The following is a 57,671-nucleotide window of genomic DNA, read 5'->3' on the forward strand; positions in this document are numbered from 1 at the left end:
TCACCGGATAGTCGGCGCGGCGATCTTCGATGAAGCGGAATCTCATGTCCGTGTTCCAGCAAAGATCGCGATCGACTTTTTTAAAATGTCGCGCTCCATGCGCAGCCGCTCGTTCTCTCGCTGCAAACGCGCGATCTCTGCCGCGTGGTCCGCCGACGGCAGCGTCGCCTGCGTTGTGGGGCGCCGCGTCGCCGCCGTCGGCTCCAGCCGAGCCCCTCGCTGCTCCATCCACCGCCGCAGCACGGAATCGCGCAGCCCAAGCTCCTTGGCAACAGATCCGATCGAGCGCCCGCTCGACGCTACGAGATCAACCGCTTGCCGCTTGTAGTCGTCCGTAAACGACCGACGTTGACGTCCTTCCATCCGACACCTCCTGGCTCTTCGAGCCTACTACAGGTGTCCATCAATTCGGAGGAGGTTCATCCCTTTCTGGGTGCGGCTGCCCGAATGGGAGACCTGGGTAGTAATGAGTCTCGACATAGCCTTTACACTGCGTCTTTAGCTTCTTGCTAAGGGGTAGCCACGGAGAGGGGGATGACTCGTGAATAATCGCGTCCCTCCAGTTCGGTAATTGAGACTGGAGAACATACATAATCGCGCGTTCCCTAGGAATAGAATTGCACCGAGTGCACCGGAGCCGATCTCGAAACCAAGAGTGATCAGCCTTGAAGATCGCTTCCATTTCACAGATTGGGCACCATCCGGTGTGACTAAATTCTATCGCTTCGTGGTTCGACATGGATGTTCACTAAGTATACGTCCGGCTAGAGCAGACTTCTGCGATCGCAGATCAAACTAGCGGGAGACACGAACGAGTGGAAGATGGATTCGCTTACCGGGTTACACAGATCCCTTCCGAACTCGGTATCAAGTCTTCGACCAATAAACCCGCAGCCCTGGTTGCATGCAGAATGACTACGGCCTGCGAATCAGCGAGATGCGATCAAGATCTTCAACGCCGCCCCATCTGATCGAGATAGACTCTACAATCTCCATCCTAGCTTCGTCGCAAAATGACCTGAAGAGCTCTTGCGTCATATGATTACGGGCATGAATATTTTTTGCGTAGTTTGTCCCTGGTGCGTTGAGGTTGGAATGATGGTAAAGCGCCATCCCGCCTGACAGCAACACACGGCGGGTGTCCTTGATGTACGATTGAACAACGTCAGGAGCGAAATGCACCATCGCGTCGTAGCAGAAGATGGCCGAGATGGTATCGGCGGCAATGGGTTCAAAATTGTAGCCGTTATTGACGAAAAAGCTTAGCGTTGGAAAGCGACCGAGCCTGCTTCTGCAAGCATCGATATTTTCCTGATGTATGTCCATGAGCGCGATTGCGCCGCATTGTCCGACAATTCGTTCAGAATGCCGACCGTGGCCAGCGGCTAACTCGATCACGTTATCGAGTGCCAGTTTTTTGAAAAGTCGCAAGAAAACAGTGTTGTCCCCCCAGAAAAGATGCGTCCACCTCTCCGCATCCGCGTAGTACGGAGAGCTTTTCCAAGCAGAAGCGACGTGCTGAACCGACTTCTCGATGGTCATAGGGGGCCATCCCTCTGTTGTTGTATCACCTATAGCTGTCGTTGACTAATGATAGAGATTACCGACGCCGCATCATTGAGGGTCCAGACGATGCTTCTGAAGTATCTCTTGGGCTTGTTCGCTGTCTAAGTGTAATGGTCTTTGAAAGATTGACATGTTGTTCGCTCGAGCTATTTCCCGCGCGATCTGCTTGACAGCGTGATATTGGGGCCGATTGGAAAAATCGTGTATTGCTATGAACGTTCCTGGGGTTGAGTGAAGCAAACATTGGGTGAAACAGGCCACTCTGAAACGGCCGTCAACGAAACAAAAATCAGCGGTTCGGCTTTGCGGTCGCTGCCAAATACTTTCGTGGTACTGCGGCCACGAGGCCTCCTTTTCTCGATCTGCTGGATAGCCCCAATCGCCAAGCTTACCTATATCGACGTGAATCAGCTCGGGTCTGTTAGCGCAATTCCGGGTTGCGACAGCAACATTGGTAAGCCATGGTTGAGACGCGTCGATCGAAATGATCCACTCCTTCTTCGTTTGGCAGGCCAGCCACGTGCTGCCGCCTGATCCAAACTCCAGATATCGCGTCGATAGAGCTACGAAGCTCTTGAACAGCGTCATTTCCTGATCATCCATCGCAACTTGCATGATAGACCCCGTTGCTGTTCGACGGCCAACTCAGCTTCGTCAGTAAATCTCTGCGATCCACTTACTGCCGGCCAATACTCTCATACTTGAACCCCTGCGCCCGCACGTCTTCCGGCCGGTAGATATTCCTGAGGTCGACGATCACCGGCGCCGCCATGGCCCGCTTGATCCGCTCCAGATCAAGCCCGCGAAACTTCCACTCGGTGACGATGACGAGCGCGTCGGCGCCGCGGGTGCAGGTGTATGGGTCGTCGCAATATTCGCTGCCGTCCAGTTCCTTCTTTGCCTGCTCCATGCCGACGGGGTCGTGGGCTCCCACCTTGGCGCCGGCGATCAGCGGGAGCGACGGGGCTTCGCGCCCATCGTCGGTGTCCGGCTTGAAGGTGAGGCCAAGCATGGCAATGGTCTTGCCACGGATGTCGCCGCCCATCACCTTCCGCGCCCGCTCGTCCGCGGTGCCGACGACGATGCGATCGGGATGCTGGAAGTCGCGGATCGCCGCGCCCTCGCGCAGGAATTCCGGATTCGAAGCGACGGCGAAGTCGGCGGCCGGGTTGGCTTCCCGCACGATCCGCTCGGCCTCGTCGCCGGTGCCGACCGGCACCGTCGATTTGGTGACGACCGTGAAATCCTTCAGATGCGTCGCGATCTCGTGCGCGGCTGCGGGAACATAGCTGAGATCTGCATGCCCGTCGCCGCGCCGGGAAGCGGTACCGACCGCGATGAAGACGGCGTCCGCATCTCCGATGCTCGACAGATCGGTGGCAAATTTCAAGCGGCCGGCGTTCACGCCTGATGTGACGAGCTGATCAAGGTCGGGCTCGTAGATCGGGATCTTGCTTTGCTTCAGCGCCGCGATCTTCTCCGCATTCTTGTCGATGCAGGTGACGTCGTGGGCGAAATCGGCGAAACAGGCTCCGGATACCAGGCCTATATAGCCGGCCCCAATCATTGCTATGCGCATTGCATTATTGATCCAACTTCGTGGCGACTGTCTCCATCATGGAGCCATCGCGTGACGAGTCGATGAAATGATCGACTTCGTTTGGGGACGCCGGCCTGCCGCCAAACCTAAGCTCGGGATATCTCTTTGACAGGTTTAGGAGACTTTTAAGAAGCGATGGTCCGTGACCATCCATGGCGGCTGGCATGAGTGGATCTATTCAACGATCGGCCCGGTGAGGCAGCCCAGGTAGCGCTACGATCTCGTCACCAATGTGGCGCATGCTGCTCATTTTTCCCTGACAGTGATGCTTCAACCCGGGCGTGTGCCTTGCGTGCAACAACGATGTGGAGGTCGAGGCCGCGACTAATCAACCCGACGGGGCAAATCAGCCAGAAGTCTGTCCAGCCCACCGGCAAAAAACATTTCCCTTCAGTCTTGGCGCAAATCAGTTGCTTGTAGCGCGCGTCTCGCCCGATGCGAGGGGCGGGTCGCGATCGTCACGAACGCGCGGTGGGATGCGGTGGACCGGATGGCTGCACAAGACGAATGCAGTCTATCCGCGGACGGCGAAGTCGTGTGGGCTATATTTTGAAATCAGGTGAAAGAACCTGAAAGCAACCAGTCACCAGCTTTCAGCGCATTTCGCCAAATCTAGGGCCCGGTCCTAAGCCTCTCGCGATCCTCCAAGGACTGAGAGACCCAAGCCCGAGCCCATGGTCCCAAACCCTTCGAGGAGCCTGAAACCATGAGCGATACTACCACGACCGTTGACCGCGCCAAGCGCGGACGCAGCGGCAGCGTCATCCTAACGGACCGCAGGTGCGGAAAGCGCGTCGCCAACCGTACCAAGATTTACGACCGCAGATGCCCAGGTCTCTACGTCTCCATCATCCCGGCAGGCGTGGCCACACTCTCGTTCAAGTTCACCGATCCGGGAACCGGCAAGCAGCGCTCGACCACGCTCGGCATCTTCAACCCGGAGACCTTCACTGTCGAGCACGCGCGCAGCCGGGTCTATGCGCTGAAGGCGCTCGATCCGGCGGCGCTGGTCAATCAACTGCGCTAGCACCGGGTCACCAAAGGCAAGCACGGCAAGACGGTGGCCGAGATTATCAAACTGCGCATCAACTGGATGCAGCAACTGGAGCGGAAGGCCGATGGCGAGATGCGGCCCCGCATCGAAAGCTGGCGCTGCACCGAAGGCCACCTGAGGCGCTTGGTCGAGCCGAAGCTCGGCAAGATGATCGCAAGCGACGTGACACGGCAGGATATCGCTGAGTTGTCGAACGACATTCTCGACGGCAAGTACGGGAGGCGATCGGCCAGCAACGCCCGCCACATGCGCCGCGCCGTCTCGGGCCTTTACACATGGGCAGCGGAAGCGGGCCGCGACTTCGTCCCCGAAACCTGCCGCCCTACCTTCAATCTTCCGAAACTACCGAAGGAGCATGCCCGCGAACGGGTGCTGACCGAGGATGAAATCCGGATTTTCTGGCATGGCCTTGACCGCGACGACCTGCCTTGGGATCGCAAACGCGGCTGGCGCTCAAATTCGAATTGGTCACCATGCTGCGCTCACGCGAACTGCTAGCCGCACAGCGCAACGAACGGTTCGACCTCGACGGCAGCGCGCCTTACTTCCGCGTGCCTTCTAAGCGGGTCAAGAAGCGCCGCGTGATCGAGCAGCCATTGTCCGATCTGGCGGTCGAGATTATCCGCGAAGCGTTGGCCAGCGACGCACAACAGTTTGTTTTTGAAAGCCCGGTCTATCCGGGTCAACCGATCCACCGCATTGCGATGGCAACCGCGCTATGCGGCACCAAGCACGAGAAAAACCCGGACAAGAGCAAGAAATCGGGCCTTTGCGAATTGTTGGGCCTGAAGCCGTTCACGCCGCACGATCTGCGCCGCACCGCCGCTACGCTGGCAGGCGAACTCGGGTACTCAGACGCCGCGATCGCGAAATGCCTCGATCACGCCGTAACCAGGGATGACGGCGAGAAGGTCAACAGGGTTACCGGCATCTATAATCAGTCGAAACGTGCCCAGCAGAAGCGCGCAGTGCTCGACGGCATCGCAGCCGAACTGCGGCGCATCATCGCCGAACGAGCGCCGAAGGCCATCGCCAAGCTGCGGCTCGCGGCCTGATACACGAAAACTCCACCCAAATGACCCGACCCGGTCAGCACGTCGCTGGCCGGGTTTTCATTTGAAATCTGGTGAAGCCCGCTGTTTGGTCGCTGGTGCGTTCGGCGCGCTGCGGGGACTATCGGCATCGGCTCCGGAGTAATGCAGCAGCAATGCGAGCAACTCCAAGCCGAGGCTCCCGCCGGCCGACGCGACGCGCAACATGGAGTACTTAGGATTTCGAGCCGCTGGGGTGATTTGGGCGGCCACGGGCGCGGCCATTAATCTCGTTCTGCCAAGCGATGACTTCATCCTCGAACCAGACCTTGCGGTTCGGAGTTATGACGCTCCCGCGCGGAAACCTGCCTGTCTTTTCCATACGCCAAAGCGTCACCGGTGAGACCGGGACGATCGCCAGAACCTGCGCCTCGTTCAACATGCGTCGAGGTCCGGACTTGGTTGATGCGCTCTTGGCAAGCTCGTCCTCTACATGTTCGGATGCTTCGATCATGGCGCGCACCTCACTTGAGACCGACACTAGTTTTTTCTTGCTCGGCGATCCAAGCGAGCAATGTGCTGCGGCGACCACAGATAACGTCGCCGAGCCGAAACAGCGGCAGTTCCGAATGGGCTGCCAAGTGGTAGACGCGCCGACGTTTGGCTGCGGAGCCGAATATAAAGCGCGCGATTTCTTCTGCACGTTCGAGCAGATCGTCAGCGATGCACTCGTTATCACGCGCCATCATGGTCACCCTTATGTCCGGAGAACGTTGCCGACCGCAAGGATCGTCCGCTCGGTGATCCTTGTTCTTTCCCTGCGGTCACCAGCAGCGGCTGATAGCTGTTGCCGGCGATCCTCGAAAGAGATGTAGTCGTTTCGGCTCCCAGCCCAAACTCCTAAGACCACCGAAGGAACCGGTTTCTCAAATTCAATGTCGAGCCTATAGGCCTCGTCGAGAAACAGTTTTCTGCCGAGAATATGGCGGCGCGTTCCTAGGAGCGCGACGACCTTCATCATGTAGTGCGCCAAGCGCTCCTGCTTAGCCGCTCCAATCATCTCTTCCAGTTCGCTGCCGAATTCGCGCGTTCGCTGCCGCTGAGCTTTGAGCGCGCGGTATTGCGTGACAGTGGTCGACGCGGTGCGCGCCGTATCTGCCATGTTCGCCGCGATCAACAAGTTCGCCGCGTCCTGCTCTGACATTTGCGCAGCCGAAGTTCCTCGCCCCGAAGTTCGAATAAAGCCATCTTCGCGAACAGCGCGTGCGATCGCGCCCACGCGCTCCGCGTCGATCCCTTCCGCCGTCGCTATCGCTGTAACCAAATCGCTAAGTGTCGCCATGACAAGCCCCCATTAGTAAACATTGCAAATGGGCGGGAGGCGTGTCAACCTCCATCAGGTAAAATACCAGATGGCGAGTGACGTTAAAAATGGTGCCGCCCATTCCGGACCGAGAAGCTTCGGACAAAAGATCCGCCGGCTGTGATGCGAGCGGGACACTCCCGCAGCGCACTGCAGCCTGAAACGAAAGAACGCTACCGTGCCATGAGCAAGTTGCCTTCTTTGCCTTTGTGGGTCGACGAGTGGACGGCGAGTACGCGCCATCTCAACTATGAACAGCGAGGCATTTATTTGAGCTTGCTGATCCTGATGTGGGAAAAGCCGCGTGGCCGAATTCCGAACGACGACAAATGGCTCGCGCATCACCTCGCAATGTCGGTCGCCAAGGTCGAAAAGATTGTGCGCCCGATCATCGGGGACCTCTGCAAATCGTCCGGGAATTGGATCACGCAGGAGCGCTTGAGGAAGGAGTACGATTACGTGCGGCAGAAGATAGAAGCGAATAGGGCTTCCGCTAAACGTCGGCAGGACAAGGAGAAAGGTGCATCCGATCGCAATGCGATCGCAGGTGCGAAGGCAATGCTACCTACACCTAAACTTACACCCACACCCACAAGGAAAGAGAGAGGCTCTCTCTGAGCCGGTTGGCAAAAGATCAAACGGCCAATCGGCGTTCCTGCCCACGAACTGGAAGCCGTCACAGGCTGACGTCAGATTTGCGCTAGAGCGCGGCTGGACGAACGAGCGGATCAATTCCGTCGCCGACAAATTCCGCACCTATTACCAAACCCGCCCGATGACGACCACGGATGTCTCGGCGACGTGGCGAATGTGGGTGTGTCGGGAGAGAGATGAGCCCGAGGAAGAAAAGCCAATGGTGATCATATGACCGCGCTGAGCGGATCGATCTCTCCTCGATCACGTTGCGCCAGGCGAAGGCGGCGACACTGCGAGACGTCTTGAACTCAAAGCCCTCTAACTTGCCGCACAAGGCGAACAGAGCATCGGGAGACATCGCCGATCTGGATAGAGAGCCGTCCCTCGAGCTGTGGCCGTTCCTGGGCGCCGGCGCGGCGGTCTTGATACTGCCGGACGAGACGGCGCGCGACGGGCGATTGCTCGACGATTTTCTCCGGCGGAACGGCCCGACCCACGCCTGGCTGCCGGCGCCGCACTGCGAGAGGCTGGCGCGGCTCGAGAATGAGACGCTGCGTTTCGTGCTGACCTGCGGCGGCCATGTGGGAGCGCTGCGGCGGGGCAAGTACGAGCTTGTGCGATGCGCCGGCCCCGCCGAGACCACGGTGTTGGCGACGAGCCTCCCGGTGCGCGGCACCGGGGCGGGCGACAACATCGGCAAGCCGGCCGGGTTGTCACATATCCGGATACTCGGCCATGACGACGGCATGTTGCCGGTCGGCGTGAGCGGCGAGCTGTGCGTCGCCGGCGCCGGCGTTGCGGCCGGCTACTGGGACGATGCGGAGACCACGTCGCGCCAATTCGAGCCGTGTCCGCATGTGGCGCCGGGCCGGATGTTTCGCACCGGCCAGTCGGCGCGCTGGCTCGCCGACGGTACCATCGCGTTGACCGGGCCGGTGGTGGAGGCGAGCATCGACGGCCACCGCGTGTCGCTTGCCGAGATCGAGTGCCTGCTGCGATCGAACGGCGCCATCGACGACGCCGTCGTGGTATTCGACGACCGCGATCCGCTGAGCGAGCGGCTGGTCGCCTTCATCGTGGTCCGCGGCACCGGGCCGGTGCCGGCCCAGTCGTTCGTCCAGACGGTGTGGCACCACCTCGCGCAATGGCTGCCGCCGGCGATGATTCCCGACACCTACATGCAGGTCGGCGCGATCCCGCGCGACCTCGACGGGCGCGTGCAGCGCGAGCAGTTGCCGCTTCCCGAACTGGCGTCGGAGCCGGCCGCAGCCTCGCCCCCGTCCGTTGCCAAGGTGGCCGAGATCGTCGGGGACGTGCTGGGCGTCGACACGATTTCCCCGGACGAGGACCTGTCGGCGCTCGGTATGACATCCTTGGCGGCCGCGCGGCTGGCGACCCGCATCCATTCGAGCTTCGGCGCCGCACCCGACCTCTGCCGGATTCGGTCGGCCCCGACGATCTCGGCCATTTCCAACGCCATTGAGGCATCTGGGAGCCCGTCATGAGCACCGCAACCGCCGTGCAGGATGCCATTCGCGACGTCGTCGACCTGCACCGAGATCGGCTCGAGCTGCTGCGCGCTCGCCCGGAACCGAAGCTCGGATTCGTGTCGATTCACACGCCGGAGGAAATTCTTCTCGCCGCGGGAGCGATCCCGTTTCGCATCACCGGGGAGCAAGCGAACACGAGCGATGCCGCCGCGCGACTGAGCGCCAACTACTGCTCGTACGTGCTGGGCTGCCTAAGCGAAGGGATGGACGGCGTCCATGACTTCGCCGACGGCGTCGTGTTCGTCAACGGTTGCGACATGCGCAAGCGCCTGTGCGAGGCGTGGGCGTGCGATGTGCCCGGCCAGTCGGCGTATTATCTCGATCTGCCCGGGGATGCCAGCGACCTTTCTAAGGCCTACTTCGCGACCCAACTGCGCAAGCTGATCGGGGCGCTCGAGCGGCGCTATGACCGCAAGATCGGCGACGAGGCGCTCGGGCGGGCGATCGAGACGTGCAACCGGTTGCGCGCGCTGGTACAGGAACTCGATCGCCATGCCCGCAACGGCAGGCGGGTGCTGTCGGGCGGCGAAGCGATCGGGGTCGTCAAGGCGGCGACCACGGGGCTCAAGGACGCGTTCAACCACCGCGTCGCGACCCTGCTCGACGCGCTCAAAGCCTCCGACTCCCTGCCCCGGCGGCGGCCACATCGCGTCATGATCTGCGGCAGCTACTTCGATCACCAGGGTATCATCGACACCATCGAGGACACCGGCGCCGAAGCGATCTGCGCCGACATCAGCAACGGAGCGAAGTACTTCGAAGGCCGCATCGATCCCGACGCCGAGCCGGTCGCGGCGATCGCCGCCTACTATCTCGACAAGCACACGAGCGCGCGCCGCCTCGATACCGATGTGAGGATGCGCCACATGCTCGAGCTGGTGCGCGCCTACGGCGTCGACTCGGTCATCTATTACGTTCTCAAGTTCTGCGACACCAACCTGCACGAATACCCCTACATCCAGCAGAGGCTGCAGGCCGAGAAGATCCCGGTGTTGTTCATCGAAGGCGAACGCAACGCGACGAACATCGCCGGCACGCGAACGCGAATTCAGACTTTTCTGGAATCCCGGATGACATGAGGTGACGCCCGTGAGAACCGAGAGACGCGAAGGAGAGCGCGCAGCGCAGTATCAGAACCTGCTCGGCCTGATGGGCGAGCCGCATGCCGATGAAGCCGAGGCCCCCCAGGCCCTGCGCAAGGCAATCCGCATGCGCTCGGTGATGAACTGCCATCGCCTAGCCGACGCCTACCGCGACGACTCCAAGGTCGCGTACGTGTCCGAGCAGTTTCCCACCGAGGTCGTGTTCGCGGCGGGCGCGATGCCGTGGAACATCGAATCAATGGCGATCATGCTCGCCCAGTCGGTCGACGTGAACCGCATCTTCCAGCTGACGCAGGAGAAGGGGCTGTCACGCGACATCTGCTCGTTCCTGCGCGGGCCGTACGGCATGATGCTGGCCGATTGCTATCCGACGCCGGACTTCGTCCTGACCAACGACCAGCCGTGCGAGGGCCTCGCCAAGGAGATGTGCCTCGCCGGGAAGCGATTCAACGTGCCGGTGATCGCGCTAAACACCCCGGAATCGCTCGACGAGGACGCAATCGGCTACGTCGCAGGGCAGATCGAGCGGATGCGAGAGAGGATGGCGGCGGAGCTCGGACTCGAGGGGAGTTCCGAGTCCCTGCAGCGGGCGGTCGCGTTCTCCAACGAGGCCCGCGAGTACTACCGCAAGACGGTGGCACTGCTCGAGACCCACAAACTTCCCGGCGTCTCGCGCGAGCTGCAGGAGATCTTCGGGATGAATTATTTCGGCCCGCGGGAGAACGTGACCCTGTGCAAGGCACTGTACCAGGCTGCGGCCGAGCTCGCCAAGGACGCGCCGGGCAGCGGCAAGCGCGTGATGTGGATCGGCCAGGTCCCGGAGGAGGCACACGAGCTGCTGCGCCACATGAGCCGCGTGGTCGAGATCCTCTACTGGGCGCCGCTGTGGAACGCCAATCTGCGCAGCCTCGACGAGACCCGGCCGCTGCACAGCATCGCCGAGCGGGCGATCCTCTACCACTGGAATGCGGAGCGGATGTCGGTCGAGCTGGAGCGGATCTGCGATCGCTTCTCCGTCGAAGGCTTCGTGATCGTCAACGTGTGGGGATGCCGGAACATCGCCGGCATCAGCCCGGTGCTCAGGGACTTCGCCGCAAGGCGCAAGATCAGGCACATCACGCTCAACATCGACCTGGTCGACCGCAACAACTACGCGTTCAACCACGTCAAGAACCGGGTCGACGCTTTTCTCGAGTTGATGCAATAGGCGCGTGGAGGCGCAACAACATGATCACGGTAGGTATCGACGTCGGCTCGCTGTCGACGAAGTCCGCTCTCATGAACAATCGCCTGGAGGTGATCGCATCGGACGTGGTGCTGACCGGAGGCACCAACCGGGCGGCGGCCGAGACCACCTACGAGCAGGTGCTGGCCAAGGCCGGGCTCAGGCGCCACGACGTCGGCTTCGTGGTCACGACCGGGTACGGGCGGGAGAACATCACGTTCGCCGACAAGCACCTCTCGGAGATCACCTGCCACGGGCTCGGCATGCACCTCATCAATCCGGAGATCCGCACGATCCTCGAGATCGGCGGCCAGGACAGCAAGGCGATCCGGATCGACGAGCACGGGAACGTCGAGAACTTCGCCATGAACGACAAGTGTGCGGCCGGCTGCGGCAGGTTCCTCGAGGTCACCGCGCGGGCGATGGGGGTCCCACTCGACCAGCTCGGCGAGGTGTCGGCGCGCTCGCAGAACACCGTGCGGATCAGCAATACCTGCACGGTCTTTGCCGAGACCGAGGTCGTCTCCCTGGTCGCGGTCGGGACACCCATTCCGGACATCGTGCGCGGCGTCCACAACTCGATCGCGGCGCGCGCCGCCTCGCTGCTGCGCACCGTGACGATCAGCGGCCGGGTCGGGATGAGCGGGGGAGTGGCGCTCAATTCCGGCGTCGTGCGGGCGCTCGCCGACGCGCTCAAGACCGACATTTACGTGGTGGACAACCCGCAGGTCAGAGGCGCGATCGGCGCGGCGTTCATCGGCCAGCGGCGCTCGCGCGCCGCCTAGCGCGCCACGGAGGCGCTCATGAACCTGTGTGGCACGAAGATGGGCCGTTACCAGGCGATCGGCCGGCACAACATCGGCAAGCTGCCGGAATGGGCCGCCCTCGACCCCGACCTGCGCGAGGCCATCCAGGTCGTCGCGCAGGTGCTGCCGTTCCGCGCCAACCGTTACGTGGTCGAGAGCCTGATCGATTGGTCCAAGGTCCCCGACGACCCGATCTTCCGGCTAATCTTCCCGCAGCGAGAGATGCTCGACGCCGACGAGTTCGGCGAGGTGAAGCAATGCCTGCGCGAGAACGACAGCGAAGCACTGGCCAGGACCGTCCGCCGCATCCGGCTGGCGCTCAATCCGCATCCGGACGGGCAGCTTACCCACAACGTGCCGATTGTCGCGGGACGGCCCCTCTGGGGCCTGCAGCACAAGTACCGCGAAACCGTGCTGTTCTTTCCGTTTCAGGGACAGACGTGCCATTCCTACTGCACGTATTGCTTCCGCTGGGCGCAGTTCGTCGACATGGACGGCCTCAAGTTCGCTCGCAAGGATGCCACCGACCTGGTCGCCTATCTCAAGGTCCACCCCGAAGTGACCGACGTGCTCGTCACCGGCGGCGACCCCATGGTGATGCGCGCGCCGGTGCTGCGGAAGTACATCGAGCCGCTGCTCGATCCCGCGCTCGAGCACGTGCAGACGATCCGCATCGGTACCAAAGCGGTCGCCTCGTGGCCGTATCGCTTCGTGTCGGACGACGATGCGGACGACTGCCTGCGGCTGTTCGAGCAGATCGTCGCCGCCGGGCGGCATCTCGCCGTCATGGGGCACTACTCGCATCCGGCCGAGCTCGCGCCGGAGATCGCCCGCGAGGCCATCCGCCGCATCCGCGCGACCGGCGCGCAGATCCGCATGCAGACGCCGCTGATCCGCCATGTGAATGACAACCCCGAGGCGTGGGCCGCGCTGTGGCGGACGGGCGTGCGGCTCGGGCTTGTTCCCTACTACATGTTCGTCGAGCGGGACACCGGCGCGCGCAAGTACTTCGAGGTGCCGCTGGTGCGGGCGCTCGACGTCTATCGGCAGGCGCAGGCGCGTGTGTCCGGCCTCGGTCGCACCGCGCAGGGCCCGTCGATGTCGGCGTTCCCTGGCAAGGTGCGGATTCTCGGCTCGGTCACGCTGCGCAGCCTGCTCGACGACTGCGCGGCCGCCGCGCTGGCGGCGCTGCCGGCGCGTGCCGGGGCGGCCGATCCGGACACGCCGATGCTGATCTGCGATTTCCTCCAGGCGCGCGATCCGGCCTTCGATCGCACGCTCTTCGTCGCCGCGTGCGACCCGGACGCGACCTGGCTCGATCATCTGCGGCCCGTCGGGAGGCGAGATCGGTTCCCGTTCGACTGCTGGACCGACAACGGCCGGAGCCACCGGCTGCAGTCGGAGACGGAGTGTCTGCTGCATTGAAGACGTACGACAAAGCCCCCGGCCAATTCCTCAGTGTGAGTGGCGCGCGAGCAGTGCCGCCATCGCGGCCCTTGGGGCGATATCCTGAGAGGAGCGAAGCCATGTCCTTCTCCAACGTCTATGACGATGCCGCGCGTGCCGAGGCGTACGCGCGGTTGGAGTTCCCCTGTACGTACTATCTCGCCTACCGCGATCTGCCGACCATCATCGCGGCCCATGTAAAGGGTGGTACGGCACTCGACTTCGGCTGCGGCGCTGGCCGTTCGACCCGCTTCCTCAAGAAGCTCAAGTTCGACGCCATCGGGATTGACATCTCGCGGAGCATGATCGCAGCTGCCAAGAAAGCTGATCCGGACGGAGACTATCGCCTGGTCGGCAACGGCGATTTCAGCGCGTTCGCGCCCGGATCGCTCGACCTCGTGCTTTCGGCTTTCGCATTCGACAATATTCCCGACCTCGCCAACCGGCGCGCCTTGCTGGAAGGCCTGAGACGCCTGCTGCGGCCGGACGGGCGCGTCATCATGCTCGGCTCGACGCCGGAGATATACAGGCACGAATGGGCGTCGTTCACAACTGAGGCCTTTCCCGAGAACCGCGTGGCGAAAAGCGGCGAGGTGGTCCGCATCGTCATGACTGACGTTGGTGATTCGCGGCCCGTAGTCGACCTCGTCTGGTCTCACCAGGACTACCTGGACCTGTTTGCGGCCAGCGGGCTCGTGTTGCGCGCCGAGTACCGCCCGCTCGGGCGCGCCGACGAGCCTTATTCCTGGGTCAGCGAGATGACGGTCGCGCCGTGGTTCATCTACGTGCTGGAGCGGAGCGGCTCATTTTCCTGCGGCTAGATTCCGCGCCGGGAGCCATCGTGCGACCACGCGCCAGTCGGAGCCGCGCATTGCGACCGCGCCGTAGTATCCGTCGTATCCGTCGGGGACTTCTATCTGGACAACAAACCAGTTTGTCATGATCGGCGGCTCACCGACGGGAATCACGGGCCGCGGCGCCGGCGCAGAGGATGGAACAGTGAAACAATCGAGCGGAAGCCCGAGACCCTGTCCCGCAGCCTTCACGACCGCTTCCTTCATGGTCCAGATGCGAAAGAACTCGTCGGTCGGATCGGTCGCGGCGCGCACGCGCTCCGCCTCGTTTTTCGAAAAGAAACGCGCCGCGATCGCCGCCATTTCGGGAATGTGATGCTTGGCCTCGATGTCGACCCCGACTTCGTTCGCCGCTAGCGCGATCGCGACGACCTCGCCTGAATGGCTCACGTTGAAGTGGATGTCCGACTGCTGCAGGAAGGGTTTGCCGTTCTCCCGCAGATCGAAACGAAACGCTTGCGGCTCGACGCCCAGATGCCGGGACAAGAGGCGTCTCAACGCGGCGCGGCCGACGATGCTTCTGCGTCGATCCTCGTCACGATGAAAACGGGCCGCACGATCCGCTTCGGCTGAAGTGAGAAAAGTCAAGAGGCGCGCAACAACGGATGGCGTAACATCGATCGAGACGAAGAGAAGTTCCACAGCGTTTCGCGCGAGGGCCATGGTCATCCCGCGGGTCGTCAACTGGGAACGTGGCATCCATCGCTCCGCGCGCAGGGTCGATCGGATATTTGGAACATTTTCGCACGCGCAAGCAAGTGCGGATTCCGATTTGTTCCGGCCGGCATTCCGATTTGAAGCCGGCCGGGGTTTTGGAAGTCGGCGTTTTCGTTTGGGTCAGTTCTTCAGGCATCAAGTCCCTCGTTGATCAACCAGGAAGCGGAGAGAACTGACCATGCGACAGATACGACAGATGCTTCGGCTTGCCCGTGATGGGGTGAGCGCCCGGGAGATCGGGCGCACGCTCGGTGTGGCGCGCAGCACCATCCAGGACAATCTCAAGCGTGCCTCGACTGCCGGGCTGGCGTGGCCTCTGGCGGGCGATCTGACCGATGCCGTTCTTGAACAACGTCTGTTTGCCCATGCCGGCGTCAGGCGCGGCTTCCGCCGGCGCCGGGAACCGGATTGGGCCTCGCTGGTGTGTGAGCTGAAGCGGCTTGGCGTCAATCTGATGGTGCTGTGGGAGGAGTACCGGGCGGTCCACCCCCAAGGATATGGCTACAGCCGGTTCTGCGATTTATTCCGGAAATTTGTGCGGCGGCTGTCTCCGACGATGCGGCAGCACCATCCGGCCGGCGACAAGGTCTTTGTCGATTACTCCGGCAAGAAGATCATGATCGTTGATCGCAAAACTGGGGTTGTGCGCGACGCGGAGATCTTCGTCGCCGTGCTTGGCGCCTCGAATTACACGTACGCCGAGGCGAGCTGGACGCAGACACTACCGGACTGGATCGAGGCCCATGTCCGGATGTTCCGGTTCTTTGGCGGGGTGCCCGCCTCGTCGTCCCTGACAAAGTCCGGCGTGCACCGGCTTCGTTCTATGACCCTGAAATCAATCGCAGCTACGGGATGATGGCGTCCCATTACGGCGTTGGCATCCTTCCGGCACGGCCAAGAAAGCCCCGGGATAAGGCAAAAGTGGAAGCCGGAGTGCGTTTTGCCCAGACCTATATCCCTCGGGTGGCTTCGCGGGCAGACCTTCTTCTCCCTGGCCGAGGCGAAAGCGGCAATCACCGCCGCGCTGGAGCGCATCAACGCCCACGTCATGCGCCGGATCGGCGTCAGCCGCCGACAATTGTTCGAGACCGTCGAAAGGCCTGTCCTGGCGCCGTTGCCGGATGCTGACTATCAGTTCGCGGAATGGCCCTTGGCCCGCGTCTCGCTTGATTATCACGTCGAGGTCGACGGCTTCTTCTACTCAGTTCCACACGGCCTGATCCGGGAGCAGGTCGACGTTCGCGCCACCACCCGGACCATCGAGTTGTTCCATCGGGGTTTGCGTGTTGCTGCTCACCAGCGCCGTTATGGCGGCCGCCGGCACGGCACTGATCCCGATCACATGCCCAGTGCGCATCGGCGTTACGCCGAGTGGACTCCCGATCGATTCCGGCGCTGGGGGCGGTCGATCGGGCCCAACACCGAGGGGCTAAGTCCTCGCCATTTTGGCCAATCGGCCTCATCCCGAACGCGCCGAGCTGATCGCGGCCCGCGCGGTCGCGGTCAGCGCACTGACCTACAAGAGCATCGCCTCCATCATTGCCAACAAGCTCGAACGCAGTTCTCGCGATACCGAGGACGCGGTCATCGAACATCCCAATCTGCGCGGCCCCGGTTACTTCCATTGAAAGGATTATCCAGCATGCTGACCCATCCTACCCTCGACCTGCTGCATAGCCTCGGTCTCCACGGTATGGCCAAAGGCTTCAAGGACCTCGATGCCCAGTCCGAAGCGCGCAGCCTCGAACACGCCGAATGGCTGGCTTTGCTCCTGGAACACGAGAAAACGCTGCGCCAGCAAAAGTTGCGACGCTCTCGGCGCGGTCCGAATCCGCGCTGGATACTGATGGATCGAAGAGAGCCTGTTAAAAGGCCGTAATGGTTCAATCGGTTGGAGCGATAGCATCGCGCCATATGGCATGCACAATCGGTACACCGGCTTGTCGCGCAAGCTTCGCGGCTTGCTATTTTACCGCAAATAGTGGAGGCGTTCTGAGACGATGCAATATCTCAAGCCTTCGCTGACGATTTCGACCAAGATTGCTGGGCGAGGTCGAGGTGGCACTTCAGCACATCAATGTATTTTTAGAGTCGGCAAGATTCTTCAGATAATTGGCCTGATCGTGCAGAGAGGAAGTAGCCAATCTTAATCCGTCCTTTGGTACCACATCGAACATGATTCTTGTTGCCTCGATTGATTTTTGCCATTCCGGAATGAAATGTGCGATGTGGCTGTCTTTTCTACCATGTAGCCACTTCTAAGGGTTGAATTCTTTCTCGGTCAGTAAGCACCTCCGGTGGAGACAGCTAAACTCTCCTCTGGCTCTGCATGTCTTTCTTCGAATTAAGGCGCCCCGCACTACGCCGGCGATAGTGCCTGTGACACGATCGAAGTGCGGCGCAGGCGAAAGCTGATTCCGATCCAGCTCGCGCCTGCCACAATTAGATCGAGGCCGAGAAACAGGCCCAGGATATAAACACTGTTGATCGGCCAACGTGCTAGGATCAACAATCCAACCAGCATGGTAATCACGCCAGATGTCGGTAGCCAGAACCTCGCCGTTTGGCGCTTCATGCTGAATCCCAGGATCACGCGCATAATGCCGGCGGCGACCAGCGATCCGCCCAGGATCAGCGTAAGCACCGCAGCAGCGAGCGCATGATTCTCAAATGTCACAAAGCCCGCAACGATGTAGAGCGCACCCAAAGGAGCCCACACAAAAAACTTGCCCCAATTCTTTACCTGGAAGGCGTTGATCAGCTCGGCGACACCAGCGATGAACATCATCACGCCAACGACGAGCACACTCACGACCGTCGCGAGCGCAACGCTACCGAGCGCCACGAAGCCAGTGAAACATAAACTACGCCGAGGGCGAAAACCCACCCCCACTTCGGTAGTGAAGCGATGTCCGGACCGGCTCGAAAATGCTTCAGGATATCAGAATTTGTCATGATGGTGCTCCGATGCGAAAGCTGCGCCGCTGCGTGGCGCGTACCCTGAAATTTTCGCCATCGCTTGTCGCGACGTGCGGCGAGATCACCGGGCTGAGCTCACCGTTCGTTGCGAGCAGTCGGCTCAGCGTGCCCATGACATGCACGCGCTGCGCGAGGTGCTCGCCCTCGAGGCCCAGGCGGCGAGTTGCTCACGATCTCGCCCAGATACCGACGCCCAGGTCTCTAACACCACGTTGTTGTTCAGGCCCGGCAGACTTGTTGACCATCGCGAACAGTTCCCACGAGACCTTGTCGGGATTGTTCAGTGCGGAATCGAGATCAGGAGCCTGGGCGCGCGCAGCCCACGAGCGCGAATGTGACAAGGAAAACTGATGCGCTGCGCTTCATCTTTGCCTCCTATTGTTGTCGTAACGTAGTCGAAAGAACGCTCCATACCGTCGCCAGCCGCAACGTACGGCCCGGTCGCGCAGGGAATAGAGCGCGGTCGCGCCCTATCTCACGCTTGGCGGATTGCTTATCTTACCGCAGATTGATGGCTGTGGTTTAAATGATCCAACATCTTCGAGCCTTCGCTGAACGATTTCGACCAGGATTGCTCCGCGAAATTCACGTGGCACTTCAGTAGCTCAGAGGAAGTTTTGGAGTCGGCAAGAGTTTTCAGAAAATTGGCCTGGTCGTGCAAAGAGGAAGCAGCCAATTTCAATCCGCCCCCCAGTGCCGCGGCGAACAGGTTTCTTGTTGCTTCGATTGATTTTTGCCATTCCGGAAACGAAAATGAAATGTGCGATGCAGCTGCCGCCTTTTCTCTAACACCATCAGCGGCGCCACCTCCTCCAGGGGTTGATGCTTGGGCCAGTTCGGGCCCTGCACGTGTCCGCCGTTCGCGTTTCTCGTCTTCGCCTGTGGTCGCGGGCATTCGATATCTCCCGGAAAGGAGTTGCTACGTGCGGAGTGGTTCGCTGCTCAGTTACGATCAGCACCCTTCAGAGGGTACCACAACCTTCAACAAGTCATACCTGCCTTATCTGGTAGCGCTTGATCGCGAGGAAGAAGCACGACATCCGTTCGGCCTCCGTCCTCAAGGAGCAATGTGAAGCTCGCCCAATGATTCTGGATGCAGTTGAAGGATGTGGTCAGGTCGTGTGCACCGGAGAGCTTGGCCACTTGCTCGCGCATATACTATACGTTGAAGACCGCCGATACCGGTCGGCTTAGCGTCTGCCGCCTCCAGGCGCCGCATGGACCGTCTCTGTCGGCAGCTCGATCCTTGGCTGTCAGGCAAAAAGACCACCTACTTGGTTGCAGACTGTCAGTGGTGTGTCCGGCTCGCTGTCCCCGATAACGATCCGCTGGAAATAGCGATCACGACCTCGTGGAAATGGTGATCACGATCAGGGAGCGCTTGCACCGCGCGTGATATTCCTTGTCGCCGCTTGTTCGCGTTCGGAGTGCACTGGCAAGGCCGTGGCCGGACCGCTGGCCGACTGCTTGCTGCCATCGCGGCTCGCCAAGCGTCAGAATCCCGGGAAGCAGCTGTGCGAAATTGCGCGTGACGAAGTCGCTGTTGTAGACGCGAGACACGAGCGTCTGGCCCTTTTGCCACGTCAAGGCGCACGACGCGTAAGAGTCAGGATCGTTGATGCCGCACTCACCCGCGCGATTCTCAGCCTGGGCTGATCGTGATTCAGACGCGCCGCTATGGTAACGCTAGCCGCGGGGCGCCGCTTGCGGCCCCAAGCGTCGCGTGTGATAGATTGTCATCAAACACCAGCGTGTAGCGCATTTCCTCTCCACCCCACACGTGAATAGCCCCCAAGTACTTCCCGAGATGTTGTCGGAGACGAAGCGTCCGTCGATATAGAGGCCCAAGCGACCATTCCGTACGGTAAACTCGCCATCGCAATCGATGTAGGGCAGCGCGACGCGTGCCTTTCGCGTCTCGTCGTCGTTAGTGCGAACGGCCGGTTTGCGCGCCGCGCGCTCCATATTAAGTGCAGCAAAGCACACACGCGGCGCATCGTTAGAGTTCGGCAACCACTCCGCGCAGATGCGACGCAGTTCGGACGTGTCTTGCCGTATCTTGGCCTCGTCGCCGCACACCGGCGCCAGCGGCGAGCACGAGCAGGCTTGCGACGGTTCGGTTCATTTGCAGTTCCTTCAAAAGTCATCAGAGCGCATCGCGCCCGCAGGCCGGGAAGCGCCGGAGCCCCAAGCAAATTGATTAGTCGATATCGAATTTCACGGCCAGTTTCGGGCGAAACTGCTACGTCTCTATGTCGTCCCGGTCACCTACCTTATCTGGTAGCGCTCGCTATTCGATCTCGTTAAGCATGTGTTAACCACGCACGTGCCCGAGCGAGAACGCCGCCCCGAAGTGGTGAATGTCCCAATCGCTGTTGAACTAGGTCGGGCCGACGTTGCCAGAATGAACTTGCGCGGCCCTCGTAACGTGCGCAACGAGGTTGATCGTCATGTGATTGTGGTGGGCTTGAAGAGCCGCACGCAGAACCAACAATTGCTTAATGCGCCTTCAATCGTCGGAAGCCCTTGTTGGCCTCGATCATGCCGGCCGCGATCTATCGCAAGGCCATACCGGCATCCCGCCAGCGTTTGACTTGTGTGTGACGCGGCGAATGGTGCCCATCATGTTCTCGGCGATGTTGGTACAGGCGAGCGATCGACGAAGCTCCTTCGGCAACTTCAACCGGACGACAGTCAGGATTTCGTCAAGGCCTTCGAGGATGCTCGCCGCTACGCCGGGCCATTGCAGGTCGAGTCGACGCGCAAGATTGCGGATCATTTTCTCAGCCTTGTCGGGCGTAGCCTTAGTGGGGATGCCGGCGATGCGGCGAGCGCATCAGCGAGCCAAGCTTGCGCGCCCTCGTTGTTGAGAGCTTTGTGCTGGTGATGTTCAACGTGAAAGCCCATCTTCGCCCCCGCAGCGCCGTATAAACGGAGCTTGTCCGTGATCATCACGCCCGGCGGCGTGCCGGCGGATTTCAACATTTCATGAGCCGCTGCGCAGCGCGCGACTTTCTTTGGGCGCAGGATCAAGACCTCGAGAACGAAGCCATTCTGGTCGACAGCGCGTCAGAGCCAATGTTGTCCGCCCGATCGCGATAACAACTTCGTCCAAATGCCGTTTGTCGCGGCGAGCGGGGGCGCGCCGGCGGCGATAAAGAGGGGCCCGGGCGGTCGGCATGCCGGTCGTCTATCCCTCGGCCGCTCCATTTCCGTAACGTGACGGTGCCGACTTGACGAATCTCGGCGAGCGACCCCTATATGTAGGTCTGTTACGGTCTTCTATTCCAACATCTCGGAGGATGGAAGCTAAGAGGGAACCCGGTGCGCCGGCAACGGCTATTCCGGGGCTGCCCCCGCAACTGTAAGCGGCGAGCGGTTGTCATCATGGTCACTGGCGCGACAGCGCCGGGAAGGCCGACAGCTGCAGCGACCCGCGAGCCAGGAGACCTGCCGCGACAGAACGAACGTCCTCGGGCGGGGTGCCCGGTGGGGCGCTTGCAGCTGGGAACATTTGCCCGGTCTTCTTGCAAGTTGTCCGCGGCCCCAGCCCCAAACATCGCGGGGTTGCCGATGTCGCAGTCCTACAACTTCGATCAGCATGGTCATCTCATTGAGCCGAGTATGCCGCCGCGGCCAGCGCATGCAAAGCCTACCGCGCCAGAGCTGTATCTTGTGCCGCCGCCATCGCCGGCTCCGCTGCCGTGGCCCCTTGCGCCATCGCCAAAGCCGTCCGACCTCACGCTCGATCGGTCGCGCGACGACCTGCTGGCATCGTTCGGCAAGCTGACGCTGACCGACCGTTATCTGCTCGCCGGCGAAAGCCTCCAGGACATGTTCGCACGGGTGTCTTGCGCCTTCGCGGACGATGTTGCGCATGCTCAACGTCTCTATGATGCGATGTCTCGGCTGTGGTTCATGCCGGCCACACCGGTGCTCTCTAACGGCGGCACCACGCGCGGCCTGCCGATCTCGTGCTTCGTTAACTCGGTGCCGGACTCGCTCGAAGGCATCGTCGGCACCTGGAACGAAAACGTCTTGCTTGCCTCCAACGGCGGCGGCATCGGCACCTACTGGGGCAATGTTCGCTCGATCGGCGAGAAGGTGAAGGGCGGCGTCACCTCAGGCATCATCCCGTTCATCCACGTCATGGACGGCCTGACGCTGGCGATCAGCCAGGGCTCGTTGCGGCGGGGCTCGGCGGCGGTCTATCTCGATATCCACCATCCCGAGATCGAGGAGTTCCTCGAGATCCGCAAGGCGTCCGGCGACTTCAACCGCAAGAGCCTCAACCTGCATCACGGCATCAACGTCACCGACGAGTTCATGGATGCGGTGGGCGCCGGCACCGCGTTCGCTCTGCGCAGCCCGAAGACGAACGAGGTCGTCCGCGAGATCGACGCCCGCCAGCTGTGGCAACGAATCCTTGAGAACCGGCTGCAGACCGGCGAGCCTTATCTCTTGTTCATCGACACCGTGAACCGCTCGCTCCCCAAGCACCAGCGCGAGCTCGGCCTCAAGGTCTCGACCTCCAACCTGTGCAGCGAGATTACGCTGCCGACCGGCATTGATCATCGCGATGAGGAGCGCACCGCGGTGTGCTGCCTGTCGTCGCTCAACCTCGAGGCCTGGGATCAATGGAATGAGGAGCCCGGCTTCATCGAGGACGTCATGCGCTTCCTCGATAACGTGCTCACCCATTTCATCAGGGTGGCGCCGGACGGCATGAAGCGTGCCCGCTACGCCGCCCTGCGCGAGCGCTCCGTCGGCCTCGGCGTGATGGGCTTCCACTCGTTTCTCCAGGCCAAGGGCATTCCGATGGAGAGTGTCCTGGCCAAGTCGTTCAATCTGAACATGTTCCAGAAAATCCGTCGCGATGCCGACGCGGCATCGGTGGCGCTCGCTCGCGAGCGCGGCCCGTGCCCGGATGCCCTGGAACGCGGCGTGATGGCGCGCTTCAGCCACAAGATCGCGATCGCGCCGACCGCCTCGATTAGCATCATCTGCGGCGGCACCAGCGCCTGCACCGAGCCGATCCCGGCCAACATCTACACCCACAAGACGTTGTCCGGCGCCATCTCGGTGCGCAATCCGCATCTCGCCAAGGTGCTGACCGCCAAGGGCGCCGACATCTTGGCGACCTGGCAGTCGATCATCGCGCACGAGGGGTCGGTCGCCCATCTCGACATCCTGTCGGAGCACGAGAAAGCGATCTTTCGCACCGCCTTCGAGATCGACCAGCGCTGGATCATCGAGCTTGCCGCCGATCGCGCCGCGTTCATCTGCCAGAGCCAGTCGATCAACCTCTATCTGCCGGCCGACGTCGATAAGTGGGACCTCCACATGCTGCACTGGACGGCATGGAAGCGCGGGGTGAAGAGCCTCTACTACTGCCGTTCAAAATCGATCTCGCGCGCGGCGTTCGCCGGCAAGACCGCCGACGGCGACAAGGCCGCGCCGCTGGCGCCGCAGCGCACCGACTATGAGGAGTGCCTCGCATGTCAGTGATCGATTTCTCGGCCGTCGATCCGCGCACGCTGATCGGCAAGGGACGCGTCGGCCTCCTGGACTCGACCGGCAGCTATGACGTCGATCGCTACGCCTGGGCCTACGAGTTCTGGAAGCGCCAGCAGCAGACCCACTGGATGGGCGAGGAGGTGCCGCTCGGCACCGACCTCAAGGACTGGGCGTCGGACCGCGTCACCGCCAACGAGCGCGCGCTGCTCACCCAGATCTTCCGTTTCTTCACTCAGTCGGACATCGAGGTCGGCGACAACTATCTCAAGCGCTACATCCCGATTTTCCAGCCGCTCACCGTTCAGATGATGATGGCCGCCTTCACCAACATGGAGACGGTCCATATCGACGCCTATGCGCTGCTGCTCAAGACGCTCGGCATGCCCAAGACCGAGTTCGAGGCATTCCGCGGCTATGCGGAGATGCGCGCCAAGGCGGATTACATGCACGAGTTCGGCGTTGACACCGTGTCCGATGTCGCGCGCACGCTGGCAATGTTCGGCGCCTTCACCGAAGGTATGGCGTTGTTCGCGAGCTTCGCCATGCTGCTCAACTTCCCGCGCCACAACAAGATGAACGGCATGGGACAGATCGTAAGCTGGTCAGTGCGCGACGAGAGTCTCCACTGCGAGGGCGTCATCAAGTTATTTCACGAATGGCACCGGGAAACCGGCGCGGTGACGCGCTCGGTCCGCGACGACATTGTCGACGTCGCCAAGACCATGGTGAAGCTGGAGGAGAACTTCGTCGATCTCGCCTTCGGCCTCGGCACGATCGAGGGCATGCGGCCTGAGCAGATCCACACCTACGTCCGCTATGTCGCCGACTGGCGACTGACCCAACTCCGGATTGCCCCGGTCTTCGGCTTCTTCGAGGCTAAGGAGGGCGGGTTCTCCCAGCTCAAGGCGCATCCGCTGCCGTGGCTCGTCGAGATTCTCAATGGCGTCGAGCACGCCAACTTCTTCGAGCAGCGCGCCACGGAGTACTCCAAGGCAGCGAGTCGCGGCAGCTGGGACGGCGAAGACGGGGTGTGGGCGGCTTTCGGCCGTATGTAGGCAACACGAACCGCGGTTTGGTGAGGTACCGTCATGTTATATGGTCGCAGGTAATCCGCTGGGCGGTTTTTCTCGCGATGCTTGTCGAGCTTTTGCCGAGCTTGCAGTTTCTGGCCTCTTTCCTGGAATTGCAGGCAATGACAACTGGGCAAGGCAGATACCTCGGGACGCGATCTCCTTGTGGACTTTTGTGGCCGAACTTGACCACGACAGCCGCATGGCGTTGTTCGCGCATTGCGTTGCGCTCACCGTCAATGCGGTCAAATTGCCGTGGGATCGCAGGCCGCGCGCCTTGGCGGCAGCCGATCGTTTGGCCGAAGCCGTGGCCCTCGACATGACCAGTTGCTGGCGCCCGACAGTGCGCAGTTGTCTCGGCCGTGTCACCAAGGCGGGCATTCTGGAAGCCGTGCGCGAAGGCGTGGGCGAGGAGGCGACTGAGCGCATGTCGGCCATGACGAAGGCTGACATGCGCAAGCCGCAGAGCAGCTGTTGGCGGCGACGGGCTGGCTCCCGTCGTTGCTGCGGACGGCCGCGTCGCAGGGGCAAACCGATGTGCAAAGCGAGGCGCAAGGCAGCGAGCTCCATTCGCAAGCTGCGGAATGAAGCCAGCGCCGGGGCCGCGAGGGCGGCCCCGGCCGGCTCCAAAATTTTGGCCACGTGCCTGATGGCGCGCGGCTGGTTCGATCGGTCCAAAGTAACGGCTTGTCGACGCAAGCCCTCGCTCGGATGAGGGCTACAATCTGTCCGTTCGGCGCGTCCGGGGCAACTGTTTCGCCTCCTTTTGAAGAGCGAAGCGATTGGGCCAGACGCCTCGATCATGTCATGATGGCAGGCTTCGAGAGCGCGCTTTGGCCGATAATTCTGGCGGTACCGCCGGCTCCTTACGCGCAAATGTCGCTGGGTTCGCTTGTGTTGGTCCGGCTGCGTCCACCCTGCGATTGATGCGCAGACATCGACCTATCTTCAACCGATTCAGCCGTGTCCCGGTGCTGCGGCGGGGGGCGGTCGCCACGAAAATCGCCATCAGTTCGCTCATGGACTCGCGTCCAACGCAACCTCGAATGGGCCGATCAAGCCCGAGGGACGGCAAGAGCCTCGATCGTCTTCCTGCAACGGCTACGCCTGCTTTTTTCCCCTGCCGCCAAGCGGCGGCATTCCTCGCGGGAAAACAAAAAAGCCGGCTTTCGCCGTCCTCCGCTGGCGCTGCGGGCCTTAGGCTGCGGGCCGATCGCTCCCCGGGCCAAGGATCGCCATCGAGGCTGCGATGGGCGCGGCCCGAGCAACAGACGGAGATTACCATGGCGACCATCGGCACCTTCACCGCATCGGACAACGGATACACCGGCTCGATCAAGACGCTGACGCTGAACATCAAGGCAAAGTTCGTGGCATCGGAGAAGGACAACGACAAGGCTCCCGACTACCGTATCTTCGCCGGCGCCACCGAGTTCGGCGCCGCCTGGAAGAAGACCGCCCGCGAGACCGATCGCGAATATCTCTCGGTCAAACTCGACGATCCGAGCTTCCCGGCGCCGATCTACGCCTCGCTGGTGAAGGTCGAAGGCGACGAAGGCTTCAGCCTGATCTGGTCGCGCCGCAACGGCGACTGATCGCCCGGGACCATCGGCCCCGCCTCCTCGGAGGCGGGGCCTTTTGCGTTTCTTGCGCTGCTTTGGGAGGAAGCAGAAGAGCATTTTGCGTTCAGAAGAGGAGCTTCGCCGCCCGCCAAAATGCGATCAATCGGACAGATCCTGGGACACTGTTTGGGCTGATCCTCGGAATTTCGCGTCGGATCGAGCCCCGATTTTCGATGTCCGGACGTGCTATTTCGTCGGTTCTCACGAGCTGCAGGGACGTGTCCACACCTGCTCTCAGGGCTCAAACTGATTTCAATTTGTTGAGCGAAAGGCCTCTACTTCACGTCGCTCCCATTGAACCAGGGTGGATGAAGTTGGCAATGTAAGCAAAGCCAGACCAGCCAAGCTTGGGGACGGGGCAGGGTAGGGTGTAGAGCAAGATAAAAGCACTATCGCCCAAGAGCGGCTAAGTCGTTGTCTGCACATCCAAGATTTGGCGCCATTGGCGCACTACGTGTCGCCACAACGTGCTCAAGTGGCGCAGTCTCTTCGTGAAATTCGTCTGCATGCTCCATTTGGGTTTGTCGTTCGGAGAATTCCGGAATCGCGCCGGCAGCAGCGCAAGTGCGACCGAACTCGGACCGATCGGTGCCGATGAGGCTATCGTTGCGTCGGCGTAGGCATTCGGCAGCGAGGCCTGCCGCCTCATCCGTAACTCGGCCGGCATCGTCGACGAGGTCAGGATCGGCGGCACTTAACAGGTTAACCATCGCGCGTAACCAGCGGCGGGGGCTACCTATCGGCTTAGGTCCGAGTTTGCGACCCTGACCGCTCTAAGTCCAGCGGAGCGCGGCCGCGCCTCGAAGACTTGCAATTGGGCGTGCTTGCTGGTCGCAGCAGGCACAGTATCGTTGCCCCACAGGACATTGAGGTCACCCCTACCTTTGGCGAGCTTCCGAACGTCGCCGCAGCTTTTGATGCAAACGAGGCCAGATGATCGAATCTGCGTGGTCCATGGCCGCGGCGGCGGATTGCCTCATCCCGTCAGCTTGGATCGGGTCGCGTAAGCAGTCACACGTCGCGTTCCAACCAGCGCGGCAGCGCCTTCCGACAACAGCAATTCTGACCGCGACGCGTTTCGCCGACACGAGGGATTGCTAATTCGACCCATGCTTCATAACCTGTCGAACAAGTTCTACCGACCGCTCAAGCCGCTCTAACAGCAAAGCCAAATCCCCCGCCGAGATCTCCTCGAGGTGTAGATTTTCGATTGAAAGCAACTGGGCGATGAGCTGGTCGATCGGTTCTGCTCTCGACGTGGAGCCCGCACTTCCACCTACGCTGGATCTAACGTGTCCGTCGGGGGTGATCGTTATCGCAAGCGCTGACTTAGCTAAGATGGCTGCCTCAACGATCGCTGCAGGTAGCTCTACATTGCAGATAATAGCCGCCCGGAGGCGATAGCCGGCGCGGTATGATATGGGACCCAAAGGTCCCAATTCGCTAATCTCCCAGAACGCTTCCACCGTGTCAGTCATCGTAGGCAGGCTTCGGAGCCAGGTTGCTATTGTGGAAAGCGATCTTGCAGGTGGCCATTGATCCTCGAGGAGCAATTAGATCAAGCAACTTAATGTAGACGATAGTTAACATTTGCGGCCAAAAAATGGGACTCAAAGTCCGTGGATCGATAGTCTTCTCCGACGTTCTTTGGGCCGATGGCGGTCGGGAAGGACGATCAAGGAATAATCGGCGTCGTGGCTGACAACGTCAGGTCGCTCAGAAAGACGGCTGGGCTGTCGCAAGAAGGATTAGCCCATGAGGCGGGGGTGGATCGGACCTATATTAGCCAGGTCGAACGCCGCCAAAGAAACGTGACAATCGTGGTCCTGGCGAAAATCGCAAAAGCTCTGAACGTGACACCGGACAAGCTACTACTCGCGCCCTCATCTCGGAGGAGAGGTCCCTGAACGTGGCTATCGATCCACCACCTCGCCACACGGACCGACCAAGGCGACTGGGATTCGGGTGGAGGCTGATACGGAGGGTGATTTCCGCCTGAGCCGAGTAATTCAGCAAAAAATTTGAGTGGGCCGGGATCCATGACCGCTCCCGCACAGCTCGTCAGGCTCATAACCTGAAGGTCATAGGTTCAAATCCTATCCCCGCAACCAGTCATCAAGCCCTTGAGAACGCATGTTTTCGAGGGCTTTTTGCTGCTCCCAATTTTGCTGGAAATTTCGCTCGTGGAAGCGCCGTGGAAGCGGCAGGACGAAAGTCGCAGCGTAAAATCGGCGAGGGCGGACGGGGAGCGATGACTCAATTGTGATCGCAGGTCGACGGCGAGCGCCGCAACTCACGTCAGATCACGGCTCGCGTGGCGGTTCACGATCTTTGCTGCGCCGGCTTCGCTGCCTCACCGTTAAACTACGAATCTGGGGGTCAGGAGTTCGAATCTCTTCGGGCGCGCCATTTATATCAAGCACTTACAGAAGCTCACCGGTTGAGAAAGAAAGACTAAAACGGTTTTTCAACCGGTGAATTTTTCGGCTGTTCTATTGCAGCTGGCCTCTTGCATTGGCCGGGATAATCGAAAGTCTCATTCGGCTTTACACATGGTTCCCTGTGACTGGCACTGGGAGGGCGGCAGTCGATTAGCGTCCTGATAGGATCTCTACAAAAACCTGGTCAGTTAGTCAGAGCGCCAGAAGCATTTCCCTCGGGACCGGTCGAGTCCTCGCCGCAACCAGAATTCAACTCAACTTCTTACTGGCGAGCGAGGAGCAGCGCCCAGTACCTCGTAGCAAATCCGGAGCATCGTCCTCATAAATGATCAGTATTTGAATCCTTGCGAGGGTCCGGCCAAGTCAGCGCATCTCATTTCGAACCAACCACCCAATCCTTCAGCGCTCATCGAACCGAATGGCCTTAGCCCTCTCAAGGCTGAAACAGGGGTTCGATTCCCCTAGGGAGCGCCAGCAAACTCAGGCACTTAGGTAGCCATCAGCCGCGTTCGTTGATTAATGGTTGAATAAGACGCTGGTGAACAGCGGCGAGCGCTTGCGGAATTTACTGCCGACATCAGCAGATTAGCCTCGGCGCGATGCCTCACTGTCGCTGGCGTATTCGCGAAAAAATTTCCTCGTCGCCCTTGGTGTCCAAAAATATTCAAACCGCCGCTGACGTGCGCTGTCGTACGCGAGCGCTCTCGGATGTTCGCATTGACGTTGCTCGTCGCACAATCAACCCTTGTCCTGTCGAGCATTGTGGGAACAGGAGGGCCGCGTGAGATACAATCGACGAGAGAAAACTGGCGGACAACAGTCACAAGTCAGTCTATCCGCTCCGAATGCCGCAGAACCGAGCACGATGCCATTCGCCCAGCGGCTCACCTGCACAATTGACGATGCATGCGAAGTGACCGGCTTGGGACGCACGAAGCTTTACGAGTTGATAGGAGCTGGGCGTATCGTCACGACAACGATCGGACGGCGGCGACTAGTAGTGGTGCGCTCACTTCTGGCGCTCCTTGACACCAACATGTCGAACTAAAGGACGTGCGACTTAAGGGAGCAATCCCACTTTGAACGCGCTATTCCTCAGGCATTCATTTTGACGACACGACCGTGCTCCCTTAGCCGGTCGAACTCGTCCGCCCACCACCGCATTATCCGCACGGCGCACCTGCCAGAATTCGGCGGCATGGGTAAAGGCGCCACGGACTTGACGTTCGATCCCATCCGCTTGTCACTTGCCGCTTTCGATCGGGAGCGTTGACGCGGTGGATCGCAGGCCACCATTGGTCAATTCGATCTGGTCGTATCCGAGACGCGCAGCGCTGCGTTAAGGACGCTGTCACTGATTGGGCGATGCCAGGATCTCACCGACTGGAAGAGATGACCCCTCCCTCGACTTAGCACATCGATCACGTCGGGTGCCCCTGGCCGATAATCGCCTAATGCTATAACCATTTGAATTTAGATTAATTTTCGTCTTCGGATGCTGCCGATACCAACAGGAATACCAACAACTGATGCGCGGTATTAGCTGGCAAAAAATAAACGCAGGCTCCCCTGCAGCAGGCATGCCTCCATGCCGTTACGGTCTGGACACTCGCCTCCACCGGCATCGAACCCAAGCCGGAATCACGGTGAGATCGCTTCCCGTCCGATTTGTACGCTACAGCTGGCGGCAGTTAGCGGCGGCATCAGAAGGCCTTTTGTTTGGCACGCGCCGCGAAGTAGTTGCGCGAGATGAAACTACTTGAAGCAGAGTATCGTCGTGAGATCGCTCGCTAAATCAAAGCCTAGGGTCGCTCTATCCCCTTTGCCCAGCCGGCGTCAGGATCTGCTTAATGGTGTGCTTCACGACGTCGGGAAGCTCCACCGCATCGATAACATCGAGAATCGGAACGGCCCTGCTCCCCTGGTACCTTGCGCGCCGCGCCTCGCGTAGCAGGAAGAAGTCGGCGTTGCTTTTCCTGTCGAAGTTCGCCTCGGCGACGGCGAACTGATCGCCTATCCAAACAATCTCGCCAGAATAGATGCGCGGACGAGTGACAGTTGCGAGCAGTTGAGCCGGGTCGGTCAGACGTTCCATCAGCGCCCGGATGGCGGCGCCACCCTGGACCCAGCTCAGCCAGAAGTCGGGCAGGGCTTCTGCGAGCCTCGCAACATGCAACGAGAGCCGCTCAAGGCTGTCCACAGTATCATCTTTGCCCAGGGTCAGCCATGGATGGACCGCGGCGAGACGTGTGGCGGCAAAACTGAACCAGGCTCCCGCTTCCGGCTTGTTAAAGAGATCCGCGATCCAGAGCGTCATCGCAGCCGTTAGGTCCGACGACTGCATGAGCGCGGGTGCCTCCGGATGAGCCTCAATGTAGAGGTCAAGAAGCGGGCGGCTTCCGTCTCCGACGAATAGCGCATGGAATAGTTTCGCACTGGCGCTGTCGACTCTCGCCTTGTCCATTCTTTCGCGCCGTCTCGCGATACCCAAAAGCAGAGCGACTGTACGGATGTCGGCAGCAAGGCGTGGCGGAGGCCGGCTCTCGAGGAATGCCATAGACGACATCGACGAGACCGCTCTATCCATCAGTCGCGCGAGTTTCTGTATCTGTGTCGGTTCGAGCGGCCTTGTACGAACCGGTGGTTCTTTTGGCTTCGCCGGGTCCCCATCGTCGGTTGAATCGTCTGATAAATCCCCGGTACGTCGCGTGCTCCCGCCAAGCCTGAAATAGTCATTCATCAGACTCCATTCGTCGGTCGTGAGGTAACCCCCGCCTGGGACCGGTGCGCAGCTCCGCCGGCCGAACCCAGCGGAGAAGACGTCGTCCAGATTGTATTCGACCGGAGATGAAGCATTCTTGCCGTCCCGCGTGGCAGCCCATGGTACCGAGCTTTTGTAGTGCTCAACGACGAGCGTAAAGATATCGATGAGGCCTTCGGAGCTGATCGGTCCTTCGTTGCCGGCAAGGCTCGCCTGAACGTTGAACTCTGGCCGGCCAACACGGAGCTCAGCCTCGTGGTCGATCCACATCGGCGCACTCCGAACCGCGCCAGCAGCCGTGTCGATTTCGACCCAAAGGCGGGATCCTGGATCGGAAACGGTCACAAAGAATGAGCCGCTTTCGTCTGCGACCGCAATCAGCAAGCCGGTGTTCACGACAACCTTGATTTCGGATGGCGTATCGCCGCCGGCGAAGGCGCAGCGCACGACCAGTAGACCGGCGTCAAAGCTGGCTGTGAGCACTCGCACGGGGGGACTTTCGATCTCGTCCCAATCTGCATTCGGCGAGGTCTCCGGGAGATCGGGAGGCCCATCCGATATATAGATGCCCGAAAAAAGCTCTTCGTATTCTGCGCGGGAAAGATGGGTGACCGCCATAAGCTCGGCGTTGCCGTTATCACTACTCAGCAATGCCGCGCGAGAGCAATTAGCGCTGCCGGCGGTTATCACCACACGGTCGTTGTAATGCGCCGCGTAAAGCTTGGCGTGGATCGTTTGCCGTTCCTCGGAGCCCGGCGTAATTCCAAAGATACGTGCGGACGGGGGCAGTTTGGCTGCGGCCTTGGAAGAGAGCCCCTCCTTACCATGCTGGATCAGCACCCGCATCGGCACGCCGAGGCGGGCTGCAAGCTCACTGACCGCCACCCCCTCAGGGTCAAAATACGGGGCCATCATGTCGAAGGAGACCGGCGGCTCTTGCAATTGGGAAAGCAATCGATCCATCAGCGGAGTGTCGGCAGGCAGCTCGAGCAGATGATCGGGACCAGGCAGGTCAGCCGCCCATGCTTCTGAGCGGAACGGGTCAAGGACTGTCGCCCGCACGGCGTCGCTCGCCCCAGCCAAGTCACAGACTTTTTCGAGGTAGTCGCGGAAGGCCGCGATTGCCGGTCCGCCTTCACCTGGAAAGTTGAAATAGGTCCAGATCTCGCGATTGCCACTCCAGCCGCCATGGCCAAGGTTGCCGCTTCCGACGGCGAGTCGGGCGCCTTCCGGGCCAGCGAGGAAGATTGCCTTGGGATGGAAGCGCCGCCCGACTCCAAGATCGACCGGAACTACACGGTATGATCGACCAACGCGGTCAGCGATCTCGCTCTGCCGGCCAAAAGATGCGGCAGCACAGCCAGCATCGGCGAACACCGTGAGCCGCGGGGCGCCGCTCTTGCGTAACCGGTTCACCAGGATCGCCTGCGCAAACATGAAGTCGATGTTGTGGGTTAGGACTACGGCAGTCGTTGCGCGCTTACTCGCTTCGACCAGGCTTTGGAGAACGTTGATCTCAGCCATCAGTCAGTCACGCTGGCGGCGGTCACGCCGCTTCCGCCTATGTTGAGCATGCCTATGTCGGCGAGGATACGCATCGTATTCTGCAGACGGCTGCCAGAATAATTCGGGCTGAAGTCGATATCCGTGGGAACGAGGACTGGACCGTCAGGGTAGAAGCGCAGCGAGCAGTCCTGCTGGTTACCCATTTTGCGCATCGTGTTGGCGATATGGCGCTGCGCGACGCACTCGTCACAGATGACGCTGAGCACCGCGCCGAGTGTGCCAACTCCGGCCCCCACCAGCTGGATCGCTCGTGCAGATGGTGCCGAGGCCCCGCTACTTGCACCTGGTGTGATGCCGATGGATTGTGCGTCACGCGCTTGCGTTACCAGTATCTCGAAGGCTCGGATCGCCTGGATGTGTGGTTCGAGATGAAAGTCGCTCGAGCGCAACAGGCCGCCGCTGAATTGTCCAGGTTGAACAATAAGCGCAGCGACGTCGATCGGCGAATTCCAGTGATCGGTGAGCGGCTCTGACCCAACAACGTGTGAGGACCAAAGGGCGACCACCTGCGCGACCGACATGCTGCCTTCGTCCAGAAGCGTTCTCGTCATCGCGGCGAGGAGCAACTCAAGGGCAAAATGCACACGCCGGTGCCACTCGAAGGTGGCCCATTCAAGCTCGATGCCGCCCGCGCCCTCAAGCACCGCGCGATCATAGTTTCGGGCGATCAGCTCGCTGGCACTGGCCGGTTCTAATTCGAGCTCTCGATCCAGCCAAGAACGAGTATCGGTCATCCGCTGATAGGCTTGGGCAACTCGTTTTGCTGCGAGTGGGCTCTCCGGCACCCACGCCTCTTCGAACGCCTCTCGTAACAGCTCCACCTCGCGACCAAAATCAGCAATTCTCGCGAGCGAGAAGGCTGGAACCGCCGCGCGCGCCGTGTCGTAGTCAAGATCGCCTCCTTCGCGCAGCAAATTGAGCAGGCGAGTGCTTTCGAGCGCCGTGTTTCGCTCATGATACATGGCGGTGCCGCGCGCGGTCAGGCCAAAAGGCAGGCCACTAGATTCAGGACGAGACTCGACAAGTCCGAGCGCGCTGGCGGGCCCGAAATACGTTCCGAGCACAGCGACATTGCCGAAGTCGGGCATACTGACGGTCTTGCCCGCGACAAGAGCGGCCATCTCGTCGAGATAGAAGTCTGAGCCCATGGCGCCTATCCGTGAGGCACCCTCATCAACAAACGTCGCAGCGAGCACAAGAAATCGAACCCTGTTCAGGTAGACGGCAAGCGCATCCTTGTCATGCCGCACGCGGCCGCCAGCACTCTCTTCCACGAAGAATTGACCGATCGCCCAAGGAAGGATCGAAATGTATCGGGCACGAATTGAGATGGTCGTGAGCCCGTTGGTCAGCGAGGCCTCGATATTCTGATCGAGGGCTCGGATGCCTATAACGTCGAGCCCCTTAGTCTCGCTGCTGAGACGTGAGCCCCATGCAACATTCATGTTCGATCTCCAATGAACTCAATAACTGGGTGATGTAAATCTGCAGTACGCGCCTCAAAGGGAGTGTCGGAGATTGCATTTGAATGTCTGCGTTGTAATCGAAAGCGACATCAAAGCGTGGGTTTGACGTGATTTCGGATTGCTCTTTCGTGTTCGTATACGAGTTCTTGGAAACTCTCGAAGGCCGCGTAGAAGCGCAGTTGCTCTTGCTCCAGTAAGGTCACAATCTTAGCAAGGTCGAGCGGATCACGCCCCCCAAACCCGTAGCGAACCTGACCCGTGGACGCATTGACGGCTCGTGTTACGAGCTGTGTCATCCCAACCACGAAACGCGGCGAGAAGCGATGATTGTAGGCGTTTCGGAAGTCGCCAGTGCCATCGCGAAAGGCACGTGCGCCAATGGCATCAAGCGCGCGCTTCAGGCGCTTGTAGCTTTTCCAAGATTTGCCGTAGCTGTCAGCAACGTGGGGGTAGATGTCGCAGTCGAGCGGGAGGTCGTCGTTCCAAGTCGCTGGAAACTTGAGCATGTTAGCCTGATGACAAAGGTGAGCAGCAGCGAAAGCAAAGCGGCCCTTTACAACATAGGGAAGGTTCACGGCGCTGGTTGCCAGCTTGTCGATAAATTCGCGGGTAGCCTCAAACTGCCTTTTTTGTGCCAGCGACCCGACCACCGTCGACCAAGCCGCCAGGCTGTGGACGTCGTTGGTAAATCCATTGACTGTATTGGCCAGTTCACGCCCGAATTCGTCGAGCATCCACGAATACGCCATCCATTGGGCGTCCACCGGATTGGGCAAGTTTGACCAGTTATAGGGCATGTAGCGGCCCGTGAACGGCGTCGCCTTCAGAGTTTGCCGGTATTGTCGATAGAGTGCGATCCCCATTAAGGAACTTCTACTCGACAGCATCTAAAACGCCAAATCTTTCAACGCCACTTCAGGCGCATCGCACTAGTATTTTCAATCCTGAGATTGGGTAGAAAGGCGTTCGCGGCTACGAAAATTCCGTGGCGACCGGAAAGAACCCATAGCGGCCAATACTTTCGATCTTCGTGAATTTGACCACTTGCGCGGAGGCCTGGATGTTTGCCGGAGGATCGGTGTTTTCGACCACTAGAACCTGCCGGTCGTCTTGGAGCTTCGCGAGAAACTCGAAAAAGTGAAATTCAGATCTGTGTCGCTGAGATCATCGCCGTCTCCCTCCGGCTCCCTGTAAGACAGCAGGGGAGAGTCGAGCACGACGAAACCAGGGTGCGGGGTTTCAAATTGCCGGCAATATTGAAGGAGGCTGATCGTGAACGCCGCCCGCGTGATGGCACCGAGCCCCTTGCCAAAAGAGATCCGGTTCTTGCCGTTTATCACGAGGTCGCGCGTTTTGGCTTCGAAGTGAACGCGATCGATCTCCGGAAAATGCCAAGCCTGCAACGTGGCGAGGACGATGCGGGCAAATTTGTCGGCGGTCGTGCTCGGCAGGTCGACGTCGCTCAAGCTGCTTCCACCGTCACTTAATGCATCGCCCTCTCTTTCCAGCGCAGCTTTACGCTACTCAAGGTCCGAGAGGCCGCGATAAATCGCGAGTGCTTCGTGTACCTCGCCGTCCTTCGGCTAGTTGTCTGTAGGCCGTTCTAAGCTGACGCAGATTTGGCGCGACCACCCTGTCAATTTCTCCAGATACGCGCGGAGCGGCGATCAACGCGCGCAACAGGCGTCTCATTTTTCTGGAGGATCGAGAATTGGAGGGTCGTTAGCCCTCGGTTTCAGAATTGGTCCGACGTAAAATATCCTCGGTACTGACGTTCCATAATCGGCTTTTCGATAGGATGAGCCGGCGAGCTAAACTCTGCACGTTAAAGACCTCATACGGGCCTAAGAATGGCGACGCTTCACTGAAACCGTGTGCCGTCATGAAATTTCGAATGAAGCTGCTGATGTGGAGTGCTTCAGGTATCGTCAATTCCACATCACGAACGACTTGACCGTCGCTATACGGAGCGGGCGCCCCAAGTGCTGGCTTGATGCTTGCTTCCGGTTTGGATTTATCGCCCCTCACGATCCAATTCATCTTTTGGCTAACATCTATCTCCGCATTCTGTAGCCTCTCCAACAAATCTTTTAGCACAGCAGGGTTCCAGTCGCCCGCCAGAAACCGCGCTTTGGCGGCGCTTGATTTCACTTGAAGCTTGAGTTCTTCAATCGCTGAGAAGGCAAGGTTGATTGCTATCGAGGTGCTAACGTGGTTCGAGTAGAGTTCAGAGTGCTTGTCAAAAATCTGTCCGTACACTGGATGGGTTGACCACCATGTGATGCTTTCCGTTTCGAAGCTTCTCGATAGTTTGTGGATTGCATACACAAAACCTTTGTCGGGCCACGCTGTTGCCGCCAACGCCACCGCAAGAGGGAAATCAAAGCTGTGCCTGAATTGCTCAAAGAAGCCACGACTTCGAAACACGTCGCGGAAAACGCCTAGTTGCTCAATTGGGTTTTCAGGCAGTTCAAAAGCTCTGCGGAGAGTAGCGTGTTGCTTAGGATTTCCTTCGATGATGTTGCTAGCCGCGTAGACGAGGCCAATGATATTGTTGGCCGTCGTCTCGTCCGCGTCGATCACCATCAATTGCCCGGCAATAGAGCCCCCAGGCGGCGTGATGAGCGCAGCAGGATGCGAGATCTCCGTCAATCCACTTTTGTGAAACCAAAATCGTTCCGATGGGTCGGGAATGAAGCGAGTTGTCCATCCAGTAGCCGAGCACAACGAGTCGACCGCTTCGACGTGAGTCGGGTCGAGCACAAGGAAAGTACAGTACGATGTCATTCTAATCTGGCCCCATGAGATCAAGGGTCCCGGAACGGATTGAGAAGGCTGACGCCCCGTCCCCCTCAGTTAGGCTTTGGTTGGTAGTAGATAGCATCGAGCATAGCGACACGGACGTCCCACAGCTCCATCTCCCAGCCCGTCGGCCGTGGGGCGTTATACCACGGCTGCCTGTTGGATGGGCTCGATCACCCGCTCCCAGTAGTTTTCGAGCTTGATGGTGGTACGCGCAAACGCAAGCGCGGAGGCAAGACCTGCCATGTTGCCACCATTCACGCAGACGAAGAAGTCGGGGCGTTTCATCGCGAGGAGCCGGGTTGCCGGAGCAAGGCGCGCGGTGCGCGACGATTGCGAGAAAGCAGCCGTGAATGCTGTGACGTACTCGTCGAACTGCGCCTCGGTAACGTTCCCGCGCTTCGGGATTGCGTCGAGGGCGAAGCCGCGCTGTCCGCCGAGCTCTCGCGCAAGCTGGTCCCGGATCGCGCTTCGTGGTGCCACGACGAGCAGGACGTCGACCTTCGGATGCCAATGACCGATGGTTCCGATTATCGCGGTTTTGCCACCGCCGGTCGGAATATTGACGAGTGCCGCTTTCTGCTGATTGCCGGATTGCACGGTGAAGTCCAGATAGGCGGACGCCATCTTGGTAGCCTTCGCCTGGTGCGGCCAAAGCTTTATCTTGGCAGGAATTTTCAATCTCGGCTCCCCAATCCATTGTCGTCGGCCAAGGCGACGCGCCCACACCCATGGTTACCCTAAGCCCCAAATGCAATCTTGACGGCGAGTCAGATAATTTTCAATCTGCGAGTCGGTGAAGTGCGCAATCGGAGTGTGCCACCATACGCAGAGCGAGAGATCAGTGAAGCCGGACGATCCAGAACTCGAAAAGCGTCGCGAGGAAGCATTCGAGCGCGCGAAGGCGATGGATGAACTCATTCTCGCCGCGCTCAAATCGCACCTGCTCGCCGAGCAGACGATGAATGACTACATGACGTCGAGCGGTCTGAAAAAGCGATGGATCAAAAAGCCATTCGCAGCGAAAATGAAAAAGTGCAGGGCTCTTTCGAAGCCCGAAGACCAGGATCCCTTGTGGGAAGTCTTGGAGGCAGCCAACGATCTGCGCAACAAGATCGCTCACACGCTAGAGATCGCCGAAATCAAGGAGAAGATGGACATTCTGAAGGGAAAATTCTTCGGTTGCCTCACCGAAAAGCAAGTAGATGGCATCAAGAATCAACCGGACGACTCCATCGCGATGAGTGCCATCACAACGTGTGCCGGCTTCGTCGCGACTCTTCAATCACGTATCGGCAGCGGGAGGGGCGCCAGCATTTAGAGCTAGATCAGAAGCCCAATTGCCTTCGCAACTGCAACAGGCCAATCTACGCTCCTGATCACAAAGTCCGCTTACGCTCGCACACGCGGGGAGACGTCGCGGCGCGGAGGTCACCTCTTCGGAAGGGGTGACCGATCACCCGCCGTCAACATTTCGACTGGTTTGTGAAAGCTACCAGCACCAACGGATTTTGCCTTTTCGGAGAACGAAGTCACTTTTGCAGCCGCTCGGTCGCCAAACCGATGGCGCCAGCCTCACGATCTGCTTGCGATCGATCGTCAATCGCCACTGCGGATGGCGGGTTCCGAAGAAGCGGAGATGCAACGTCTCCCTAAACCGCGGGGGCATCGATGAAAGCCTAACGCGGGCTCGTCGCGGGTGGGTGCGAATAGGAGTATCCATGTAAGCTATTGAAATAATGTCATTATTGTCGATTTTGTGGGTGGGCATCACGCGTTTTTTGCGAGGCCACTTCCGTTTTTTTCTGAGTTGCGACGCTTTCCTTAAGGAGCAGCGTCAACAGCGAGGTATTCGCGATGAAAGATGAAAGTGACGAATCGCCGCCGGCCTCCTCCGATCTGGAGGGTTGGAGGAAAGTCGTGGCTAATCGCCGCCTGGCGCAGATCCCACCGGAAGCGCTGGTCGCTGCCTTGCAAGATTTGGGGCCTGATATCGACGCGGCAGTCCGCGATCCGATCGGAGACCGGCTGAACCGGATGTTGATGAGATGGCTGAGGACATACATCGGCTTCAATCACCCGGCTGGCGGCGAGGACATCATCCTCGCGACTCACTTCGCGATTTTCGAGGCACTGCTCAAAAAGGATAGTGCGGACGGGAAGGCGCTGCGCGAGGCATTCTGGGCCCGCGTGACATTTCGGGCGAAGGACGCGATCGCGAGGGAATATCGCGACAGCCGGATTCCGCTGACCCATGAACGCAAAGAAGATGCGGCGAACGACGACGTGCCGTTGGACGAGGACAAGGCAAGCGCTGTCCGGCACCTCGTCGGGCCGAGCGAGCCCCAGGAAGCAGAAGAGGACGTAAGTGGCTTCGTCGGGGATGATGCGATCTCTGACGCGGGTCACCCGGGCGCAGCACTGCTCGAAGGCCTGAAGCATTTCGAGGAAAGTATGGATGTCGAGCGAGTTCTCGCTCACCTCAATAATTTGGACTGGCGCAAGCGCCTCGCATTCCGGCTGCATATGGAGAAGGTGCCGGCCGGATCGAAGAAGGGGTTCTCCATCGCTAAGGCGGTCGGGCGTAGCTCGAAGACGGTCGAAACATGGATCAAGGAGATTCAGGACATCCTGAAAAAGACGAGGGAAGTCCAGGAACTGACAAACAAGAAGGTAGGAGAAGGATCATGAACGAAAGTGCGAAAAGGGAAGAACGCGACGCCATCCTGATCGCCTTTCATCAGGAGTGCGAGAAGCCGACCACGGAGCAGATCATCACGTGGATTGAGCGGTATCCGGAGTATGCCGACGACATCCGAGCGCATGCGGCCGTGGCCCTGGATTGGGCCGCACGTGAAAAGGGGGAGGCGGAAGTTGAAGTCAGCCAGTCCCTGCTCGATCGAGGCTTTAGCAATATGTTGAACGCCTTTTTCAATGCGCAGCAGAGGGAAAAGGCCCCGGTTGAGGCGAAGTCGTTCCATGATCTCGCCGCAGCGCGGAACATCGACGTTATCGACATGGCCGACGAGATGGACATCGCACGCGGTGTGTTGGCCGACCTGTTCGACGGCGCGATGTTGCGACCCGTTCGAAAGCGGCTTGTCGATGCAGTTTGCGAATTCCTCAAGATCTCGCGCGAGGTATTCGATGCTGCCCTGGATATGGCTTTGGCAAAACCGAGCTTCGGGCATGCAAAGGCAACCGAAGCGCCGGTTATTCGCGCGCGTCCATATGACGACATCATTCGGGACAGTCCGATGACGCCAGAACGGATTCGCTACTGGCTCGAAGAGGTGTAAGTCATGGACGCCTGGATCGACATTCGCCGCAAAGCGCGGGCGTGCCACGCAAAAGCAATGGCGGAAACGGGCGGCGACCGCCGCGCCGCAAAAATCATCGCAGCCGCGCTGAAGGCCGATCGCCTCAAGGTCGAGCCGCATGACTTTCCGGCGGGTACGCTCGGCTCCTTGAATCGCAAATTTCGTCTCGTGCGCGTCAAGAAAGGCCTGGACCCACGAGGTGAGCTCGTCGTAGTCGCGCATGAGATCGGCCACTTTCACATGCACCACGATCCGCACAACGAGGTGACGGTGCGTCCTGATGGGCTCGGTGGCGATCCGGTCGACAGTGGCGCCGGCAAGGTCGAGGGGTATTCACCAAGCGAACGGAAAGAAGTTCAGGCTGACATTTTCGCGGGTGAATTGCTGTGCCCCGGCGATTGGCTTCGCGATGAGTTCGTCGTTCGCAACCGTCGGCCCGCGGAAATCGCCGATGAACTCGGGATTCCGGTTTCGTTGGTGATGAACCAGATGGTGCGCGCCGTGCTGCTTGCGCCGATCGGCCCGGCGCCCGAGGCAGCGCCTGTCGCCGTCCATGATCTTGACGAAAGTCAACAAGCTGCCGTGATGTGGGAGGGGGAACCATTGCTGGTTGAGGCGGGCCCCGGCACTGGCAAAACGCGGACGCTGGTCCGTCGCATTCAACGGAAGCTAGACGAGAAATCCACGCCGGCTTCGTTTCTGGCCCTAACCTTCTCGCGCAAAGCGTCGGAAGAAATGCGTGAGCGTATCGCTGCGATGAACTCAGACGCCGCGATCGAGATGTGGGTCGGCACGTTTCACCAGTTCGGGCTCGAACTCGTTAGCAAGTGGCCGTTACGGTTCGGGCGCACCAGTAACGTGCGCCCGCTCGACCAGACCGGGCAGCTTGAGCTGCTGGAAGCAAATCTCGAAAAGCTGCCGCTTAAGCATTTTCAGAATCTCTATGAGCCGGCCTACGAGCTTGTGCCGGTTCTGAAGGTCATCTCGCGCTGTAAGGACGAACGGATCACAGTTGATCAGTACGAAGCTGAGGCAAAAGCCTTCAGAGCGGCGGCGAGGACCGACGAAGAGCATGAGGATGCCGAACGCGCGCTCGAAATCGCTGTGATTTACCGGATTTATGAGGAGGAGCTGAAGAGCGCGGACGCCGTTGATTTCGGTGACTTGGTCGTCATGGCTGGCGATCTCGTCAAGAGCCATCCTGAGGTCCAGGCGTATGTCGCCGGCTTCAAGCACATCCTCGTCGATGAGTTTCAGGACGTGAACTTTGCGAGCGCAGAATTGTTGAAGGCACTCACAAAAGCCGGCGTTGATGTTTGGGTGGTGGCTGACCCGCGTCAGTCGATCTACCGGTTTCGTGGGGCGCAACCATCGAATGTTGCGACCTTCGAGAAGACCTTCGGTGGGAAGCGGCACGCGCTTGCAAACAACTACCGATCCTACGCGCCTATTGTGAAGGCATTCGCGCGGTTTTCTGGTGCCATGGGCGATGGCCGCATGGCGGCTACCTGGACGCCGACACGAGGTACCGGTAAGGCGGTAAGTGTCACGTCGACGCCAACCCTGTCGGCTGAAGGCGAAGCAATACGCGACAAGATTGAAGAGTTGAGAGCGGCCGGAATCCCCTATGCCGAGCAAGCGATCCTGGCGCGCTCGCACCTGACCCTTGGGCGGATTACAGGAATTCTCGAACAGCTTGGTGTTCCTCTCCTCTATCTCGGCGATCTTTTCGAACGTTCCGAGGTGCGCGACCTCTTGTCGCTAGCCAGCATCGATGCCGAGCTCGGCGGTATCGGCCTCGTGCGCGTGGCAGCACTGCCCGACTATGCGGTGCAGAAGGAGGACGTTCTGACGTTGATCGCGTGGGCACGCGAGAACAAGGAGGCGTACTTTGAATGTCTAAAGCGAGTCGACGAAATCGAGGGGCTTTCCGATGCCGGCCGATCGGGCTTCAAGAAGCTTGGCGGCGAACTTGACGGGCTTCAGCGAGCGTCGCCCTGGCTACTGCTCACGACCTGGTTGTTCGAGCGGAGCAACTATCTCCATCGAATGCTGGCCGGCGATGCGGCAATCGCACAACAAAAGCTGATCGCGATCTATCAGTTGCTGAAGGTTTGCGGCGAGTATAGCGCCATGGGCCAAACGAATAGGAAACGGTTTCTGGACCGTATCCGTCGGATCGAAGCGCTTAACGAGGATACCGTCTTTCGCGCGATTTCTTCGGAGGCATCGGAGATCGACGCTGTCAGGGTCATGACAATTCACGGCAGCAAGGGGCTTGAGTTTCGAGGCGTCCATCTACCGGTCATTGCGGCGGGGTACATGCCGAACACGCGCAGCGGACAGCGCATTGAACCGCCGCCTTCATTGGTCCGGCTTGTCATGGAGCCAAGCGATCGTGTAGCCGAGGAAGAAGGCTTGTTTTTCGTCGCCATGTCGCGCGCACGCGACGTGCTGTCGATGAGTTATGCGCAGAAGTACACCGAGAAGCGCGGCTCGAACCCCTCGAAGTTTCTTGATTCGTTGGCTGGCCTTGTGTCCCACGTATCGTTCGCGGGCTCAGGAAAATCCTACGTTCCTGAGCGCGAACGCAGCCCGGTCGAGCCCAAGGAGGCTTATACGGAGCGCGAGCTGGAGATCTACACGCAGTGCCCGGCGCGCTATCGCAATGAGTATCTCGATGGCTTACGTGGTGGACGAGACGAGTCGTCGTATCTCCGCTTTCATCGCTGCGTCTACAAGACGGTCAGTTGGCTTGAAGAGGAGCGGGAAAAAGGAAATGTTATAGGTGTCGCTGATGCGCTGGCGCATCTGGCCGAGGTGTGGGCGGTTGAAGGTCCGAAGGAAGGTCAAGGATTCGAAAGATTTCACCGCAAGAACGCCGAAGGCATGGTTCGCGAGATGGCGGAGACCATCGCGGCAGAGACGGGCACCTATGGTCGCGGTGAATGGTCAATTCTCTTTGGCAAGCACAGAGTGTTGATCACGCCGGACAGGGTCTTGATCGACGCAGGTGGTTCGGTGCAGGTCCAGCGCATCAGAACCGGCAAAAAGACCAAGAGTGAGCCGGGCAAGCCGATCTATGCCTTGCTTCGCAAGGGCGCTAGGCAGGCCTATCCCGGCAAGGGGCTCTCGGTCGGTGCGTTCTACCTTGCAACCGGCGAGGTCATGCCGGTGCTGGCGAAGGACGACGAAAAGGTCCTTACGCACTACACTGATGCCATTGCCGGCATTGAGCGGGGCGAATTTCAGGCGAAGCCGGAAACGCGGCGTTGCGCGAACTGCCCGAGCTACTTCATCTGCACAGGCGCCTAAGGCGACTTCCGTTTTTTTGAGCGTCGCGACGCTTTCCTTAAGAGGGGCAATCGGCCCCGGAAAGGAAAGCCATGACGAAGCACATCATTTTCATTCAGGTCCAGGCGCGGCCCGGCATCATCGAGGCGGAAGTCAGTGAAGCCGCGACGATCGGCGAGCTGCGCGCCGCGATCGAAGCCGTGGGCGTGGCGCTCGACGCCGAGACCCACATCTTCATCGACGAGGCGGAAGAGCCGCTGCTCGGCGAGCACCACCATGCGGTGCCGGGGCTCAAGCGTGGCATGCGCGTGCATGTCAGCCGCTGCGAGCGCATCAAGACGACCGTCCATTATCTCGAACGGTCGGCCGAACATGAGTTTGCACCCGGCGCGCGCGTGCGCGCGGTGAAGGCTTGGGCGGTGCACACCTTCAAGCTGACCCCGAAAGACGCGGCCGAGCACGTGCTCCAGATCTGCCAGTCGACGAAACGCCCGGCGGCGGACACGCCGTTGCACGAGCTTGTCGAGGGGCATGCTTGCTCCCTCTGCCTCGATCTCGTGCCGGAGAAGCGGGTCGAGGGCTGACATGAACGCAGCGCTGCCTCCCGATCGCGTTCTTCTTGAGCTTGATCTGGCCGCACTGGAGTTCCGGTGCGGCGAGATCGAAGGCCGGTTTCGCCACGTATCAACTCAGTGGCCACATGTCGTGATCGCCGTCGCGGCTCCGCCGCGGCCCGGCGCGCCGGGGGAGTTCGGCTTTCGCTTCACCTGTTCGGGGTATCGGCGGACGCCGGTGACGGCACAGCCCTGGGACATCGCGGCCAACCGGCCGCTGCCGCCGGCATGTTGGCCGACGGGGCCGCAATTTGTCTCGGCCGTGTTCCGACCGGAGTGGAAGCAGGGGCAATGCCTGTACCTGCCGTGCGACCGCATGTCCATTGATGGACATGACAACTGGCGCAACGAACATCCGAGCCGGCTCTGGCGGCCGGATCGCGGGATCATCTGTTACCTGGAGCAACTCAATGGCCTTTTCTTTGAAAGCGATTATTCGGGCATTCGCGGCGCCTAGTTATCGGCTGCGGTGTTCGCCGCAGCTCTGGCGCAGGATCATTTCCGAACTTGAACGCCGCGGCGAAGGACGCCACGAAGCCGGCGCGTTCCTTCTCGGTGTCGATGACCGGGGCCGGAAGGAAGTGCGGGAGGTGGTCTACTACGATGATCTTGACCCCCATGCCTACGACACGGGCGTCTGCGTCTTGCACGGCGACGCATTTGCGCGGCTTTGGTCCCTTTGCCGAGAGAAGAAACTGACGGTGGTTGGGGATGCACACACGCATCCGGGCGCGGCGTTCCAAAGCCACTCCGACCGTACGAATCCGATGGTCGCGCGTGAAGGCCACATCGCGATCATCGTGCCGGAGTTCGCGCGCTGGCCGATCCGGCCGGACAAGCTCGGCGTCTATGAGTACGTCGGCGATCACACCTGGCACAACCGGGGTGGCCTAGCGGCATCGCGGTATTTCTATCGTGGTTTCTGGGCATAATGGAGGAACGCCATGCTTGACGCCTCAACCCTTCATCGCGGCGCGAAATACTTCATGGATAGCGGGCGCGCCGCCACACACGACGAAGCCATAGCGCTGCTGCAAAGCTTCGGCCTCACCATCCATGTCAGCGCGTCGATTGCAACGTCGCGCGAGGAGCAGATTGCGTTGCTGACACTCGTCAATGTCGCGCGAAGAAGCCTTCTTGGAGGCGTCGAGGTCGTCGGCTTACCGGACTCCAGGCCACTGACGCGCTTGACGAGGGCACGCACGCTCGCTCGCGCGGTCGCCGACTACGGGGGGCGCGTCGTGGGGGACGCCAACCCCAAATGGCCTTCGGCGGTTGTCGGCATCGGGCCGAAGCCCGAAACGAAGACTCCCGTCTGGCGGCTCAGATGGTCGGGTTGGCGCGGTGGCGTTGTTCCAGCGGATGCGGACGACATGGAGCCGAACGATGCGGCGATCGCGTTGGCGCCAGTGCTGGCGGCGGCGTGTTGTGCGGCCGAAGCCTTCGCCTGGCACGCCAAGGATCATGTCATGGCCGGTCATCGCGCTCTCGGTCTTTCACTGTGGGCTCCCAGCGCCGATTGGCTGGTACCTGATGGGTCGGAACCGGCGCTCGCATTCCTGCCGTCGTCTCTTTGGCTGATCGGCCTCGGGAATCTGGGGCAGGCCTTCGCCTGGGTCTTGGCGACGCTCCCCTACGCCAACCCCAAGGAGGTGAAGTTGGTCTTGCAGGACGACGACCGCCTCGCAAGGTCAAACGATAGTACGTCGCTCTTGTCCTTCGTCCGCGACATCGGCCATCGCAAAACGCGCAGGATCGGTGCTTGGCTCGATGCGCGGGGGTTCGACACCTATTTGTTGGAGAGCCGCTTCGGAAAGAGCACCACGCGCACGGTAGATGATCCGTCCGTAGCCCTATGCGGGGTCGACAACCAGATCGCGCGTGCTGCGCTGGAGCATCCGGGCTTTGGGCTGGTGGTCGAAGCGGGTCTCGGTGCGGGACCGGAAGCCTTCCGCAGCCTGTCGGTGCACACCTTCCCGGCGTCGCGTCGGGCCGAAGACATCTGGTCCAAGCATGTCGGTGCGGCAACGGTAAACGTCGAAGACATGCCAGCCTACAAGGCTATGAGGAAAGCTGGCGTGGACGCATGCGGTCTGACTCAGCTCGCCTCGCGGACCGTGGGTGCCCCGTTCGTGGGGCTGGTTGCCGGCATTTTGGTGATCGCCGAGCTTCTGCGCCGGCTTCATAGTGGCCTGACATTCGAGTTGGTCGCCGGCTCGGCTTCGGCGCTGGAGGCGATTGAGACGGTGCCGATGCAGACCGATCCCTACGAGTTCGGACACGTTCCCGTCGCGACTTGACCCGCCTGAGCGCAACAGAGTCCTCGGCTTCGCTTAGGATGTACTGGACGGGCCGATAGTTCAGCTCGCGGTCTAAGTAGCACGTAACTATTGACGATAGAGCCCCCGGCTTTAGCTCGGCAAGCGGTGTTCTGCGTTTCAAGGTCGGGAATAGTGCGCGCGCATGGGTGGCCCGAGAGGAGTGCGGGAGTTCTACCCGTCACCGGCATTAAATGGGGGGTCTGGGACCCTTGATTGAACTAAAAGGGGTAGCGCGTTGGCTTGCGGGCCGGTTGTCGGCAATGCATTATGCACGTGAAATCAAGGGGGCATCGCTGTTCTGAGGGGCCGAACTCGGCAATTTCGCGCAGAACGAGGCGGCATGCCTGACCGATCAGTTGGGGTGGCGGTTTCGGGACATGGCGGCATTCGGAGCAAATAAGCAGACTTCGTTTCGTTCTGATGGGACCGCGCCCGGTCAGCACGGCGCGGCCGTCGCCGATCTGGTGCGGGAAGGCGTTCGCAAAGCGCGGGAGAAGCTGATCGATCTCAGCATGCGTAACACCATGCTGAACTTTCGACACTCGGAAACTTCGGCGAAGCACGTTCGCATCGTCGACGAGGACTTGGAACTCCTGGTGGGAGCGCTCGCCTCGCGCAAGTCGCTCGATATCATTCCCATCCCACCGGTGGAGCAAGTCCCGCGGGACGAAGAGACCGATGAATTCCGGGCTGCGCTGAAACTCGCGAAGGAAACTGATCCCGATTGGTTGGCGGCTGAGGATGCCCGACGCGCTGCCGGCAATCGGCGCCGTTCGAAGGATAAGGTGGCGGAAAGGGCGCTACGCGATCGAGTGCGAATAAAGCTCGACATGCCGGAGTGGCGGGTCGCGACCGATCCGCGAGCTCGGGCTCGCGAGCTCGGGATCGATCCGTCGTACGACCTGCCGCCGTCGAAGGGCGCGAGCCGTCGGCACCATGCCGACAACACGCTGCAGACCCTCTTCTTTCCGGACCGTCTGGAGCCGAAGCTTGCAAGCGTTCACAGCGCAGCGCGGGCACTTCAGGAAGACGCTGGTCTCAGCGCCCTCTATATCGCCGTCGGCTTTCTCGAGTGGTATGAACAGGACGATTCAGCCGATCCGGCCTACGCGCCTCTCGTATTGTTGCCCGTCAACATGGAGAAGCGCATAGCGAGTGGCGAGTACATCTACTCGATCATGGGTCGGGACGACGACGAAGCCAGCAACGTCGCACTTCGCGAAAAACTGAAGCGCTTTGCGATCGATCTTCCGGAATATGATCCGGAGTCAGGGGTGGAGGCGTATCTTTCGAGCGTCGCTTGTTGTCTCAACAACAAGCCTCGATGGAAGGTGCGACGTTTTGCGACCATCGGCCTCTTTTCATTCGCCCGCCAGGCGATGTGGAGCGATCTCGATTCGGCTCGATGGCCAGCGGATGCTCGTCCGGAGGCACACGCGTTATTGGGCCACGTCTACGGCGATGTCGCCGGCGAACACACCGACAACGTCGCGCCGGTCTACGACGTCGATCAACCGGAGCTCGAGCGGCAAGCGCCGGCGCTGGTGATCGAAGCCGATGCGTCGCAGCTCAGTGCGGTCATCGACGCCACGACCGGAAAGAATCTCGTGGTTCAGGGACCGCCAGGCACCGGTAAATCCCAAGCGATCACCAACATCATCGCGAACGCCTTGTGGCACGGGAAGACCGTCCTGTTCGTCTCCGAAAAGATGGCCGCGCTGAAAGTTGTCAAGGATCGCCTCGATCACATGGGCCTCGGTCTCTATTGTTTGGAAGTGCACTCGGCTAAGGCCTCGAAGGCTTCGGTGCTCAAGTCGATACGCGAGCGGATGGAAACTCCGCGTGGCTCCGCAAACCTCAAAGAGGCCGAAGGCGCCCGCGAAGCACTCCGACAGGCGCGAGAACGTCTTACTGAGTATGCGGGCTTGATGAATAGCCCAGCGGGCTCCACCGGCCTTAGCGTGCATCAGGTTCTCTGGGGCGATTTCACTAGAGCCGCACCAGATCCGGAGCCTCCAAAGCTGACGTTGGAATTTCGGTTTCAGAAACCATTGGATATCGACCGCTTCAAGCTCGGTGAGTTGGTCGGAACCGGCAAGGCTTTGGACGACTGGGCGGCTTCTATGGGGGATGCCGCCGATCCGGCGCATCAGCCATGGCGTGGTGTTGGCAATCTCAATCTGAACCGGTTTGATCGCGCCAAGGCGGTCGAATTCGTTGCGGGTTGGTCGGAGGCGCTGAAGCGGCTTCTCCAGAATGTGGAGTTGCTCTCTGCAACGAGCTCGTTGGAGGAACTTAGCTCCCCAGCGGACGCGTTCGCCGCGGCGGCTGTTATTGCGGGCTTGCCCGAGGCCGGGCCGGAGGTCGAGGAGAAACTCCTTGCCCTCGCAACCGGCGAAGCGGCTCGAAAATCGCTCGATGAGTGGGCCGATCGCTGCATGCGGGCCCATGATCTTGAGCTTCGGGTCGACGGCATCTGCTCCAGGGGAGCTCTTGACACCAACGGCGAGTCCGTGGATCCGTTGATCGAGAAGGCGGCGACATTCGACGCGGCCTCCCTTTCTCTTGACGAGATATCGAAGGTTCTCGACGAGACTAGGCAATCTGCGAGCAGACTCGCGTCCCTTGTCCGATTGATGGCGGAGCTACTTCAGACGGCGGGGCGCGATCCGGGTGCGGATCCGGACGTCAAGTCCGAGGCGATGGCCGCTGGATATCTTCTCGTCGTTCCGAAGATCCGACAGGACAATCTGCGGTACCGCTCGCAGGCGCTTGCCGCGGAATCGGTAGTCGACGAACTGAATTTCGCCCAGGGACTTGCCGACGAGGCCAAATCGGCGGCGGCGGAGGCTCGCTTCTCCGAGCAAGCGACTTCGAGCCTTGCGGACTCAATTCCTTCCGTGGCGGAATTGCGTCGAGCCGCGGGAGCTCTTCGTTCCACGGGGTTTTTCGGCAGGCTCTTCGGCGGAGAATGGTGGTCTGCGCAGGCCATCTGCCGCCAAACGTTTCCGGATGAACCCAAGCTTCCACCTCTCGATGCCGCGAGGCGGTTGCTTGCTGCCGCCCTGTGGAAGGATCGAGTGCAACGGCTCGACGAATGCGCCGAGGCCAAGGCCGCTGCTGGCCGTCATTGGAAGGGAACGGAGACCCCGTTCGACCGGCTCGCCGCCGTGTCGGAGTGGATGCGGTCGGTACAGAAGGTGACGCCACCCGCCGAGCCCGGCGGACGAGAGCTCCGTCGATTGGCTTTCGAGAGCGGGGCCGACGAGTTCGCGATGCTCGTCCGGTTCGCGGAAGTGGCCGAAGGTCTGGCCCTGGTCGACGCCTACCAGAGGGCGTTCGCCTCACGGTCCACCATTCGCGCGGAGGCCGATCGGCAAGAGGCGCGTGTGTCCGCTCTCGATTGGATCGCGCGGACCGGACAGCAGTTCGACATGCGGCCGAAGCAGCCGATTGCCGCGCTTCGGAATGCATCGAATATGACGACGGAGGCCAAGACCCTTCGGCAACAAATGGCAGCCGACATCATGGCGGCGAACGCCTGCGCTACGCTGGCGGGGAGATCGGAATTGGAGCGTGCCGGAAGCGTTCTGGCAACCACCCGCTTTGTCGGAAAAGTTCAAGCGAGCGAGCTCCCGCCATCGGTGACGCGCTATCTTCTGCAAGAAGGCTACGCTGACCGGCTGTCCGGGTTGAAGCAAGTCGCACGAAATCTGAAGGTCGCTATCGATGAAGTCGATAGGGCCGCTCGGAAGGCGGACGAACTTCTCATGCTGCGGCCTGAAGAATGGTGCGGTGGGCCACCGGATGCGGCGCCGATCCGCTTGCAGTTGCAGAAGTGCGAACGGGCGTCCCAAGCCCCCGATGCTCTCGAAAAGCAAATCACGCTCCTATCGATGGAGTTCGAGGCCGCCAACCTCGGATTGAGCGATCTCGTGCGATGCTGGCCAGCGGCAGGGCTTCGGTACGCTGGCGTCGCGCAGGCCGTCGAAGCCGCGTTCTATCGCTCGGTTGCGGAGAAGCTCATGCGGGAACATCCCGTGCTGACTCGGCACGCGGGAAGTACCCACGATCAGGTACGCAAACGCTTCCAGGACCTCGATCGCGAGATGCTGCAACTCAATCGCAAAGTGATCGCTGCCCAACTTCATGCCCGTCCGATTCCGCCCGGCCGACGTGCGGGTTCTACGCGCGACTACACTGAGAACGAGATGCTCACGCATCAAACCGGCCTGCAACAGCCTCGGATCGCGTTGCGTCGGCTGTTTTCCAACGCGGGGAATGCGATTCGCGCTTATACTCCGTGCGTGATGATGAGTCCGATGTCGGTCGCACAATATCTCGAGCCGGGTAGGCACAAGTTCGATCTGCTCGTGATCGACGAGGCCTCCCAGATGCGACCGGAGGATGCGCTCGGCGCGATGCTACGTTGCAATCAGGCCGTAATCGTGGGAGATCCGGAACAGTTGCCGCCAACGGATTTCTTCAGTACGTCCGTCGATGCGAGCGATGAAAAGGCGGAAGACGCACCGGAGGAATCCATTCTCGAGCTCGGCCGCCGATGCTGGCATCCGATGCGGATGCTCGAAGTCCACTATCGCTCGCGTCATCAGAGTCTGATCGCCTATTCGAATCGCGAGTTCTACGGCGAGCGGTTGTTGGTGTACCCGAGTCCGGTCCTCGAGGATCCGGATTTCGGTGTGTCCTGCCGAAAGGTCGACGGAGCCTATGAAGTCGGGCAGGGCCGCAATCTGGAAGAGGCGCGTGCAGTCGTCGAAGAGGCGGCCGGACTGATGCGTGCGCGTGCCGATCGTTCGATTGGCATCGTCGCGATGAACCAGGCTCAGCGGGACCTCATCGAAACGCTCATGGACGAACGTGCAGCCGCGGATCCCGATATTCAGGCATATCGCGAAAGATGGGATGGCAATCTCGAGGACTTCTTCGTCAAGAACTTGGAGAACGTCCAGGGAGACGAGCGTGACATCATCTTGATCTCGACGGTCTATGGTCCGACTGCGGAGGGGGTGTTCCATCAGAATTTTGGTCCCCTGAATCGTGCCTACGGTCATCGACGTCTGAACGTGCTTTTCACCCGTGCGAAACGCAAGCTGACCGTCTTCACCTCGCTCGACCATGCGCGCATCGTCGCCGACGGAAGCCGTCGTGGGGTGCGGGTACTCAAGGAGTTTCTCGAATATGCAAGTCGCGGTTCGTTCACGCCTGGACGACGATCAGGGGAAGAGCCCGGCAGCGATTTCGAGCGATGGTTCCTGTCCCGCCTGAATTCGGCGAATTACGAAGCCCATCCGCAAGTCGGCGTGGCGAAATATCGGATCGATATCGGCGTGGTGCATCCCGACAAGCCGGGAAGCTATATTCTCGGCGTGGAATGCGATGGAGCGACGTACCATTCGTCGAAATCGGCGCGGGATCGCGATCGATTGAGGCAGGATGTGCTCGAAGGTCTGAACTGGCGCATCTACCGGGTTTGGTCGACGGATTGGTATCGTGACCCCGAAAGGGAATTCGCGCGGCTTGTCGACCGAATCGAAAGGTTGCGTGCCCTGCAATAGCTCCGGATTTCAGGTGGCATCCGACCGCTTGTTTTGATTTGTTGAAGTATGGTCCTGTTCAGATGAAGTTGCTTGCCGTCACTTCTGCCTCCAGTCGTCGCCGGTTAGAGCGCGCACGCGCCTGGCTGGAGGCGCGCGAGCGAGATGAGGAACTCCTCGTAGTTGGCGCCACGGTCGACGCCGCCAATGAACTCGCGCGCCAGGTTGCGTCTCAAAAGGGTGCGGCTTTCGGTTGGCATCGGATCGGTCTCTCGCAGCTCGTCTCCATCGTGGCGGCTCGAGAACTCGCGCACCGCGGGGTCGTGCCGCTCACCAGAATTGGGGCGGACGCGATCACGACGCGGTTGATCCATCGTCTGAGGGTCGAGCGCAAGCTCGGCCGGTACGCTTCCGTAAGCGAGACGCCTGGCTTTCCGCGAGCGATAGCCGGCGTGATAGCGGAGTTGCGCTCCGCCGGCGTCCGTTCGGGCGAGCTCGATGCAGTCGCTCCGGATTTGGCGCCGATCGTTCGCGAATATGAGCACGAATTGGCGGAAGGCGGCTTCATCGATTGGTCCGGTACTCTCAAGCTCGCAATGAGTGCGATCGCCCGACCGGATCGGCATCGACTCGTCGGACTGCCGACGCTGCTGCTCGACGTCGCAGTGCGGACCGAGGCGGAATTTGGGTTCCTTTCGGCATTCGTCTCGGCCGCGCGGGCAACGCTGGCAACGGTACCTGCGGGCGATATCGAAACCCTGCATCGGTTTCGCGACCGACTGGGTTTCGAAACCCGCGATCTGGATCCGGACGCCGGCGAACCGAACGACGCTCTCGCACGGCTCCAACGTCATCTCTTCAACGAGCATGAGAAGCCGCAGGAGGTCGAGGGTGGCGATGAGATCGAGATATTCTCGGCACCGGGAGAGGGGCGCGAGTGCGTCGAGATCGCTCGCCGCATTCTATCTCTTGCTCGGGACGGTCTCCCGTTCGATCGGATGGCCGTTTTGTTGCGGTCGGCCGACCTCTATCGTTCGCATCTCGCGGAGGCGTTTTCGCGGTCGGGAATCCCCGTTCATTTTGCGCGCGGGACCGTGAGGCCGGAGCCCGCCGGGCGCGCCTTTTGCTGTTTGCTCGATTGCGCCGCAGAAGGCCTTTCGGCGCAAAGATTCGCCGAATACCTTTCGCTAGGTCAGGTGCCGGATGCGGTATTGGGTGAACCTCCCGAGGCTCCGCCGCGAGGCGATTTGTGGATCGCGCCCGACCCAGAGACGACTCCTGCCTCGACGATGGCCGGCGCGAGCGGCTCTACGACGATGCCGGAGCGCAATCTGGCCGTCCCGGAATCTTCGGACGGACCCGTGCGCGAGGGGCACCTCAGGGCGCCGCGGCGGTGGGAACGGCTGCTCGTCGAGGCCGCGGTGATAGGTGGAAGCAATCGTTGGCGGAGGCGACTTGACGGCCTTGCTAACGATCTGCGCCGCAGACTCGAGGAGACGGAAGCGCAGGAGGACGCGCGAGCCGCGGCGATCTCCCGTGAGTTGGACGATCTCGCGGCGTTTTCCGGCTTCGCCCTTCCGCTCATTGATGAACTCGAAAGCCTGCCGATCTCCGCGACCTGGCGAGAATGGCTCGATCGTTTGAGCGCCCTTGCGGCCCGAAGCCTCAGGCGGCCGCAGCGCGTGCTCGCGGTGCTGGCGGAGCTGGAGCCGATGGCGTCGGTGGGCCCGGCGACTCTAGACGAGATTCTTGCCGTCCTCCGAGGCCTTCTGTTGGAGGCGGCCGAGCCGCCGTCCTCTCAGCGGTACGGAAAGCTCTTCGTCGGAACCGTCGAATCAGCAAGAGGACTGAGCTTCGAGGCGGTGTTCGTCCCGGGCCTGGCGGAAAAGATGTTTCCCAAGAAGATCGTCGAGGAGCCGATCCTGCTCGACGTCGTCCGCGCGCAGCTTGGCGGCGGTCTGGCGACGAATCGGTCCCGACTCGACCAGGAGCGGCTTGCGCTGGCGCTCGCCGTGGGCGCAGCCGAACGGCGTATGTTTTTCTCTTATCCGCGCGTCGACCTCGATCAATCACGTCCGCGTGTTCCCTCGTTCTACGCGCTGGAAGCCGTGAGGTCGGCGGAAGGTAGGTTGCCTGATTTCGCGGAGCTCGCGCGTCGAGCGGAAACGGTGGCTGCGAGCCGGCTCGGTTGGCCGGCGCCGGACGATCCGAACGAGGCCATCGACGACGCGGAGCACGATCTCGCCGTCCTCGGAGGCCTGATGGGTTTGACGGACGGGGGCGCGGGCCGCGCGCGCTATCTTTTGGGGGCCAATCCGCATCTCGCGCGAGCTTTGCGCAACCGCTATCAGCGTTGGAATCGAGGCTGGACGGTCGCGGACGGGCTGCTCAGTTCCTCGGCCGATGTTCGATCTCTGATGGCCAAGCACGCACTCGACGCTCGTGGCTATTCGCCTACCGCGCTGCAGACCTTCTCGCGCTGCCCATACAGCTTCTTTCTTCACGCCATTCAGAGAATCGCCCCTCGTGAAATCGCCGTCGCGATCGACGATCTGGATCCGCTCCAGCGTGGCTCCCTGATCCACGACGTCCAGTTCGCCCTGTTCGCCCGCTTGACGGCGGAGAGCCTATTGCCCGTGCGCCCGGGCAATCTCGAACGGGCGGGAGCCTTGCTCGAAGAGGTCATGGTATCGGTGACCGATCGCTACGAGGACGAGTTGGCGCCGGCCATCGATCAGGTCTGGAAGAATGCTGTGACGGAAATCCGAGCCGATCTCCGCGAGTGGCTGCGGCGGATGAGCGAGGACACGTCGGGCTTCGTTCCGAGGCATTTCGAACTCTCGTTCGGGTTAACTCGGGGTGCCGATCGGGGCGAGGCAGACCCGAGATCGGTATCGGACGCCGTTCTGCTGGACTGCGGCATCCGGCTTCGTGGCTCGATCGATCTCGTGGAGCGCCATCCGAGCGGCTTGCTCAGGGTCGTCGATCACAAGACCGGAAAGAACGCCGGGGTAGGCGAGGCGGTAATCGAGGGCGGGAAGTCGTTGCAGCCCGTCTTATACTCGCTCGCTGCGGAGAAAATGTTCGAGGACGACAAGGTCTCCGAGGGGCGCCTGTACTTCTGCACATCGGCAGGTCAGTTCTCTGAACAAATCGTCGCCCTCGACCAGCGAGCGCGCGACGCTGCCCTCGATGTCGCGACCGTCATCGGATGGGCCATCGAAAGGCCGTTCCTTCCGGCGGCGCCCACAGAAGGGCAGTGCGGGCAGTGTGACTATCGGGCCGTTTGCGGTCCCTATGAGGAGATCCGTTCAGCCCGAAAGCCTCAAGGTGACCTCGATACGCTCCAGGCGTTGAGGGCTTGGCAATGACTGGACTAGTCGACGCCGAGGCGCGCGCTCGGATTCTTAGCGACTACGACACGACCCTCTTCGTCGAAGCTGCGGCAGGGACAGGGAAGACGACGGTTTTGGTCGGCAGGATCGTCGGCCTGATCCGTAGCGGAAAAGGGACGTTGGCCCGCATCGTCGCGGTGACGTTTACGGAAAAAGCCGCGGGCGAAATGAAGCTGCGTCTTCGCCTCGAGCTCGAAAAGGCTCGGCTCCATGCCGACCCGGCGGAGCGGACTCGCCTCGATAAGGCACTCGAAGAACTTGAGCTCGCGCATATCGGGACGATCCATGCGTTCTGCGGGGACCTTTTGGGCGAGCGGCCGGTTGAGGCAGGCGTCGATCCTGACTTCAAGATGCTCGATGACTCGGCGGCCGAGGCGATCGCGGATCAGGCGTTCGAACGATGGCTACAAAGGATTTTGGCGGATCCCCCGGAGGGGCCGAGGAGAATCCTGCGAAGGAGGTCCGGCAGCGAGCCGCCGCACGAACAGCTCCGGAAGGCGATGCACGCGCTTTGCAACCACCGCGATTTCGCTCGGGCCTGGCGGCGAGATCCGTTCGATCGCCAGGGCACGATCGACGTGTTGCTCGATGAGTTGGCGGAAGTTGGCGAGCTCGCGTCCTTGAGCTCGTGGACGGACGACTATCTCGCACGCAATTTGGCGGAAATCGCTTCCTTCGTCAGGGAAGCAACGCGTCTCGAAGCCGTTCGCGGACGCGATTACGACGGACTCGAGGCGGATCTTCGCGACCTCGCGACGAACCGACGACGGTTCAAGGGTTGGGATCACAAGGGCGCTCCGAGGACGACATTCGGACACCTGTCCCGCGACGAGATCCTGGCGCGCCGGGACGGCGTGCGGGCCAAGCTCAAGGCGTTCGTGGCCGCGAGCGATGCCGATCTTGCCCCGTTGGTGCACGACGCCTTGCAAGTGGCGATTGCGGACTATGAGTCCTTAAAGTCGAAGACGGGCTCTCTCGATTTCCTGGACCTGCTCATCAAGATGCGCGATCTCGTTCGTGGCGACGAGCAAGTTCGAAAGGAGCTGCAAGGGCGTTTCACCCACTTCTTTGTCGACGAATTCCAAGATACCGACCCGCTCCAGGCGGAAATTTTGCTGCTGCTTGCCGCAAGTGATCACACGGTCGCCAATTGGCGGGCCGCGTATCCGGTCCCAGGGAAGTTATTTCTCGTCGGCGATCCGAAGCAATCCATCTACCGCTTTCGCCGCGCGGACGTCGCCCTCTACGCAGAAATCAAGAGGATCCTGCTCGGCGCAGGCGCCGAATTGCTGCACCTCACCACGAGTTTTCGCTCGACGCCTTCGATTCAGGCATTCATCAATGCGGCGTTCGCGCCCGCCATTGCCGCCGATGAGGAGGCGGAAGCATATGTTCCGCTCGAACGAGCGCGAGACGAGGTGAGCGGCCGCCCGACGATTGTCGCGCTACCTGCTCCGCGACCGTATGGCGATTTCGGTAAAGTCACCGACTGGAGTATCAACGAGTCTCTGCCGGGCGCTGTCGGCGCGTTCGTCGATTGGTTAATCAATAAAAGCGGGTGGACTGTCGAGGAGGCAGGCCAAGAGATTGCGATCCGTCCGCGACACGTTGCCATTCTATTCCGCCGCTTCCGCAATTTCCGGGCTGATGTCACACGACCATATGTGCGTGAACTGGAGGCCCGTCGCATACCTCACGTGCTGGTGGGCGGTCGATCGTTCCATGACCGGGAGGAGGTCGTCGCGCTACGAAATGCCGTCACCGCGATCGAATGGCCGGATGACGAGCTCAAGGTATTCGCGACCCTCCGTGGCCCCCTGTTCGCCTTGAGCGACGAGGCGCTTCTCCTCTATCGCCAGACGATCAATGACGAAGGGAATTTGGCAATTCGGCGTCTCGATCCGATGCGCGTTGCCGATCGCGCCGTTCTCGGTCCGGCGGCGCTGGAGGTGGCCGACGCTCTCGATCTCCTTCGGCGGCTTCACAGCGGGCGCAAC

Annotated in this window: 45 protein-coding genes, 1 tRNA gene, 5 pseudogenes and 1 riboswitch (1 of these 52 running past the window's edge); of the genes and pseudogenes, 31 read left to right on the forward strand and 20 right to left on the reverse strand. The window is 60.6% G+C overall.

Going from position 1 to position 57,671, the window contains the following annotated elements:
• Nucleotides 1-42 precede the first annotated feature (42 nt).
• From AC0QUY_RS27315 to AC0QUY_RS27330, 4 genes are all read right to left on the reverse strand, one after another.
• A complete protein-coding gene (locus AC0QUY_RS27315; RefSeq protein WP_475389314.1) occupies nucleotides 43-363 on the reverse strand; it encodes a transposase in 321 nt (106 codons plus the stop codon).
• A 552-nt stretch (nucleotides 364-915) separates the two neighbouring features.
• Nucleotides 916-1,542 carry a class I SAM-dependent methyltransferase gene (locus AC0QUY_RS27320; RefSeq protein ID WP_161851800.1) on the reverse strand — a complete coding sequence of 209 codons (627 nt, stop codon included), beginning with the start codon at nucleotides 1,540-1,542 and terminating at the stop codon, nucleotides 916-918.
• Between the two features lie 72 nt (nucleotides 1,543-1,614).
• Nucleotides 1,615-2,181, reverse strand: coding sequence for a hypothetical protein (locus tag AC0QUY_RS27325; protein WP_246738554.1), 567 nt, complete (start codon nucleotides 2,179-2,181; stop codon nucleotides 1,615-1,617).
• Nucleotides 2,182-2,242: 61 nt separating this feature from the next.
• Nucleotides 2,243-3,145: a UDP-glucose dehydrogenase family protein gene (locus AC0QUY_RS27330; protein WP_161851801.1), complete on the reverse strand. Its 903-nt coding sequence runs from the start codon at nucleotides 3,143-3,145 to the stop codon at nucleotides 2,243-2,245.
• 727 nt (nucleotides 3,146-3,872) lie between these two features.
• Between AC0QUY_RS27330 and AC0QUY_RS27335 the strand changes: the two genes are divergently transcribed.
• The 3 genes from AC0QUY_RS27335 to AC0QUY_RS27345 are packed head-to-tail and all read left to right on the forward strand — an operon-like array spanning nucleotide 3,873 to nucleotide 5,275.
• Nucleotides 3,873-4,193: an Arm DNA-binding domain-containing protein gene (locus AC0QUY_RS27335; RefSeq protein ID WP_246738555.1), complete on the forward strand. Its 321-nt coding sequence runs from the start codon at nucleotides 3,873-3,875 to the stop codon at nucleotides 4,191-4,193.
• A gap of 33 nt (nucleotides 4,194-4,226) precedes the next feature.
• On the forward strand, nucleotides 4,227-4,718 hold the full coding sequence (locus AC0QUY_RS27340) for a hypothetical protein (protein ID WP_246738556.1): 492 nt from the start codon (nucleotides 4,227-4,229) through the stop codon (nucleotides 4,716-4,718).
• Nucleotides 4,694-5,275 (forward strand): tyrosine-type recombinase/integrase, encoded by a 582-nt coding sequence (locus AC0QUY_RS27345; protein ID WP_246738557.1) that lies wholly within the window; start codon nucleotides 4,694-4,696, stop codon nucleotides 5,273-5,275. The genes AC0QUY_RS27340 and AC0QUY_RS27345 overlap by 25 nt, the downstream gene beginning before the upstream one ends.
• A 211-nt stretch (nucleotides 5,276-5,486) precedes the next feature.
• Here AC0QUY_RS27345 and AC0QUY_RS27350 read toward each other — a convergent pair whose 3' ends face one another.
• From AC0QUY_RS27350 to AC0QUY_RS27360, 3 genes are read right to left on the reverse strand one after another with little or no spacing between them, the layout of a single operon-like run.
• Complete coding sequence (locus AC0QUY_RS27350; protein WP_161851802.1) at nucleotides 5,487-5,765, reverse strand: helix-turn-helix transcriptional regulator; 279 nt, start codon at nucleotides 5,763-5,765, stop codon at nucleotides 5,487-5,489.
• 10 nt (nucleotides 5,766-5,775) lie between these two features.
• Nucleotides 5,776-6,006: a DNA-binding protein gene (locus tag AC0QUY_RS27355; protein WP_371419409.1), complete on the reverse strand. Its 231-nt coding sequence runs from the start codon at nucleotides 6,004-6,006 to the stop codon at nucleotides 5,776-5,778.
• Between the two features lie 2 nt (nucleotides 6,007-6,008).
• The gene (locus tag AC0QUY_RS27360) at nucleotides 6,009-6,593 is read right to left on the reverse strand and encodes a hypothetical protein (RefSeq protein ID WP_161851803.1); all 585 of its coding nucleotides are present in this window, start codon (nucleotides 6,591-6,593) and stop codon (nucleotides 6,009-6,011) included.
• A 204-nt stretch (nucleotides 6,594-6,797) separates the two neighbouring features.
• Between AC0QUY_RS27360 and AC0QUY_RS27365 the strand changes: the two genes are divergently transcribed.
• The 7 genes from AC0QUY_RS27365 (at nucleotide 6,798) to AC0QUY_RS27395 (ending at nucleotide 14,201) form a co-directional block, all read left to right on the forward strand.
• The gene (locus tag AC0QUY_RS27365) at nucleotides 6,798-7,232 is read left to right on the forward strand and encodes a DUF1376 domain-containing protein (RefSeq protein WP_161851804.1); all 435 of its coding nucleotides are present in this window, start codon (nucleotides 6,798-6,800) and stop codon (nucleotides 7,230-7,232) included.
• 320 nt (nucleotides 7,233-7,552) lie between these two features.
• Nucleotides 7,553-8,755 (forward strand): non-ribosomal peptide synthetase, encoded by a 1,203-nt coding sequence (locus tag AC0QUY_RS27370; RefSeq protein WP_161851805.1) that lies wholly within the window; start codon nucleotides 7,553-7,555, stop codon nucleotides 8,753-8,755.
• Nucleotides 8,752-9,879, forward strand: coding sequence for a 2-hydroxyacyl-CoA dehydratase subunit D (locus tag AC0QUY_RS27375; RefSeq protein WP_161851806.1), 1,128 nt, complete (start codon nucleotides 8,752-8,754; stop codon nucleotides 9,877-9,879). The genes AC0QUY_RS27370 and AC0QUY_RS27375 overlap by 4 nt, the downstream gene beginning before the upstream one ends.
• Before the next feature lies 1 nt (nucleotide 9,880).
• Nucleotides 9,881-11,110: a 2-hydroxyacyl-CoA dehydratase gene (locus tag AC0QUY_RS27380; protein WP_475389316.1), complete on the forward strand. Its 1,230-nt coding sequence runs from the start codon at nucleotides 9,881-9,883 to the stop codon at nucleotides 11,108-11,110.
• 20 nt (nucleotides 11,111-11,130) lie between these two features.
• Nucleotides 11,131-11,913, forward strand: a complete 783-nt coding sequence (locus AC0QUY_RS27385) for an acyl-CoA dehydratase activase (RefSeq protein ID WP_161851808.1) — start codon at nucleotides 11,131-11,133, stop codon at nucleotides 11,911-11,913.
• An 18-nt stretch (nucleotides 11,914-11,931) separates the two neighbouring features.
• Nucleotides 11,932-13,359, forward strand: a complete 1,428-nt coding sequence (locus AC0QUY_RS27390; RefSeq protein WP_161851809.1) for a KamA family radical SAM protein — start codon at nucleotides 11,932-11,934, stop codon at nucleotides 13,357-13,359.
• A 101-nt stretch (nucleotides 13,360-13,460) separates the two neighbouring features.
• Nucleotides 13,461-14,201 (forward strand): class I SAM-dependent methyltransferase, encoded by a 741-nt coding sequence (locus tag AC0QUY_RS27395; protein WP_161851810.1) that lies wholly within the window; start codon nucleotides 13,461-13,463, stop codon nucleotides 14,199-14,201.
• On the opposite strand, the gene AC0QUY_RS27400 is transcribed toward AC0QUY_RS27395, so the two are convergent.
• A complete protein-coding gene (locus AC0QUY_RS27400; protein ID WP_371419410.1) occupies nucleotides 14,184-14,933 on the reverse strand; it encodes a 4'-phosphopantetheinyl transferase family protein in 750 nt (249 codons plus the stop codon). The two genes, AC0QUY_RS27395 and AC0QUY_RS27400, sit on opposite strands and share 18 nt — an antisense overlap.
• 196 nt (nucleotides 14,934-15,129) lie before the next feature.
• Here AC0QUY_RS27400 and istA point away from each other — a divergent pair.
• Nucleotides 15,130-16,579 (forward strand): annotated as a pseudogene (gene istA / locus AC0QUY_RS27405) (IS21 family transposase).
• Nucleotides 16,580-16,593: 14 nt separating this feature from the next.
• Nucleotides 16,594-16,770 (forward strand): annotated as a pseudogene (locus tag AC0QUY_RS27410) (AAA family ATPase); the annotation flags it as partial.
• A gap of 540 nt (nucleotides 16,771-17,310) precedes the next feature.
• On the opposite strand, the gene AC0QUY_RS27415 reads toward AC0QUY_RS27410, so the two are convergent.
• The 4 genes and pseudogenes from AC0QUY_RS27415 to AC0QUY_RS27430 all read right to left on the reverse strand — a co-directional run.
• On the reverse strand, nucleotides 17,311-17,763 hold the full coding sequence (locus AC0QUY_RS27415) for an HdeD family acid-resistance protein (protein WP_371419411.1): 453 nt from the start codon (nucleotides 17,761-17,763) through the stop codon (nucleotides 17,311-17,313).
• A 660-nt stretch (nucleotides 17,764-18,423) separates the two neighbouring features.
• Complete coding sequence (locus tag AC0QUY_RS27420) at nucleotides 18,424-18,825, reverse strand: hypothetical protein (protein ID WP_161851813.1); 402 nt, start codon at nucleotides 18,823-18,825, stop codon at nucleotides 18,424-18,426.
• A 1,485-nt stretch (nucleotides 18,826-20,310) separates the two neighbouring features.
• Nucleotides 20,311-20,724, reverse strand: a pseudogene (locus tag AC0QUY_RS27425) (IS256 family transposase); the annotation flags it as partial.
• A 68-nt stretch (nucleotides 20,725-20,792) separates the two neighbouring features.
• Nucleotides 20,793-21,081, reverse strand: a pseudogene (locus AC0QUY_RS27430) (DDE-type integrase/transposase/recombinase); the annotation flags it as partial.
• A 107-nt stretch (nucleotides 21,082-21,188) separates the two neighbouring features.
• Nucleotides 21,189-21,402: riboswitch (cobalamin riboswitch) on the forward strand.
• Between the two features lie 101 nt (nucleotides 21,403-21,503).
• Between AC0QUY_RS27430 and AC0QUY_RS27435 the strand changes: the two are divergent.
• The 7 genes from AC0QUY_RS27435 (at nucleotide 21,504) to AC0QUY_RS27465 (ending at nucleotide 29,628) form a co-directional block, all read left to right on the forward strand.
• Nucleotides 21,504-23,438, forward strand: coding sequence for a ribonucleoside-diphosphate reductase subunit alpha (locus AC0QUY_RS27435; protein WP_202639251.1), 1,935 nt, complete (start codon nucleotides 21,504-21,506; stop codon nucleotides 23,436-23,438).
• Nucleotides 23,429-24,502: a ribonucleotide-diphosphate reductase subunit beta gene (locus AC0QUY_RS27440; protein WP_202639252.1), complete on the forward strand. Its 1,074-nt coding sequence runs from the start codon at nucleotides 23,429-23,431 to the stop codon at nucleotides 24,500-24,502. The genes AC0QUY_RS27435 and AC0QUY_RS27440 overlap by 10 nt, the downstream gene beginning before the upstream one ends.
• Before the next feature lie 40 nt (nucleotides 24,503-24,542).
• Nucleotides 24,543-25,232, forward strand: coding sequence for a hypothetical protein (locus tag AC0QUY_RS27445; protein ID WP_371419412.1), 690 nt, complete (start codon nucleotides 24,543-24,545; stop codon nucleotides 25,230-25,232).
• A 568-nt stretch (nucleotides 25,233-25,800) separates the two neighbouring features.
• Entirely contained in the window at nucleotides 25,801-26,112 is a 312-nt protein-coding gene (locus tag AC0QUY_RS27450; RefSeq protein WP_161851815.1) for a DUF736 domain-containing protein, read from the forward strand.
• Nucleotides 26,113-27,794: 1,682 nt separating this feature from the next.
• Nucleotides 27,795-28,046, forward strand: a complete 252-nt coding sequence (locus AC0QUY_RS27455) for a helix-turn-helix domain-containing protein (RefSeq protein ID WP_161851816.1) — start codon at nucleotides 27,795-27,797, stop codon at nucleotides 28,044-28,046.
• 890 nt (nucleotides 28,047-28,936) lie between these two features.
• Nucleotides 28,937-29,054 (forward strand) — tRNA-Glu (locus AC0QUY_RS27460).
• A gap of 391 nt (nucleotides 29,055-29,445) precedes the next feature.
• Nucleotides 29,446-29,628 (forward strand): helix-turn-helix domain-containing protein, encoded by a 183-nt coding sequence (locus AC0QUY_RS27465; protein ID WP_044590027.1) that lies wholly within the window; start codon nucleotides 29,446-29,448, stop codon nucleotides 29,626-29,628.
• 765 nt (nucleotides 29,629-30,393) lie between these two features.
• Here the strand turns inward: AC0QUY_RS27465 and AC0QUY_RS27470 are convergent.
• From AC0QUY_RS27470 to AC0QUY_RS27495, 6 genes are all read right to left on the reverse strand, one after another.
• Nucleotides 30,394-32,865 (reverse strand): phospholipase D-like domain-containing protein, encoded by a 2,472-nt coding sequence (locus AC0QUY_RS27470; protein WP_475389318.1) that lies wholly within the window; start codon nucleotides 32,863-32,865, stop codon nucleotides 30,394-30,396.
• Nucleotides 32,865-34,352, reverse strand: coding sequence for a hypothetical protein (locus AC0QUY_RS27475; RefSeq protein ID WP_475389319.1), 1,488 nt, complete (start codon nucleotides 34,350-34,352; stop codon nucleotides 32,865-32,867). The genes AC0QUY_RS27470 and AC0QUY_RS27475 overlap by 1 nt, the downstream gene beginning before the upstream one ends.
• Before the next feature lie 110 nt (nucleotides 34,353-34,462).
• On the reverse strand, nucleotides 34,463-35,236 hold the full coding sequence (locus tag AC0QUY_RS27480; RefSeq protein WP_475389321.1) for an integrase: 774 nt from the start codon (nucleotides 35,234-35,236) through the stop codon (nucleotides 34,463-34,465).
• Nucleotides 35,237-35,464: 228 nt separating this feature from the next.
• The gene (locus AC0QUY_RS27485) at nucleotides 35,465-35,839 is read right to left on the reverse strand and encodes a hypothetical protein (RefSeq protein ID WP_475389323.1); all 375 of its coding nucleotides are present in this window, start codon (nucleotides 35,837-35,839) and stop codon (nucleotides 35,465-35,467) included.
• A 256-nt stretch (nucleotides 35,840-36,095) separates the two neighbouring features.
• Entirely contained in the window at nucleotides 36,096-37,025 is a 930-nt protein-coding gene (locus tag AC0QUY_RS27490; protein ID WP_475389324.1) for a hypothetical protein, read from the reverse strand.
• A gap of 291 nt (nucleotides 37,026-37,316) precedes the next feature.
• A complete protein-coding gene (locus AC0QUY_RS27495; protein ID WP_475389326.1) occupies nucleotides 37,317-37,904 on the reverse strand; it encodes a DEAD/DEAH box helicase family protein in 588 nt (195 codons plus the stop codon).
• A 115-nt stretch (nucleotides 37,905-38,019) separates the two neighbouring features.
• Here AC0QUY_RS27495 and AC0QUY_RS27500 point away from each other — a divergent pair, with 115 nt between their 5' ends.
• Nucleotides 38,020-38,496 carry a hypothetical protein gene (locus AC0QUY_RS27500; protein WP_475389327.1) on the forward strand — a complete coding sequence of 159 codons (477 nt, stop codon included), beginning with the start codon at nucleotides 38,020-38,022 and terminating at the stop codon, nucleotides 38,494-38,496.
• Nucleotides 38,497-38,667: 171 nt separating this feature from the next.
• Here AC0QUY_RS27500 and AC0QUY_RS27505 read toward each other — a convergent pair whose 3' ends face one another.
• On the reverse strand, nucleotides 38,668-38,946 hold the full coding sequence (locus tag AC0QUY_RS27505) for a ubiquitination-like system serine protease family protein (protein WP_475389328.1): 279 nt from the start codon (nucleotides 38,944-38,946) through the stop codon (nucleotides 38,668-38,670).
• An 86-nt stretch (nucleotides 38,947-39,032) separates the two neighbouring features.
• Here AC0QUY_RS27505 and AC0QUY_RS27510 point away from each other — a divergent pair, with 86 nt between their 5' ends.
• The 9 genes and pseudogenes from AC0QUY_RS27510 to AC0QUY_RS27550 all read left to right on the forward strand — a co-directional run bounded on the left by AC0QUY_RS27510 (nucleotide 39,033) and on the right by AC0QUY_RS27550 (nucleotide 52,300).
• Nucleotides 39,033-39,866 (forward strand): hypothetical protein, encoded by an 834-nt coding sequence (locus AC0QUY_RS27510; protein WP_475389329.1) that lies wholly within the window; start codon nucleotides 39,033-39,035, stop codon nucleotides 39,864-39,866.
• On the forward strand, nucleotides 39,863-40,474 hold the full coding sequence (locus AC0QUY_RS27515) for a hypothetical protein (protein ID WP_475389330.1): 612 nt from the start codon (nucleotides 39,863-39,865) through the stop codon (nucleotides 40,472-40,474). Before AC0QUY_RS27510 ends, AC0QUY_RS27515 begins: the two co-directional genes overlap by 4 nt.
• Nucleotides 40,475-40,477: 3 nt before the next feature.
• Entirely contained in the window at nucleotides 40,478-43,810 is a 3,333-nt protein-coding gene (locus tag AC0QUY_RS27520) for a UvrD-helicase domain-containing protein (RefSeq protein ID WP_475389332.1), read from the forward strand.
• Nucleotides 43,811-43,881: 71 nt separating this feature from the next.
• Entirely contained in the window at nucleotides 43,882-44,373 is a 492-nt protein-coding gene (locus tag AC0QUY_RS27525) for a hypothetical protein (RefSeq protein WP_475389333.1), read from the forward strand.
• Nucleotide 44,374: 1 nt separating this feature from the next.
• Entirely contained in the window at nucleotides 44,375-44,860 is a 486-nt protein-coding gene (locus AC0QUY_RS27530) for a DUF7665 family protein (protein ID WP_475389334.1), read from the forward strand.
• On the forward strand, nucleotides 44,814-45,335 hold the full coding sequence (locus AC0QUY_RS27535) for a hypothetical protein (protein ID WP_475389336.1): 522 nt from the start codon (nucleotides 44,814-44,816) through the stop codon (nucleotides 45,333-45,335). The genes AC0QUY_RS27530 and AC0QUY_RS27535 overlap by 47 nt, the downstream gene beginning before the upstream one ends.
• A 12-nt stretch (nucleotides 45,336-45,347) precedes the next feature.
• Entirely contained in the window at nucleotides 45,348-46,703 is a 1,356-nt protein-coding gene (locus AC0QUY_RS27540; protein WP_475389337.1) for a ubiquitin-activating E1 family protein, read from the forward strand.
• 398 nt (nucleotides 46,704-47,101) lie between these two features.
• Nucleotides 47,102-47,941 (forward strand): annotated as a pseudogene (locus AC0QUY_RS27545) (DUF4011 domain-containing protein); the annotation flags it as partial.
• Nucleotides 47,942-48,268: 327 nt separating this feature from the next.
• Nucleotides 48,269-52,300, forward strand: coding sequence for an AAA domain-containing protein (locus AC0QUY_RS27550; RefSeq protein WP_475389423.1), 4,032 nt, complete (start codon nucleotides 48,269-48,271; stop codon nucleotides 52,298-52,300).
• 104 nt (nucleotides 52,301-52,404) lie between these two features.
• Here the strand turns inward: AC0QUY_RS27550 and AC0QUY_RS27555 are convergent, their stop codons facing one another.
• Nucleotides 52,405-52,653 (reverse strand): hypothetical protein, encoded by a 249-nt coding sequence (locus AC0QUY_RS27555; protein ID WP_475389338.1) that lies wholly within the window; start codon nucleotides 52,651-52,653, stop codon nucleotides 52,405-52,407.
• A gap of 141 nt (nucleotides 52,654-52,794) precedes the next feature.
• Between AC0QUY_RS27555 and AC0QUY_RS27560 the strand changes: the two genes are divergently transcribed.
• The gene (locus tag AC0QUY_RS27560; RefSeq protein ID WP_475389339.1) at nucleotides 52,795-55,650 is read left to right on the forward strand and encodes a PD-(D/E)XK nuclease family protein; all 2,856 of its coding nucleotides are present in this window, start codon (nucleotides 52,795-52,797) and stop codon (nucleotides 55,648-55,650) included.
• On the forward strand, nucleotides 55,647-57,671 hold the 5' portion of the coding sequence (locus tag AC0QUY_RS27565; RefSeq protein WP_475389340.1) for a UvrD-helicase domain-containing protein. The gene runs 1,437 nt beyond the window's last position; 2,025 of the gene's 3,462 nt are visible here — the first part of the coding sequence; the start codon lies at nucleotides 55,647-55,649; the stop codon falls past the right edge of the window. The genes AC0QUY_RS27560 and AC0QUY_RS27565 overlap by 4 nt, the downstream gene beginning before the upstream one ends.

The sequence above is a fragment of the Bradyrhizobium sp. WYCCWR15520 genome, assembly GCF_056174665.1.

Coding starts and splice junctions, on each gene's coding strand:
- AC0QUY_RS27435 (WP_202639251.1), top strand. CDS start 21,504: ATGTCGCAGTCCTACAACTTCGATCAGCATGGTCATCTCATTGAGCCG.
- AC0QUY_RS27445 (WP_371419412.1), top strand. CDS start 24,543: ATGGTCGCAGGTAATCCGCTGGGCGGTTTTTCTCGCGATGCTTGTCGA.
- AC0QUY_RS27400 (WP_371419410.1), bottom strand. CDS start 14,933: ATGCCACGTTCCCAGTTGACGACCCGCGGGATGACCATGGCCCTCGCG.
- AC0QUY_RS27385 (WP_161851808.1), top strand. CDS start 11,131: ATGATCACGGTAGGTATCGACGTCGGCTCGCTGTCGACGAAGTCCGCT.
- AC0QUY_RS27330 (WP_161851801.1), bottom strand. CDS start 3,145: ATGCGCATAGCAATGATTGGGGCCGGCTATATAGGCCTGGTATCCGGA.
- AC0QUY_RS27420 (WP_161851813.1), bottom strand. CDS start 18,825: ATGCCCGCGACCACAGGCGAAGACGAGAAACGCGAACGGCGGACACGT.
- AC0QUY_RS27510 (WP_475389329.1), top strand. CDS start 39,033: ATGAAAGATGAAAGTGACGAATCGCCGCCGGCCTCCTCCGATCTGGAG.
- AC0QUY_RS27335 (WP_246738555.1), top strand. CDS start 3,873: ATGAGCGATACTACCACGACCGTTGACCGCGCCAAGCGCGGACGCAGC.
- AC0QUY_RS27530 (WP_475389334.1), top strand. CDS start 44,375: ATGAACGCAGCGCTGCCTCCCGATCGCGTTCTTCTTGAGCTTGATCTG.
- AC0QUY_RS27440 (WP_202639252.1), top strand. CDS start 23,429: ATGTCAGTGATCGATTTCTCGGCCGTCGATCCGCGCACGCTGATCGGC.
- AC0QUY_RS27505 (WP_475389328.1), bottom strand. CDS start 38,946: ATGCCCACCCACAAAATCGACAATAATGACATTATTTCAATAGCTTAC.
- AC0QUY_RS27525 (WP_475389333.1), top strand. CDS start 43,882: ATGACGAAGCACATCATTTTCATTCAGGTCCAGGCGCGGCCCGGCATC.
- AC0QUY_RS27315 (WP_475389314.1), bottom strand. CDS start 363: ATGGAAGGACGTCAACGTCGGTCGTTTACGGACGACTACAAGCGGCAA.
- AC0QUY_RS27465 (WP_044590027.1), top strand. CDS start 29,446: ATGCCATTCGCCCAGCGGCTCACCTGCACAATTGACGATGCATGCGAA.
- AC0QUY_RS27475 (WP_475389319.1), bottom strand. CDS start 34,352: ATGAATGTTGCATGGGGCTCACGTCTCAGCAGCGAGACTAAGGGGCTC.
- AC0QUY_RS27375 (WP_161851806.1), top strand. CDS start 8,752: ATGAGCACCGCAACCGCCGTGCAGGATGCCATTCGCGACGTCGTCGAC.
- AC0QUY_RS27555 (WP_475389338.1), bottom strand. CDS start 52,653: ATGGATCAACCGCGTCGTGATCGCGTCCGCCCCAATTCTGGTGAGCGG.
- AC0QUY_RS27325 (WP_246738554.1), bottom strand. CDS start 2,181: ATGCAAGTTGCGATGGATGATCAGGAAATGACGCTGTTCAAGAGCTTC.
- AC0QUY_RS27320 (WP_161851800.1), bottom strand. CDS start 1,542: ATGACCATCGAGAAGTCGGTTCAGCACGTCGCTTCTGCTTGGAAAAGC.
- AC0QUY_RS27520 (WP_475389332.1), top strand. CDS start 40,478: ATGGACGCCTGGATCGACATTCGCCGCAAAGCGCGGGCGTGCCACGCA.
- AC0QUY_RS27390 (WP_161851809.1), top strand. CDS start 11,932: ATGAACCTGTGTGGCACGAAGATGGGCCGTTACCAGGCGATCGGCCGG.
- AC0QUY_RS27350 (WP_161851802.1), bottom strand. CDS start 5,765: ATGATCGAAGCATCCGAACATGTAGAGGACGAGCTTGCCAAGAGCGCA.
- AC0QUY_RS27395 (WP_161851810.1), top strand. CDS start 13,461: ATGTCCTTCTCCAACGTCTATGACGATGCCGCGCGTGCCGAGGCGTAC.
- AC0QUY_RS27345 (WP_246738557.1), top strand. CDS start 4,694: ATGCTGCGCTCACGCGAACTGCTAGCCGCACAGCGCAACGAACGGTTC.
- AC0QUY_RS27470 (WP_475389318.1), bottom strand. CDS start 32,865: ATGGCTGAGATCAACGTTCTCCAAAGCCTGGTCGAAGCGAGTAAGCGC.
- AC0QUY_RS27540 (WP_475389337.1), top strand. CDS start 45,348: ATGCTTGACGCCTCAACCCTTCATCGCGGCGCGAAATACTTCATGGAT.
- AC0QUY_RS27455 (WP_161851816.1), top strand. CDS start 27,795: ATGGCGGTCGGGAAGGACGATCAAGGAATAATCGGCGTCGTGGCTGAC.
- AC0QUY_RS27365 (WP_161851804.1), top strand. CDS start 6,798: ATGAGCAAGTTGCCTTCTTTGCCTTTGTGGGTCGACGAGTGGACGGCG.
- AC0QUY_RS27450 (WP_161851815.1), top strand. CDS start 25,801: ATGGCGACCATCGGCACCTTCACCGCATCGGACAACGGATACACCGGC.
- AC0QUY_RS27515 (WP_475389330.1), top strand. CDS start 39,863: ATGAACGAAAGTGCGAAAAGGGAAGAACGCGACGCCATCCTGATCGCC.
- AC0QUY_RS27480 (WP_475389321.1), bottom strand. CDS start 35,236: ATGGGGATCGCACTCTATCGACAATACCGGCAAACTCTGAAGGCGACG.
- AC0QUY_RS27360 (WP_161851803.1), bottom strand. CDS start 6,593: ATGGCGACACTTAGCGATTTGGTTACAGCGATAGCGACGGCGGAAGGG.
- AC0QUY_RS27535 (WP_475389336.1), top strand. CDS start 44,814: ATGGCCTTTTCTTTGAAAGCGATTATTCGGGCATTCGCGGCGCCTAGT.